Below are 57671 nucleotides of genomic sequence, written 5' to 3' on the forward strand. Positions count from 1 at the left end.
CCGCTTCATGGCCAAACCGGTCATTAATGCTCTTGAAGTGATCGATATCGATCATCATGCAACTCAGGGGTTCGCCGTTACGAATGGCCTGTGTCATTTGGGTATGAAGCGTATCTTCCAGATGATGGCGATTACGCAAGCCGGTCAGCGGGTCGAACAATGCTTTTTCAAGCAACGCATCGCGTAGCCGCTGGTTTGCCAGCGCCAGACCGAGCGCTTCGGCCATCAGTTCGAGATAAGCACGGGCAGGGGCATTTTCCGCGGTGATATTCTGGAATGAGAGCAGACCAATGGCCTCGCCCTGGGCAATAAGCGGCACGCACAGCGAACGATACGCCAGTGATTCCGGCAGATGATAGCAGGCGATATCCGGCTTACCGCTGAACGGGGGATGGCTCTGACCACGCCTTACTGCCCAGCATTCGTCAGGATGAAACGTCATCTCCTCTCCCGTGGGGGAGAGCCACTGGGCAACGCAGCGCATCTGCCAGGGATCGCGGTCAAGGACATAGAGCCGGCCAGGGACCCCCGGGGCGATATTGGGGGCAAACAGCTCCGCCACGTTGATAACATCGGTAAAGTTCTCACCCCCTTGCAGCCGCTGCGTCATGCGGGCCAGCAGTTCGCGGACAGCCCAGTCGGCGTCGCGCTCTTTTTCCAGCCGTTGCCGGGCAAGGCCGTTTTCACGAAAAATACGGATCGCCTGCGCCATATCGCCAATCTCATCAATCTGATTAAAATTCGGCGTTTCGACGGCGTAATCCTGCGACGCCAGACGGTGTACCACGTCGCTCAGACGCACCACGGGGCGCAGCACGCGACGTTTCAGGATAAAGCCCAGGACAAACAGAAACAACAGGGCGGTCAGGCCAACCATCAGTTCAGAGGCCGTACGCAGCGCTTTCGATTTTTTGGTGGCATCCTGCACGGACGCAATCACCCGCTTGTCGAGGATCTGGCGAAAGTGATCAATCTGGTTTTGTGCGCGTTCCAGCGCCTGCTCATAGGGGGCACCATAAAGCAGGGCAATGGCCTGAGCATCTTCTCCCCGCTCTGTACTGGTCAGGGCCGTCTGCTGTTCATCCTGTAGCTCATCGATAATCTTGAGACCTTCCCGCAGCAGGGCCAGCTCCTCATCGGACGCGCCGTTATCGCGCAGTTTATCCAGCCTCAGCTCGACATTTTTCAGGTTGTTCTCTGACTGGCTGTATTGTCTGAGGGTTTGCGGATCTTTTTTTATTACGTACAGGCGGGCTAAATCGGACTGCGCCCAGGCGTCGGTTTCAATATCCTCCGTCAGCTCATCAAAGCGCTGCCGCTGTTCAACGGCGTGACGTTCCACGGTGTCGGCATTGGATGCCATCAGCATGATGATGCCTGAGACAAGGGTCAGGCAGACCGTGGCACCATAGGCCCAGTTAGTTATCGTTGCGATTCGCACCTGTGGATCCTTTTACGACATGAGAAGGATGGCGTTCTTTCAAATTATAGAAAACGTTTGATTTAAGGCGAAAAAAAAGGCGGCGCAGTGCCGCCTGGTGTGGTCTTTATCGTCATATCATCACAAATCTGGAGGGTTTTTTCCTTCCTCGATGAAATCTGCATCCAGCTCTTCGGCGTTACCCGCGTGATCGCGACCGGAGAACAGGTTCCAGCAGGCGATGAACAGCGCGGCGATCAGCGGCCCAATCACAAAGCCGTTAATGCCGTACAGCTCCATCCCGCCAAGGGTTGAGATGAGGATCAGGTAGTCCGGCATTTTGGTGTCTTTCCCCACCAGCAATGGACGCAGGATGTTGTCCACCAGCCCGACAATGATGACGAAGAAGCCAACGATAAAGAGACCCTGCCAGAGCTGATGCGTGGCGAACAGGAAGATGGCGGCCGGCACCCAGACAATGGCCGAGCCGACGGCCGGAACCAGCGAAAGGAACGCCATCAGCGCGCCCCAGAGTACGCTACCGTCAATGCCAGCGATGGCAAATGCAATCCCGCCGAGCGTGCCCTGAACCACCGCCACTACCGCTGTACCTTTTACCGTTGCCCGCGAGACGCCGACGAATTTGGCGAACAGATGCTGTTTGGCAAAATCAGACAGAGGAAGCGAATCAAGGATCTGGCGTACCAGATACGGACCATCTTTCAGCAGGAAGAACAGCAGATAAAGCATGATGCCGAAGCTGATCGCAAAGCCAAACGTCCCTTTACCAATCAGAAACGCGCTGCCGGCCAGATACTGTCCGCCCTGCAGGGCCACATCGGAGAGTTTTTTCTGGATCTGCGCCGCGTTCGTCAGGTTGTGGTCCGCAAGGAAGCCGCTGGCCCAGCCTGGCAGGTGGTTAAAGATGCTCGCCACCACTTCCGGGAATTGGGTATTGTTCGCTTGCAGCTTGGTGTACACCACGTTCAGTTCAATGGCGAGCGATGAAAAGATCACCATCAACGGGATAAAGACGATGAGGCAGATAATGCCGATGGTTAACAGCGAAGCCAGTCCGTTGCGATCGCCCATCGCCGCGCGCAGCTTGTTTTTTACCGGGTTAAAGATAACGGTAAGAATGGCGGCCCATAAAATCGCGGAGAAGTAGGGGGAGAGCACGTCGAAGAAAGCCCAGGTGACAAGGGCGAGTATGAAGATAAAGAAACCTTTGGTCAGTCCGTTAAAGCGCATCAGTTGATCCTGTAACGATGAAACTGTGTCGACTATAGAACTGATTGAGGGATTTACCAAGAATTGCGCCACTGTAAAATCCCGCGTATGAACCCGCTCCTTACGGATACCACTTTCGACTGACCGAAGAACGCCAGGGTCCGCGCCATGCTGTAAGTATCTGCTTGCGGAGGTGCTTATGGCCTGGCGTCCGTTCCTGTATGTGATCCTCACAACCCACCCCAGACTCAGCGCGCGGCGCGCCCGATTACGTCTGGTCATCTAGCTTTTTCTTAACAATCGCGGTATAACACACCTTCTTTGGATGTTTAGATGTCCATACGTATAGAAGGTAATATGCAAACACAACAAGAAAATGGGCAGCTTAAGCGCACCATGAAAACACGCCACCTGATTATGCTCTCGCTGGGTGGGGTCATTGGGACAGGGCTATTTTTCAATACTGGTTATATCATTTCAACGACCGGGGCTGCGGGAACGCTGCTGGCGTACCTGATTGGCGCGCTGGTGGTCTGGCTGGTGATGCAGTGTCTGGGCGAACTTTCCGTTGCGATGCCGGAAACCGGCGCGTTTCACGTCTATGCCGCCCGCTATCTTGGCCCGGCAACAGGCTATACCGTGGCGTGGCTTTACTGGCTTACCTGGACGGTGGCGCTCGGGTCGAGCTTTACCGCCGCCGGGTTCTGTATGCAGTACTGGTTCCCGCAGGTGCCCGTCTGGACGTGGTGCGTGGTGTTCTGCGTGGTGATCTTCGGCCTTAACGTCATCTCCACGCGCTTCTTTGCCGAAGGCGAGTTCTGGTTCTCGCTGGTGAAAGTCATCACCATAATTGCCTTTATTATTCTTGGCGGCGCTGCGGTGTTTGGCTTTATCCCGATGCAGGACGGTTCTCCCGCGCCGGGCTTAACCAACCTTACCGCCGAAGGCTGGTTCCCGCACGGCGGCCTGCCCATCCTGATGACCATGGTCGCGGTGAACTTCGCCTTCTCCGGGACAGAGCTTATCGGTATCGCGGCGGGTGAGACGGAAAACCCGCACAAGGTGATTCCGGTTGCCATTCGTACCACCATTGCCCGGCTGATCATCTTCTTTATTGGTACCGTGTTTGTGCTGGCCGCGCTGATCCCGATGCATCAGGCGGGCGTGGAAAAAAGTCCGTTTGTACTGGTGTTCGAAAAGGTCGGTATTCCGTACGCGGCTGATATTTTTAACTTCGTGATCCTGACGGCCATCCTGTCGGCGGCGAACTCGGGCCTGTACGCTTCTGGCCGCATGCTCTGGTCACTCTCGAATGAAAAAACGCTGCCGCGTTGCTTTGCGCGCGTTAATAAAAACGGCGTACCCATGACGGCGATTTCTGTTTCAATGCTTGGCGGCGTACTGGCGCTGTTCTCAAGCGTGGTGGCACCGGACACGGTGTTTGTCGCACTGTCCGCCATCTCAGGCTTTGCTGTGGTGGCGGTCTGGATCAGCATCTGCGCGTCGCATTTTGTCTTCCGTCGTCGCCATCTTCAGTCTGGTCAGCCGCTTTCCGCTCTGCAGTATCGCGCGCCGTGGTATCCGCTGGTGCCGGTGCTTGGCTTTATCCTCTGTGTGGTGGCCTGTGTTGGTCTGGCGTTTGACCCGAGTCAGCGTATTGCCCTTTATTGCGGGCTTCCGTTTGTTGCCCTGTGTTATGGTGCCTACTACCTGACCCGAAACATGACATCGCAGGAGCCTGAACATGTCGCAGAATAATCCGCTTACCGTCATCCTTGAAAAACAGCCATTTGTGGTGCTGGATGGCGCGATGGCGACGGAACTGGAAGCGCGCGGTTGTAATCTTGCAGACAGCCTGTGGTCTGCCAAAGTGCTGGTTGAAAACCCGGATCTTATCCGCGACGTTCATCTGGACTACTACCGGGCGGGCGCGCAGGTGGCGATCACCGCCAGCTATCAGGCCACGCCTGCGGGGTTTGCCGCACGAGGCCTGGATGAGGCGCAATCCCGCGCGCTGATTGGCAAAAGCGTGGAGCTGGCGCGTAAGGCGCGCGAAGCGTATCTCGCGGAAAACCCTCATGCAGGCACGCTGCTGGTCGCGGGATCGGTTGGGCCGTATGGTGCATACCTGGCGGATGGTTCTGAGTATCGCGGTGACTACGTGCGAAGCGCAGAAGCGTTTACCGATTTCCATCGCCCGCGCGTGGAAGCGCTGCTGGATGCCGGGGCAGATCTGCTGGCCTGCGAAACGCTGCCATCCTTTGCTGAAATCAAGGCGCTGGCGGCGCTTCTTGCCGAGTATCCCCGGGCCCGGGGATGGTTCTCGTTTACCCTGCGTGACAGCGAGCACCTCAGCGACGGCACGCCGCTGCGCGAGGTGATTTCTGCGCTGGAACGCTATCCGCAAATTGTGGCGCTGGGGATCAACTGTATCGCGCTGGAAAATACCACCGCGGCACTGAAACATCTTCACAGCCTTACCGCACTGCCGCTGGTGGTCTACCCGAATTCGGGGGAGCATTATGACGCCGTGACCAAAACCTGGCATCACCATGGCGAAGCCTGCGAAACGCTGGCGGGCTATTTACCCCAGTGGCTGGCGGCCGGGGCGAAGTTGATTGGGGGATGTTGCCGGACCACGCCGAAAGATATTGCGGAGCTAAAGGCGCAGCGCTGATGCCGTGTGTCGTCTGATGCATTCACCTCATCCCTCTCCCGTCGGGAGAGGGAGCCAGAATAAACCTCACAAAATTCACTATCCTTTGCCACTTTTTTTCTAAAAACGAATCGGAATTAACGATTCTTTTTTATTCCTTTATCAAAATTCCTGCGCCGGAAATACTGCCCTCATAACAACAAGGGGAGCAGTCACAATGGCAATTTCATCGCGAATTACACTTCTCGGCGCGCTGGCGCTGTGGGCATTTCAGGCACAGGCGGTAGACGTTACCGTCGCGTATCAAACCTCTGCGGAACCGGCAAAAGTTGCGCAGGCGGATAACACTTTCGCCAAAGAAAGCGGCGCGAAGGTGGACTGGCGTAAATTCGACAGCGGGGCGGCCGTCGTGCGCGCATTAGCGTCCGGCGATGTGCAGATTGGCAATATCGGTTCCAGTCCGCTGGCGGTGGCTGCCAGCCAGCAGGTGCCTGTTGAGGTTTTCCTGCTGGCGTCACAGCTCGGGAACTCTGAAGCCCTGGTCGTGAAGAAAAACATCACCCGGCCGGAAGATCTGATTGGCAAGCGCATCGCCGTGCCGTTTATCTCCACCACCCATTACAGCCTGCTGGCGGCACTCAAACACTGGGGCATCAAGCCGGGCCAGGTGCAGATCATCAACCTGCAGCCACCCGCAATTATTGCCGCCTGGCAGCGTGGGGATATCGACGGCGCTTACGTCTGGGCACCTGCCGTGAATGAGCTGGAAAAAGACGGCACCGTGCTGACCGATTCCGAACAGGTGGGGCAGTGGGGGGCGCCGACGCTTGACGTGTGGGTCGTGCGTAAAGACTTCGCGGAGAAACACCCTGACGTGGTGAAGGCGTTTGCTAAAAGCGCCATTGACGCCCAACAGCCTTATCTCAGCAACCCCGATGCGTGGCTGAAAGAGACGGGCAATCTGGAAAAACTGTCGCGCCTGAGCGGCGTTCCGGAAGCGGACGTGCCGGGGCTGGTGAAAGGCAATACCTATCTCACGCCTGCACAACAGGTCCAGCAGCTCAATGGGCCGGTCAATAAAGCGATTGTCGATACCGCAACGTTTCTGAAAGAGCAGGGCAAAGTGCCTGCGGTGGCGACAGATTACAGCCAGTACGTGACCGATCGCTTTGTGAAATAAGGGGGAAGCGATGCTGAATATTACAAATCTGTCTGCTGATTACGGCGGTAAACCCGTGCTGGAGGAGATCAACCTGACGCTGGACAGCGGTGAATTGCTGGTCGTGCTGGGTCCGTCCGGGTGCGGCAAAACCACGCTGCTGAATCTGATCGCCGGGTTTGTACCGTATCAGCATGGCACCATCCAGCTGGAAGGGAAACGGGTAGAGGGTCCGGGGGCAGAGCGCGGCGTGGTCTTTCAGAGTGAAGGGCTGCTTCCGTGGCGCAACGTGCAGGAAAACGTCGCCTTCGGCCTGCAGCTTGCGGGGATTCACCGTGAACAACGGCTGGCGACCGCGCGTGAGATGCTAAAAAAGGTGGGGCTGGAGGGCGCTGAAAAACGTTTTATCTGGCAGCTTTCCGGTGGCCAGCGTCAACGGGTCGGGATTGCCCGCGCGCTGGCGGCAAACCCACAGCTGTTGCTGCTGGATGAGCCGTTTGGTGCGCTGGACGCCTTTACCCGTGAGCAGATGCAAACGCTGCTTTTGCGCCTGTGGCACGAAACGGGCAAGCAGGTACTGCTGATTACCCACGATATCGAAGAGGCGGTGTTTATGGCGACCGAACTGGTGTTGCTTTCGCCGGGGCCGGGTCGTGTGCTGGAGCGGTTGCCGCTCAGCTTTGCCCGTCGCTATGTGGCCGGTGAACCGGTCCGCAGTATCAAATCCGATCCGCTGTTTATTGAACAGCGCGAATATGTTTTAAGCCGCGTATTTGAACAACGGGAGGCATTCTCATGAGCATTGTCTTCAGTGAAAAAACGCGCCGCCCTCGTCTCGCGTTACGCTGGCCGTTCTCTCGCCAGATCACGCTGAGTGCGGGCACGTTGCTGGTATTGCTCGCGGTCTGGTGGGCGGTGGCAGCGCAACAGTGGGTTAGCCCGTTGTTCCTTCCGCCACCGGGACAGGTGCTGGCGAAACTCATCACTATCGCCGGGCCGCAGGGTTTTATGGATGCCACGCTCTGGCAGCATTTAGGTGCCAGTCTGGCGCGTATTCTGGTGGCGCTGCTGGCGGCGGTAGTGATTGGCATCCCGGTGGGTATCGCGATGGGGCTGAGCCCTACGGTGCGCGGTATTCTCGACCCGCTGATTGAGCTTTACCGTCCGGTTCCACCGCTGGCCTATCTGCCGCTGATGGTTATCTGGTTTGGCATCGGGGAAACCTCGAAAATTTTGCTGATTTATCTGGCGATTTTTGCCCCGGTTGCTATGTCGGCACTGGCTGGGGTGAAGAGTGCACAGCAGGTGCGGATCCGCGCGGCGCAGTCGCTTGGTGCCAGCCGTCTTCAGGTGCTGCTGTTTGTGATTTTACCGGGCGCGCTGCCGGAGATTTTAACCGGGTTGCGCATTGGCCTTGGGGTGGGCTGGTCAACGCTGGTGGCGGCTGAGCTGATCGCCGCCACGCGCGGATTAGGGTTTATGGTGCAGTCGGCGGGAGAGTTTCTGGCGACTGACGTCGTGCTGGCAGGGATCGCGGTGATCGCCGTGATCGCCTTTGGATTAGAACTGGGGCTGCGCGCGCTACAGCGACGTCTGACGCCCTGGCATGGAGAAATACAATGAGTGAACGTCTGACCATCACCCCGCTGGGGCCATACATTGGTGCGCAGGTCTCCGGCCTGGACGTGACCCGTCCACTGAGCGATAACCAGTTCGAGCAGTTGTACCACGCGGTGCTGCGCCATCAGGTGGTGTTCCTGCGCGAACAGGCGATCACCCCGCAGCAGCAGCGCGCGCTGGCCCTGCGCTTCGGCGATCTGCATATTCACCCGGTCTATCCCCATGCGGAAGGCGTGGAGGAGATCATCGTGCTGGATACCCATAACGATAATCCGCCGGACAACGACAACTGGCACACCGACGTGACGTTTATCGAAACGCCACCTGCCGGGGCGATACTGGCGGCGAAGCTGTTGCCGGACACCGGTGGAGATACGCTGTGGGCCAGCGGTATCGCCGCCTTCGAGGCGCTGTCCGTGCCCTTCCGGACGCTGCTGAGCGGGTTGCGGGCCGAACATGACTTCAAAAAATCCTTCCAGGAGTACAAGTACCGGAAAAGCGAAGAGGAACATCTGCGCTGGCAGGACGCGGTCGCGAAACATCCGCCGCTGCTGCATCCGGTGGTGCGTACGCACCCGGTGACCGGTAAGCAGGCGTTATATGTGAACGAAGGCTTTACGACGCGGATCGTAGACGTGACGGAAAAAGAGAGCGATGCGCTGTTAAGCTTCCTGTTTGCCCATATCACCAGGCCGGAATTTCAGGTGCGCTGGCGCTGGCAGGAGAACGATCTGGCGATCTGGGACAATCGCGTGACGCAACACTATGCGAACGCGGATTATCTGCCGCAGCGTCGGATTATGCAGCGGGCGACGATTTTAGGGGATAAACCGTTTTACCGTGCGGGCTGATGCCTTCACCTGACCCTCTCCCGACGGGAGAGGGGAAAGCAGGGTTACAAATGCGCCTCAATATAGCGCTGATAGCGGTTCGCCTTCAGATAACACAAATCCACCAGCACCAGGCCGTCAATGCAGTTGTTGAATGCCGGGTCGCTCCCGAAATCAATAAACTGTACGCCACCCGGTTCGCACAGCTCGGAATACTGTTTGTAGAGCGGCGGAATGCCGCAGCCCAGATTGCCGAGCAGGGATTTCAGCTTCGTCAGATCGTCGACATAATCCACGCCGCCAAACTGCGCCAGCACGTCCGGAAGCGATGCCGGGTAGGGCTGGCGTGACGCCGCGAGCGGATGGCTTGCCGGGAACCAGAGGCGGTAGAACGCCACCAGCAGATCCCGCGCGGCAGGCGGTAAGCCGCCGGATATCGAGACCGGACCAAACAGATAGCGGTAGTGGGGATAACGCGCCAGATAGGCACCAATGCCTGACCACAGATAGTCCAGACCGCGGCGTCCCCAGTAGCGCGGCTGAATAAAGCTGCGCCCGAGCTCAATGCCGTGCTCCAGCACATCCTGCATTTTGTCGTCGTAGTGGAACAGGCTGTAGCTGTACAGCCCTTCCGGCCCCCGACGTTCCACTTGTCTGGCGGTGGGCATAAAGCGATACGCACCGACAATCTCCAGATCCTCATCGTCCCATAAGATCAGATGCAGATAATCATCATCGTAGCTGTCAGTGTCCCGGCGCTTACCGCTCCCTTCTTCCACCGCGCGAAACGCAATCTCACGCAGACGGCCCAGTTCGCGTAGCAATGGCGCCTCTTCCTGGCCGTTACGCTGCCAGAGATAGATGGATTTGCCATCGCCGGTTTTGCCCAGACATTCAGCCTGCGCCAGCTCGCGTTTTAGCGTAGCCCGGTCTTCCGGACGGGCAATGGCGCACTGGGTTTTAAAGACGCCAGGCACTCCCTTGCCAAGACGTATCACGTGCTGACGGCACTTTTCGGCCATCTCACGCGACGAAAGGGTGGCGCTGTACCAGTCACTCCAGGCAATCTGCTGACCGATTGTAATCGGCAGCTGGCTATGGCGACGGCGGAACATCTGCTGCATCAGCAGCAGCATGGATAACGTCGGCGATACCAGCGTGCTGGCATAAAAGAGGAGGCTGTTGTGCGCCTGAATATGTACCGGCAGCAGTGGGGCGCGCAGTTTGGTGGCGAGTTTGATAAATCCCGAGTGCCATTTTTTATCGCGAATGCCTTTTCGCGTCGGCCGGGAAACTTCACCCGCCGGGAAGAAGATCAGCACGCCCGCGTTTTGCAGATGTTGTTCCATCTGTACCAGCGACGTTTTTGCCGTCCTGCCGCCCATATTATCGACCGGGATAAACAGCGAGCTTAGCGGCTCCAGGTGGGTCAGCATCCGGTTGGTCACGACTTTGACATCGCGTCGCACTCGCGAGACGGCGTACATCAGCGCCAGCCCGTCCAGAGTACCTGTCGGGTGGTTGGCAATGATAACCAGAGGGCCATGTTCGGGGATTTGTTCGAGATCGCGGGCGGAAACGGTGCAGAGAATATCAAGGTGCTCCAGAACTTGCTCCACCATATCCAGTCCTTTCAGGTGGCGGTGTGCTGCGGCAAATTGCTGGAATTCTTCTTCGTAAAACAGCCTTTTTAACAGACTTTTTTGCCAGGGTGCCGGCCTCGCCTGAGGCCAAAGGTCATCGAGAACGCTATCGAGACTAAACATGATCACTCCTCCTGCCGTCTTGCGATGACAGTAGAAGGGGGAGATGTCGGTTGTATTGCAGTTTGGTGAAGTTTCGTGAGGCAGGGAGAGCAGGCCGGGTCAGGCGAAACCGCCCCCCGGCACCGTTGCGCCTTAGCGCAGAATTTTCTTCTCAGCCAGATCCAGCGCAAAGTAGCTGAAGATCAGATCCGCACCCGCGCGTTTGATCGCACCCAGGCTTTCCAGGATCACTTTCTCTTCATCGATCGCACCCGCCATGGCGGCGAATTTGATCATCGCGTACTCGCCGCTGACCTGGTACGCGCCCAGCGGCAGCGAGGTGCGTTCGCGAATATCACGCAGGATGTCGAGATAGGCTCCCGCCGGTTTAACCATCAGGGCGTCTGCGCCCTGGGCTTCATCGAGCAGGGATTCACGGATAGCTTCCCGACGGTTGAGTGGGTTCATCTGATACGTTTTACGATCGCCTTTCAGCGCCGTACCGGCTGCTTCACGGAACGGGCCGTAGAAAGAGGAGGCAAATTTGGTGGAGTAGGACATGATGGCCGTGTCGGTAAAACCGGCAGCATCCAGCGCCTGGCGGATAGCCTGCACCTGCCCGTCCATCGCAGCCGATGGCGCGATGAAATCAGCACCCGCAGCAGCAGCAACCACCGCCTGCTTACCAAGATTCAGCAGGGTAGCATCGTTATCCACACCGTGATCGCACAGCACGCCGCAGTGGCCGTGAGAGGTGTATTCGCAGAAACAGGTGTCGGACATCACGACCATTTCCGGCACGGTCTCTTTGCAAATGCGCGACATACGGGCGACCAGACCGTCCTCTTTCCAGGCATCGCTGCCGGTGGCGTCGGTATGATGGGAGATGCCGAAGGTCATCACCGAGCGGATCCCTGCATTGGCGATACGTTCAATTTCACGCGCCAGATGTTTTTCAGGAATGCGCATCACGCCAGGCATGGCTTCGATGGCCTTGTAGTCGTCAATCTCTTCTTCGACAAAAATCGGCAACACCAGATCGTTTAAGGTCAGTGTTGTCTCTTCAAACATAGCGCGTAGTGCGGGTGACTTGCGCAGGCGACGGGGACGAGCAATTAAATCGGTCATGGTATGCCTGAGGTTTGTGGAACAAAGAGGGTTAGTGTACCTCAAAGTGAAAGAAGGTGTTTTACCAAAGTGGGCATTTTGTCGAGGGGAAAATCCCGATGCCAACGCGTTATGCGATCAATAATATACGCCTTTCCACTGGCGTTAATTGTTCTCGAAATATTGGTTTTATTTCTATGATGAAGTAAATATATCATTGAAAATGATCTATTTATTTTTATTATATTTGTTGTCTTTATAAGAGGTTTTTTTAACTGCTTGTTTTATAATGATTATTGATGGCATTGTATCGCTACTGCATTATTTTCATGTTGTTTGTCTGAATGCGGACTTAATGGAATGATTCATTGAACCTTTTCAGATTGAAAATGCATAATTCCCTCCGCAATTAAGTATTGCAAAATCGTTAGATGGACAAACTTGCTTACGTCCCTGAGGAGGGATGACCCAATGCAAACATGGAAAAAGAAACTGGTTGTATCACAACTTGCATTAGCCTGCACCCTGGCTATCGCTTCTCAGGCCAATGCGAAGGATATTTCTGGTACGACATATAATACCTTCGGATATGATAATACGGCAGCAGCACCCTGGTATTATGGTTACGCTGACTGGGATTACTCTGATGCGACGCACGATGGTGATATTTATCCGGTGATTAATAAATCCACCGTGAATGGTGTTATATCAACATATTATTTAGATGATGGTATCAATGGTCGGGCGAATGCGCTGAGCATTTCCAACAGCACCATTAATGGCATGATCACCTCAGAATGCATGACCGCGTCATGTGCTGATGGCGTGGATACGGACGGCACAACCCATTCTCAATACGACCGTTTTAGCCTGACCGTCGATAACTCCACGATCAATGATACTTACGAGCATTATGCGTATGACGTTGTGAACGGGGAAAATACGGAAACGCATTATCTGGACACCTATGCGCTGGGCAATGCAATTACCCTGGATGTGGAATCGGATATTGTTATTCAGAATAACTCTCACATCGCCGGCATTACCCTGACTCAGGGGTATCAGGAACGGGATAATACCCCGTATGACGGTGTGGAAGGTGTGGCGAACAGCAGCAATGTCTTTACCGACACGCTGCTGGTGAAAGACTCGGTGCTGACCTCTGGCGCATACAGTGACCTGGGCACCAGCGGGTTCTATGGTCAAACCGCGAAGCCGAGCGATTACGGTGAAACCAATGCCACTGCGGCTGACGACGCGGCACTGATTGTTGCTGCCAGTGCGTCTGACAACGCGATGCAGACCACCGCCACGTTCGATCACTCCACGATCACCGGCGATATCCTGTTCTCCAGTACCTTCGATAACAACTTCTACCCGAACGGCGATCCGGCAACCGATACGACGGCTGACGGTATATACAACCCAACCACCAACGGCTGGGATGACACCGATAAGCTGGACGTCACGCTGACCAATGGCAGCAAATGGGTCGGCGCAGCGCAGTCCAGCGTTGAGGCCATCGGCACCGCGCAGATGTATGGCCTGGGCTACAGTGACGTTGACTGGCGCACCCTCTCTCCAGATAGCATCTGGCCGGATTCCACGTTCGACAATAATGGACATGTCGCGGGTGAAGCGGTCTATCAGAGCGGTCTGTTCAACGTCACGCTGGATAACGGCTCTGAGTGGGATACCCGTAAGCTCTCTAACATCGACACGCTGACGGTGAATAATCATTCGCAGGTCAATGTTGAAAACTCGGGCCTGCTGGCTGATTCCATCACCCTGTCCAATGCTTCATCTCTGAACATCGGTGACAAGGGTGCCGTGGCAACCGACAGCCTCTATCTGGACAGCGACAGCCGTGCGGCCCTGACAGAGGAAACCGCGGAGCTGTATGCCAATACCATTACCGTGGACAACGGTGCGGAGCTGTCTCTCGGCCTCGGCCAGGTGGATACGCACAATATGGTGTTAACGGATGGCGGCGTGCTGAACGTGGCCAGCCGTGATTACGTGTTGAACAGCGATCTGAACAACGCCCGCTATATCACCAACGATATGAGCAAAGCCGATTACGACTACGGCGTTGTGGCACTTAACGCTGACGGCCATCTGGCCGTGAATGGTGACGTGACAGGGAATTACGCCGTGCGTATCGACAACGCCACCGGCGCCGGCTCTGTTGCTGACTATAAAGGCCAGGAGATTATCCGTGTTTATGACAACAACACGGAGACCCGCGCCAGCTTCACTGCGGCAAATAAAGCCGATTTAGGGGCATATACTTATCAGGCGCAGCAGAAAGGCGACACTGTTGTTCTGCAACAGCAAGCGCTGACCGATTATGCCAACATGGCGCTGAGCATCCCGTCTGCCAACACCAACATCTGGAATCTGCAGCAGGATGCAGTTAGTGCGCGTCTGACCAACAGCCGTCATGGCCTGGCGGATAACGGCGGGGCATGGGTAAGCTACGTTGGCGGCAACTTCGACGGCGATAATGGCGTTATCAGCTACGATCAGGACGTGAGCGGTATCATGGTTGGTCTGGATACCCTGATTGACGGTAATAATGCGAAGTGGATCGTCGGTGGTGCGGCAGGTTTCGCCAAAGGCGATATCAGCGATCGCACCGGTCAGGTGGATCAGGACAGCCAGACGGCAATGATGTACGCGTCCGCGAAGTTTGCGAACGATCTGTTCATCGACAGTTCCCTGAGCTACACCCGATTCAACAACGATCTCTCCGCGACCATGAGCAATGGTCAGTATGTTGACGGTAACACCACCACCGACGCCGTTGGTTTTGGGTTGAAACTGGGATATGACTGGAAACCAAACCTCTCTGGTTATGTGACGCCATACGCGGCCGTGTCGGGTCTGTTCCAGTCCGGTGATGACTATCGCCTCAGCAACGACATGCGCATGGATAGTCAATCCTATGACAGCCTGCGTTACGAAGCGGGTGTGGATGCCGGTTACACCTTTAACTACGGCGGTGACCAGGCACTTACGCCTTACTTCAAACTCGCTTATGTCTATGACGACGCTGGTAACGATGCCGATGTTAACGGTGACAGCATTGATAATGGCGTGAAAGGCTCCGCAGTGCGGGTTGGTCTGGGTACCCAGTTTAGCTTTACGAAGAACTTCAGTGCTTACACTGATGCCACTTATCTGGGCGGCGGTGACGTTGACCAGAACTGGGGCGCAAATCTGGGTGTGAAATATACCTGGTAATGAATAAAAGCGGGGGATAAGCCCCCGCTTTTTTATAGATGACAATAAAAAATAATAGTGAACCGACAAATACGGATGTCTTGAGGTCTGCATGAACGTTAATGCGAAACCACTTTCTGAATTAAGCCGGCTCGAAGCATGTTTGATAGCAGCCAGTACCCCGTTTAAATCTGCTCCACAGCAATTAATTACCTCGGGTAAGGGGAGTGAGCCTTGTACCTACGTATTCCAGACCGGCGTTATTGAAGTTTATCGTCATTCAGACGATCTGCTGGTTGGCATTGCGTCAGCCCCTTTTATTTTTGGCCTGTCTGCCGTAGTGATTAATCACAGTCAGGAATACAGAGTCACTGCCAAAACGGCCTGTACCGGTTTTTATTTGCCCGCGGCGACCACCCGTCAACTCATTCAACAGCATTCGCTCTGGAAAGACGCGTTTTGCTGGTTATCCTGGATAAATTACATTCTGGGCAAACGCGACAGGCAGCTGGTGGGAAATAACTCCTATCACCAGATCCGCGCAATGCTGCTGAATATGGCCGAGTGGGATGAAACGCTGCGTTCAAAAATTGGTGTGATGAATCATATACAACAAAGCACGCGTATTTCACGCTCTGTCGTTGCCGAAGTGCTCGCCGCTTTACGACAAGGCAACTATATCAATATGAGCCGGGGCAAACTGGTCAGTATCAACCGTTTGCCCACGGAATATTAAGGCTGGATGGAGGCGGTGAGCACCTGGGCTTTATTGGCGCTCAGTTCAGCCACCAGGTTATTGATGCCATCGCTCATATTGACGAAACGCGTATTTGGAGAGCGGGTGACGACCACAAACGCGCCCACGTTGGACTGCGGGATCATCGCCATATAGGTGATGAATCCACCGCCGCCACCGGTTTTCTGAATAATGCCCGGTCGGCCATTTTTGGGTGCCATATAGACCCAGCCCATGCCCAGCGCGTCGGCTTTACCCGGTACGTCCATGCCGATCACGCGGTGCAACTGGCTACGCTGGTAAATCAGGGTCTGCATGCGATCGGCCTGGTGACTGCGCGCATAGAAATCTGATGAGAGGAACTGCTGCATCCAGCGCATCATGTCGCCTGGCGTTGAATAGACCCCGCCACTGCCGATGGCTGCCAGGGTGTTATTACACGGACTAGCGCCTTTCTCTGCCACCATCAGGCGTCGGCACTGATCCGGAGAAGGGGTAAAGGTGGTGTCCTTCATGCCGAGCGGGCGCATTATCTGCTCTTCAAAGAGCTGCGGGTAAGGTTTGCCTGCTGCCGTCGAGAGCGCATCTGCCAGCAGGTCAAACGCCAGGTTTGAGTAAGATGCCTGTGAACCCGGGGCCGATTTCAGCGTGGCGGTGCTCAGGTAGTTCCAGCGCTGTTCGCGCGTTGGCCAGACAAAAACGTCACGGTGCGCCGCGCCGCCGGGTTGTTCGCGAGGCAGCGCGCTGGTATGGGTGGCAAGGTTTACCAGCGTGATGGGCGTGCCCTGATAGGTTGGAACGCGTGCGCCTGGCGGCGCATATTTGCTGAGCGGATCGTCGAGCTTGACCACGCCCTGATCGAGTAATTTCACCAGCATTTCGCTGGTCATCAGCTTGGTTAAGGACGCAATGCGGATCACGGAATCCAGCTGCGGGTGAACGTTATTTCCCGGTCGCGTTTCGCCAAAGCTGCGAAATACGCGCTGGTTGCCGTCGATGACCACCATCGCCATCCCGGTCGCGCCACTGCCGTAATAGATAAGGTTCGCGTAGCGATCGGCAATATCTGAAGCCAAAACGGGGGCCGTCAGCGGCTGAGCTGCCTGGGCGGTGGAGAAGCTCACCGCACACAGCGCGGCAAAAGAGAGCAGACAACGTTTCAACGAAAAGCATCCATGAATTGAATGAGAAAAGTAATGGGTATTTATACTACTAAAGCGCACGGTGCAATGCCCCGAATTGCATAACGATAGCGAGAAAAACGTAACCATGGGTAAATAAGCATAATTTCCTGGCGACCAGTCTCCCATTTTGTGACATCGGCCGTATGATAGAGGCCAGTGTCACTCAATCTTGCGGAGAACGATATGTCAGTGAAGCGTGTGGTTATGGTTGTCGATATGCAGCAAGGGGTGTTTGCAACGCCGCGTTACCAACGCGAAAAATGTGTTTCGCTTATCAATCAGCTCACGCAGGCCGCCGAACGGGTGATTTTTATTCAGCATACCGGTGAAGGCGGTCTGGAAGAGGGGAGCGAAGGGTTTGCGCTGCTGCCTGAACTCCATCAGCCCGCTGACGCGCTTTACGTCACCAAGACTGCCTGCGATGCATTTTATAACACCGCACTTGAAGCGGTGCTGCGCGAGCAAGGTATTCGCGAGTTTGTCATCTGCGGCTGTGCCACCGATTACTGTGTCGATGCGACCATCAAGAACGGGGTCAGCCGTGGCTATCACATTACCGTGGCGGAAGATGCCCATACCACGGCTAATCGTCCGGCAGCCGACGCGCCCATTCTGATTAACCATTACAACGACGTCTGGCGTGACTTTATTGCGCCGGCCAATCCTCTCGCGGTGAAACGCACCGAAACAATTCTCGAAAACTGGAAAGCGAACTAATAATTAACCCTCGGGTCTGACCTTTTTGCCTGCGCCGTCTGGCTCAGGCGAGATTTTCGTGTGGTGATGTGTTGAGCACAGCAACAGCCATAACAACAAGAAGGATGCATTATGTTTAAGTCTTTTTTCCCAAAGCCGGGGCCTTTTTTCCTGTCGGCATTTATTTGGGCACTGATCGCTGTCATTTTCTGGCAGGCTGGCGGCGGGGCGTGGCTGGCCCGCATTACGGGCGCAACGGGTGACGTCCCGATCAGCGCCGCTCGCTTCTGGTCGCTTAGCTATTTGCTGTTTTACGCCTACTACATGGTATGCGTTGGCCTGTTTGCCCTGTTCTGGTTTGTCTATGCGCCGCACCGCTGGCAATACTGGTCGATTCTGGGAACCTCGCTGATTATCTTTGTGACCTGGTTCCTGGTGGAAGTGGGGGTGGCAGTAAACGCCTGGTATGCCCCGTTCTACGACCTTATCCAGACCGCGCTGAGTTCGCCGCATAAGGTAACCATTAACCAGTTTTACCATGAGGTGGGCATTTTCCTCGGTATCGCATTGATTGCAGTGGTGATCGGGGTGATGAACAACTTCTTCGTCAGCCACTACGTTTTCCGCTGGCGTACCGCGATGAACGAACACTATATGGCGCACTGGCAACACCTGCGTCATATCGAAGGTGCAGCACAGCGTGTGCAGGAAGACACCATGCGTTTTGCCTCCACCCTTGAAGACATGGGCGTCAGCTTTATCAACGCCATCATGACGCTGATTGCCTTCCTGCCGGTGCTGGTGACGCTCTCGGCTCACGTGCCGGATCTGCCTCTTGTCGGTCATCTGCCGTATGGGCTGGTGATTGCGGCGATTGTCTGGTCTCTGATGGGGACGGGGCTGCTGGCGGTGGTCGGGATTAAGCTGCCGGGGCTGGAGTTTAAAAATCAACGCGTGGAAGCGGCTTATCGTAAAGAGCTGGTCTATGGTGAAGATGATGCTAATCGTGCCTCACCACCAACCGTACGTGAGCTGTTTGGTGCCGTGCGTCGCAACTATTTCCGTCTCTACTTCCACTATATGTATTTCAATATTGCGCGCATTTTGTATCTGCAGGTCGATAACGTTTTCGGTTTGTTCCTGCTGTTCCCGTCCATCGTTGCGGGTACGATTACGCTCGGTCTGATGACCCAGATAACTAACGTTTTTGGTCAGGTGCGTGGCTCATTCCAGTACCTGATCAGCTCCTGGACCACGCTGGTGGAACTGATGTCCATCTATAAACGTTTACGCAGCTTTGAGCGTGAGCTGGACGGCCAGGAACTGCAGGAAGTTACCAATACATTTAGCTAATACAGGGAGTTGCTATGACCTTTGCCGTACCGCGTGCGTTACCGTTGTCCTTACTGGCCGCTCTGGTGCTGGTAGGGTGTGCCGAAAAAGGGGCCGCTCCGCTTAAAGAAGGGGAGAAGCCTGTTGATGTGGCAAGCGTTGTGCGGCAAAAAATGCCCGCCAGCGTGAAAGATCGCAATGCATGGGCGGATGCGCTGGCAAAAACCTTTGAAAGCCAGAAGATTGCTCCTACCGAGGAGAATATCTGCTCGGTACTGGCGGTGGCGCAGCAGGAATCAATGTACCAGTCAGACCCGGTCGTGCCGGGTCTGAACAAAATAGCCTGGAAAGAGATCGACCGCCGTGCGGAATCGATGCATATCCCGGTATTTCTCGTGCATACCGCGTTTAAAATCACCTCGCCAAATGGAAAAAGCTACAGCGAACGGCTGGACACGGTAAAAACCGAGAAACAGCTCAGCGCCATCTTTGATGATTTCATCAGCATGGTGCCGATGGGGCAGACACTGTTTGGTTCACTTAACCCGGTACACACCGGCGGGCCGATGCAGGTCAGCATTGCCTTTGCGGAAAAGCATACCGACGGCTACCCGTGGAAAATCGACGGTACGGTGCGTCAGGAGGTCTTCTCCCTGCGTGGCGGCCTGTGGTTCGGCACTTATCATCTGCTGAACTATCCGGCGAATTACAGTGAGCCGCTGTACCGCTTTGCGGACTTTAACGCGGGCTGGTATGCCAGTCGTAACGCGGCGTTTCAGAATGCGGTCAGCCGCGCAAGCGGCGTGAAGCTGGCACTGGATGGTGATCTTATTGCCTACGGCAGCAGCGAGGCTGGCACCACGGAGCGGGCTGTGCGGAAATTATCGAACAGGCTTGGCATGAGTGAGAGCGACATTCGCCATCAGCTTGAGAAAGGCGATAGTCTGGCGTTTGAGAAAACCGATCTGTACAAGAAAGTCTTTACGCTTGCAGAACAGAAAAGTGGGAAAACGTTACCGAGGGCAATCCTGCCGGGTATTCAGCTGGAAAGCCCGAAGATCACGCGTAACCTGACAACCGCCTGGTTCGCAAAACGCGTGGATGACCGCCGGGCTCGCTGTATGGGGCTTTAAAAGCGACGGCGAAAACGCAGTACTAATGCCACAACGCCTAAAATCATACACCCTGCGAGGAAAGGAATGAGGCCAAACAGGGTGCTTACACCAAAACCAATTTCCACTCGCGGGCGTCCGTTATCCTGCACCTGCATCAGGTGTTCATAGACTCCTGGTGCATGAACCAGCATATTGAGTAGCTGCGAACCCGCCCAGAAACAGAACAAGACAAACAGGGCATAAGCGATATTACCCGCCGTGGAGGTTTTTGGTTGTTTACCGCCAAAAATCGGTTTCGACAATGTAAAGTCAGCCATCACGACCTCCCGATAAATCACTCTGTTTTATATGCGTCTTACAAGGTGAGTTTGACAGGTCATAGCATTTGTCAATATCAGAATCGTGTTAATTTACCCTAAGGAATTCTCCTGGATTGTCGAATTCTGCAGCGCATCACAATTTCTTAACTTAATTGAAACAACAGCATGTTTCAGAATTTCCGCATCAGCCACAGACCTCGTCATAAATCTGTGAGAGGATATCTTTTTTTCCTGCCGGAGTTTGTCATGAAGCTCACTTCCAAACTACGCCGTGACTGGCATTACTACGCCTTTGCTATCGGGCTGATCTTTATTCTTAACGGTGTCGTGGGGCTGTTGGGATTTGAAGCAAAAGGGTGGCAAACGTATGCCGTGGGTCTGGTGACCTGGGTTATCAGCTTCTGGCTGGCGGGGATGATTATCCGCCGTCGTCCTGAAGAGACGACAGCGGATGAGACGGAAACGGCGAAGAGTCCCGATTAACCGTTTACGGAGCTTTTCAGGGCGCTGTCCGCAGCATGACGCTCCAGCGCCAGTTCAATCAGGCGGGTGATGAGTGCTGAGTAGCTTAGCCCGCTGGCCTGCCACAGCTTGGGATACATGCTGATGTTGGTGAAGCCCGGCAGGGTGTTGATTTCATTAATCACCACCTCGTTTTCAGGCGTCAGGAACACATCCACGCGCGCCATGCCGCTGCAGCCGAGCGTCTGATAAGCGTTAATCGCGATCGCGCGGATCTTATCGTTGATTGCCGGATCGATATTCGCAGGCACAACAACCTGGGCGCCTTTATCATCAATGTATTTGGTGTCGTAAGAGTAGAAATCACTGTTTAACACCACTTCACCGCAGGTGCTTGCCTGTGGGAAATCGTTGCCCAGCACGGCGCACTCAATTTCGCGGCCTTTGATGCCCTGCTCAACCACCACTTTATGGTCAAACTCAAACGCCAGGCTGACCGCTTGCGTGAACTGCGCTTCGCTTGTCACCTTGCTGACCCCGACGGAAGAACCCTGGTTTGCAGGTTTCACAAACAGCGGCAGGCCCAGCTGACCGGAAATCTGAGCGAAGCTGTGTTGGTCACGGTTGGCGCGGGTGAGGGTGACAAACGGCGCAATATTCAGCCCTGCATCACGCAGCAGGCGCTTGGTGACATCTTTATCCATGCAGGCAGCGGAACCCAGCACATCAGAACCGACAAACGGCAGGTTGGCCATGCGCAGCATCCCCTGCAGCGAACCATCTTCGCCAAGGGTGCCATGAACGATAGGGAAGACCACGTCAATCTGGGCGAGAGACTGCGCATTACCGGCGTCGATGAGCTGCCCTTGCACCACGCCGGGTACGGTCGCGACGCTGATTGCAGAAGGATTCAGAGCGATATGCGCCGGATCGTCAGCATTTAACAGATACTGGCTGGCATCGTTGACATGCCACTGCCCCTGTTTATCTATGCCCAGCAGCACCACGTCGAAACGGCTTTTATCGATTGCATCGACGATATTTTTGGCCGATTGCAATGAAACCTCGTGCTCCGCTGATTTTCCCCCAAAGACAATACCTACGCGCTGCTTTGCCATCTCACTCTCTTCCAGTCTGACGAAAAACCAATAACATACCACGATGCCCAGCGGGTTTCGCGGCCTTCTGCCATAATGTTTTGGGGAATGTTAAGGGGGGAGCGTGAAAGGAAAAACTCTGCTGACCGTTTTCATTATTGCGGCTGTCGCAACGGTGGGGTATCGCTGGTTGCCGTCTTACTACAACCCTTTCACGCCGCTACATCTCGACGACCCGCCAGGCCGCATTACCCAGTATAAGCTTCGGAACTTAACGCCCCAGGCGTGCACGAGCCTGTTATCACAGGCCAATCAACGCGCGCTTATCCGCACACAACCGGTCGCAGACAGCGGTGGGGAGTGTCCACTCCGTAACGTCGTCCGGGTACGTAACTTCGGTCCGGTCAGCCTGAACAGCAGTTTCCTTGCGAGCTGCCCGCTGGCGCTCAGTTCTGCCTTGTTTATCAGCCAGCAGGCCCGGCCACTCACCAGAAGCTATACGGGAAGTGAGCTGACGCGTATTGAGCATCTCGGCAGCTTTGCCTGCCGCAACATTTACCATCGCCCCGACGCGCGACGCAGTGAACATGCCACGGCAGAGGCACTGGATATCACGGCGTTTGTGCTGGCGAACGGTGAGAAGGTCACGGTACAAAACGGCTGGAAGGCGACCAAAACGCAGCCATGGCTGAAAGGCATGCTGGCGGCGAGCTGCAGCTATTACGGCAACAGCCTGGGGCCAGAGTATAACGCTGCCCATGCCAGCCACTTTCACCTGGGGATGCGCGGTTTTGGTCTCTGCCGCTGAAGCATAATATTCCGTCAGAAAATGGATGATTTGTGACTTATTTCACAAATATGATGACTGGGAAGATAAAACACCAAAGTCGGCAAGGGCGCATCTCTGGTGCGACGTCATAACGCGTAACTTGCTAATCTGTCGGCGAATTCGCCTAAAAATGAAGACTATTTCTTTTATGGAATCCTGGAAAGTTAATCTCATCTCGGTCTGGTTCGGGTGCTTCTTTACCGGGCTGGCCATCAGCCAGATATTGCCCTTCCTGCCGCTGTACGTGTCGCAGCTGGGCGTTACCTCCCATGAAGCGCTCTCCATGTGGTCAGGTCTGACGTTCAGCGTCACGTTTCTGGTCTCTGCCATTGTCTCGCCGATGTGGGGCAGTCTGGCCGACCGCAAAGGGCGCAAGCTGATGCTGCTGCGCGCATCGCTGGGGATGGCGATAGCCATTCTGCTGCAGGCCTTTGCCACTAACGTATGGCAGCTCTTTTTCCTGCGAGCGGTGATGGGGCTGACGTCCGGGTATATTCCGAATGCCATGGCGCTGGTGGCCTCGCAGGTGCCCCGTGAACGCAGCGGCTGGGCGCTGAGTACGCTCTCTACTGCTCAGATAAGCGGGGTCATTGGCGGCCCGCTGCTAGGGGGCTTCCTCGCCGATCATGTGGGGCTGCGCGCGGTGTTTATCATTACGGCCATCCTGCTGGTGGTCAGTTTTCTGGTCACGCTCTTCCTCATTAAAGAGGGAGGACGCCCCGTCATCAGCAAAGCTGAACGCCTGAGCGGCAAGGCCGTCTTCGCCTCGCTGCCCTATCCGGGCCTGATGATCAGCCTGTTTGTGACCACCATGGTGATCCAGCTTTGCAACGGTTCGGTCGGCCCGATTCTGGCGCTGTTTATTAAGTCGATGGAGCCAGACAGCAATAATATTGCTTTCCTCAGCGGGATGATTGCCGCCGTCCCGGGTGTATCAGCCCTCATTTCGGCACCACGTCTTGGAAAACTGGGCGACAGGATCGGCACGGCGCGTATCCTGATGGCCACGCTGATTTTTGCGGTGGTGCTCTTTTTCGCAATGTCGTTTGTCACTTCTCCGCTTCAGCTTGGCGTGCTGCGGTTTCTGCTGGGCTTTGCCGATGGTGCGATGTTACCCGCGGTGCAAACATTGCTGGTGAAATATTCCAGTGACCAGGTAACGGGCCGTATTTTTGGCTATAACCAGTCGTTTATGTATTTAGGTAACGTTGCCGGTCCGCTTATGGGAGCCGCTGTTTCGGCAATGGCCGGTTTCCGTTGGGTATTTGCTGCTACCGCTATTGTGGTGCTGATAAATATAATTCAACTGGCTATTGCACTGCGTCGCCGCAGACAAATGGCAGAGGCGAAGTCGGCGCGATAGCCGTTTCGTAGATGTATTATATATTCTTATGGTCGCCGCATTTTTATATAACTAAATGCGGCGTTTTTTATAGAAAAACGTTTCGCTGAAAGCCGCGAGGAATCTATTTTTCCTGCCGCATCACTTTTGCATAACATAATAAATTTCTTCTCTTTGCATAATGGATTCAGAATGCTAAGTTCAGACAAAACGGATAAGGAAATAGCACCATGAAAAATCTCATTGCTGAGTTGTTGGTCAAGCTTGCACAAAAGGAAGAAGAGTCAAAAGAGTTGGTCGCCCAGGTTGAAGCGCTGGAAATTGTGGTCACCGCGCTGCTGCGACAAATGGCGAAAAACGAACAACAGACGTTGATTGAGAACGTTGAAGGCGCGCTGGAAAGCGTCAGACCCGATTCCCAGGTGCCGGTTGAGGATGCTGAAATGCTCCGCCAGTACGTAAAAAAGCTGTTAAGGCATCCTCGCAACTAAACCATCACGGAACCTGACGGCGTGTCATAGAATTGTCATGCAGGATGCCTATAGTCGCTCTGTTTTATTTTTTATGTATTTGTACATGGAGAAAATAAATTGAAACAGAGCGCACTTTTCATCGCATTACTTCCCCTGTTAATGTCACCCGCTATTTATGCCGACACTCACAATACCAGCGTGCTGGATAATCGTGCGGCCAAAGGGGATATCACCCAGCCAGGCGGCGCGCGTCGGTTGACTGAAGATCAAACCGCCGCCATTCGCGCTTCGCTGAATGAGAAACCCGCTAAAAACATTATTCTGCTGATTGGCGACGGGATGGGCGATTCCGAAATAACGGCAGCACGAAATTATGCCGAAGGCGCGGGCGGCTTTTTTAAAGGTATCGACGCACTGCCTCTCACCGGACAATATACCCATTACGCGCTGGATAAAAAAACCGGTAAACCCGATTACGTGACGGATTCTGCTGCCTCTGCCACTGCGTGGTCCACCGGTGTGAAAACCTATAATGGTGCGCTGGGTGTAGATATTCACGAAAAAGATCACCAGACCATTCTGGAGATGGCTAAAGCGGCGGGACTGGCTACCGGCAACGTCTCTACGGCTGAACTTCAGGATGCAACGCCAGCGGCGCTGGTAGCGCATGTCACCTCGCGTAAATGCTACGGCCCGTCTGTGACCAGCGAAAAATGCCCCACTAACGCGCTGGAAAAGGGCGGTAAAGGCTCGATTACGGAACAACTGTTGAACACACGTCCTGACGTGACGCTGGGCGGCGGGGCGAAAACCTTCGCGGAAACCGCAACGGCGGGCGAATGGCAGGGCAAAACGCTGCGTGAGCAGGCGCAGGCTCGCGGCTATCAGCTGGTGAGTGATGCATCTTCTCTGGCGGCGATCACCGAAGCAAGCCAGGATAAACCGCTGCTGGGTCTTTTCTCTGATGGCAACATGCCGGTGCGCTGGGAAGGGCCAAAAGCGTCCTACCACGGCAACATTGATAAACCTGCCGTAACCTGTACGCCAAACCCAAAACGTACCGACAGCATCCCGACGCTGGCGGCGATGACCGATAAAGCGATCTCACTGCTGAGCAAGAGTGAAAAGGGCTTCTTCCTGCAGGTGGAAGGCGCGTCGATCGATAAACAGGATCATGCGGCTAACCCGTGCGGTCAGATTGGCGAGACGGTCGATCTGGACGAAGCAGTGCAGAAGGCACTTGAGTTCGCGAAGAAAGACGGCAACACGCTGGTGGTCGTTACCGCAGACCATGCGCACGCCAGCCAGATCATCCCAGCGGATACCAAAGCACCGGGCCTAACGCAGGCGCTGAACACCAAAGACGGCGCGGTGATGGTGTTGAGCTATGGCAACTCTGAAGAAGAGTCCATGGAGCATACCGGAACCCAGCTGCGCATCGCAGCATACGGTCCGCATGCGGCAAACGTGGTAGGGCTGACCGATCAAACGGATCTGTTCTACACCATGAAAGCGGCTTTGGGGCTGAAATAATAAAAGCCCGGCGGAAATCACATCTGCCGGGTGGTTTTTTTCCTGTCACGAACCAGACTTACAGTGAATGTTCACAAAAGGATGGTGCAATGAAAACAACATTACTGGTTACTCTGCTCTCGGGTCTGTTTCTGATCTCATCGGCGAACGCGGAAGAGAAAACATTAACGCCGCAGCAGCAACGCATGACCACCTGTAATCAACAGGCGACCGCGCAGAGCCTGAAGGGTGATGCCCGTAAGACCTACATGAGCGGTTGCCTCAAAAACGGTGCCGCGAAACCGGGTGAGAAAAGCCTGACGCCGCAGCAGCAAAAAATGCGCGAGTGTAATGCGAAAGCGACCGAACAGTCCCTGAAAGGCGACGATCGCAGCAAGTTCATGAGTGCCTGTCTGAAGAAAAACGTGTAGTCCTATCGGGTGAGTGGCCCCGGCGGCTCACCCGAAATTTCATACTTTCCCCGTAAGCCCCCTCTCTATAATTTGGGAAATATTTCAGAATATTCCCAAAAATGATGAATGATGAATCTTATTACAATATAAAGCGCATTCGGGAAGAGTGGAATATGACCCTTTCTCAGGATGACCCACACCGTGCCGGGATCCCGTTTGCCCGGCGAGCCCGGCTGGCGCGTGTTGTCGGACTGGCAGCGATGTTCTTCCCCCTCTCTGGCGTGCTGGTCACCTTTTCTGTATCCGGCGTCTGGTGGTTGTTCCTGGTGGGGTGGGCATTTATCTGGCCCCATTTCGCCTGGCAGTGGTCCTGCCGCGCTGCTTCTCCTCATCAGCAGGAACATTTTAATCTGAAGATTGATGCCATTATTGCCGGGCTTTGGATCGGCATGATGGGGATCAATGCGCTACCTGCGGCAGCGCTGCTGATGATGGTGGGAATGAACATGATGGGGTCCGGCGGTTGTCGGCTGTTTTTTACCGGCATCATGTTAACCCTTCTGTCTTCCCTGGTGACGCTCCCCGTCGTGGGCCGGGTGGCTGTCTTTAACCCGGAGCCTCTGGCATGGGGCTTAACGCTTCCCGTGCTGGTGTTGTATCCGATGCTTTTTGCCTGGCTCAGCCATCGTACTGCCATCAGGCTTGCAGAGCATAAACGGCGGCTGGAGCTGATGAGTACTCGCGACGGCATGACCGGCGTCTTTAATCGCCGGCACTGGGAAGTGCTGCTGAGAAATGAATTTGAACACTGTCGCCGCAACCACTGCACCGCCACGATTTTGCTTATCGATATCGATCATTTTAAGAATATCAATGACACCTGGGGCCACGATGTGGGTGATGAAGCGATCATTGCCCTGACGCGGCAACTGCAGCTAACGGTGCGTTCCGGGGATGCGATAGGCCGTTTTGGCGGGGATGAGTTTGCGGTGATCATGTCCCGGACGGCGGCTGACAGTGCCATCGCCGTGATGTCACGCGTACATGAGCGGCTGGAAACGCTGTCGTTACCGTGTGCGCCCAAGGAATCTCTGCGTATTAGCGTCGGTGTCGCGCCCTGGGGACCGCAGTTCGGGCACTATCGGGAGTGGTTAAAAGCGGCCGATGTGGCGCTGTATAAGGCCAAAAATGCCGGACGCGGCCGCACCGAGGTGGCCGCCTGACGTCCGGAGCAGATAATCAGGATTTACTCAGTTTCTCTGATTTTTCCATGCATTTTGTCATCGCTTCAATAACGGCCGAACGGAAGCCGCGTTCTTCCAGCACCCGCACCGCCTCGATAGTGGTTCCGCCAGGCGAGCAGACCATATCTTTCAGTTCACCCGGATGCTTACCGGTCTCCAGCACCATTTTGGCAGAGCCCATCACGGCCTGTGCAGCGAATTTATACGCCTGCGCTCGTGGCATGCCGCCAAGCACCGCGGCGTCGGCCATCGCTTCTAAAAACATAAAGACATACGCAGGCGCTGAACCGCTCACTCCCACTACCGGATGGATCATGTATTCGGCAATGACTTCCGCTTCACCGAAGCAGCGGAAGATGTTCAGGACATCCGCCACGTCTTCCGACGTCACCAGCGCGTTAGGCGTGACGGAGGTCATGCCGGCGTTGACCAGTGATGGGGTATTCGGCATAGCGCGTACGATTTTACGGTCATGACCCAGCGCGCGCGCCAGCTGATCGAGCGTGACGCCCGCGGCAATCGATACGACCAGCGTCTCTTTGTTCAGGCTGGTGGTGATGTCGCTCAGCACTTTGATCATGATGTTCGGCTTGACGGCGCCAAAGACAATATCGGCTACCTGAGCCACTTCCTGGGCGCTTTCGGCTGCGTTGATCCCGTACCGATCGCGTAACGCGGCGACGTTGTCCGGTGATGGGGTGTAGACCCAAATCTGACCCGGCAGCACCTGTCCGCTGGCGATCAGGCCACCCAGGATGGCTTTGCCCATGTTACCGCAGCCGATAAACCCGATTTTCTTATCCATCACGATTCTCCGTCATTATGCGTTGTTTTCTCTGATTGATAGCTTAACAACGAAATGCAGGCGACAATAGTCGGCAGAATCATTATGGGGAGACAATATGGCGATTTGGGTTGATGCGGACGCGTGTCCGAATGTGATTAAAGAGATTTTATTCCGCGCGGCCGAGCGCGTGCAGATGCCGCTTACGCTGGTGGCGAACCAGAATATTCGCGTACCACCTTCCCGATTTATTCGCGCGTTGCGGGTTCCGGCCGGCTTTGACGTGGCGGATAACGAGATTGTGCGTCTGTGTAGCCCTGAGGATCTGGTGATCACGGCGGATATCCCGCTGGCCGCGGAAGTGATTGAAAAGGGAGCGGCGGCGCTGAACCCGAGAGGGGAGCGTTATTCGCCGGCGACCATTCGTGAAAGACTCACCATGCGTGATTTTATGGATACGCTTCGCGCCAGCGGCGTGCAGACCGGCGGGCCAGACAGCCTGTCCCAGCGCGATCGCCAGCAGTTCGCCGCAGAGCTTGATAAGTGGCTACTCGAAGTCAAGCGTCGCACTGCGTAATGATAACCATTGTCACTTTGTGGTACAGTATGGCCTCCGCAGGGTTGTCATCCCGTACCGCTTTGCAGTAAAGTAAACGCAACATCTTCTGCAATTATTTCTTTACGCTCTTCGGCCATCCGGCATCAAGGGGAACACCTGGTTATGACCCAACCCATCTTTTTAGTTGGCCCCCGCGGCTGTGGGAAAACCACCGTTGGCCTGGAACTGGCACGCGCGTGCGATCGTCAGTTTGTTGATACCGACCACTGGCTGCAAACCGAAGCCGGGAAAAGCATCGCGGAAATCGTTGAGCAAGAGGGGTGGGAGAGCTTTCGCGCCCGTGAAACGGCCGCGCTGAAGGCGGTCACCACGCCGTCTGCTGTTATCGCAACCGGTGGCGGCATTGTTCTCGCCGAGTGTAACCGTCGCTTTATGCGTGAAAAAGGGATTGTCATCTACCTCAGCGCACCCGTTTCGGCCCTGGTAGGGCGGCTGGAAGCATTTCCGGAAGAGGGGCAACGTCCTGCGCTGACCTCCCGGCCGCTCAGCGAAGAGGTGAGCGAAGTGCTGGCCGAACGCGATGCGTTATACCGCGAAGCGGCACACCACGTTGTGGATGCTTCCGCTTCACCCGAGGACGTGGTAATTCAGATTATTACCGCCCTGCGTTTGGCTTGTGCCAGCTAAGCGGCGTCTATACTTATAGCTCAGACATAAAAAAAGGATGAGCTATGCCAACCAGACCTCCCTATCCACGTGAAGCACGCATCGTTACCGTTGAAAAAGGCAATGGCGATCAAACCGTCACCTGGTATCAGCTGCGTGCCGATCACCCTAAACCAGACTCTCTGATCAGTGAACATGAAACTGAACAGGAAGCGCTGGATGCCAAACGGCGCTACGAAGATCCTGATAAGTCGTGAATGAATTCCTAAAGGGCTAAATACCGTGCCTGAATCACACTTTTTACTCATCGCAAATGTTAAGCAGGAGTTAATATTTAGTTATTACAGGTAACTCCGTAACGGGCAGGCGATCTTTACATTTCGCGATGGGGATCACCTGCTACGCTTGGTGCTGTTTTGTTGAAAAAACGAACTGTGCAGCGTAGTGAGCCTGTACCTGTGTGAAAGATTTAGCGGTAATGGAAGGCGATGAAGATGAAGGCGACGTTGGCGATCCTCACTATTGGTGTGGTCCCTGTAAGCGAAGTGTTACCGCTCTTAACCGAGCATGTATCTGAACAACAGATAACGCATCTAAGCCTGCTGGGGAAGATGAGTCGGGAAGAGGTCATGGAAGACTACGCTGTAGAGGCGGGGGAGGATCCCCTGGCGACGTTATTAAGTGACGGTAAACTGGCGCATGTTTCGCGTCAGAAAATCGAGCGCTCGCTGCAGAGCGTAATAGAAGTGCTCGATAATCAAGGCTATGACGTTATTTTACTGATGAGTACTGCACCTGTTAAGGGACTCATCGCGCGTAATGCGATTTTGCTGGAGCCGATGCGGATCATTCCGCCGCTGGTGGCCTCCATTGTTGACGGGCATCAGGTGGGGGTCATTGTTCCCATTGAAGAGCTCATGGACAACCAGACGGCAAAATGGCACGTACTCGAAAAAATGCCTTTGTATGCGCTGGCCAATCCCTTCTGGGACAGCGAGGCTGCGCTGATTGAGGCAGGACGGGAACTGCTGGAGAGAGGGGCCGATGTGTTGATTCTGGACTGCCTTGGATTCCACCAGCACCACCGTGACTTACTGCAAAAGGCGCTGGATGTCCCGGTGCTGTTGTCCAATGTTCTGATGGCCCGGCTGGCCGCAGAGCTGTTGATCTAATGATTTTGCGTGACAGGTGATGATCATGGCCCCTATAGTGAATTTTTATCTAAAAATATAAGGGCCAGTTCATGCTTCAAAGTAACGAATACTTTTCCGGTAAAGTGAAATCCATTGGTTTTACCAGCAGCAGCACTGGCCGCGCCAGTGTCGGCGTTATGGCTGAAGGGGAATACACCTTTGGTACAGCCGAAGCTGAAGAGATGACGGTGATCAGCGGTGCGCTCAACGTCTTACTGCCGGGGGAAACAGAATGGAAAGTTTACTCTGCCGGACAAGCGTTCAACGTCCCTGGCCACAGCGAATTCCATCTGCAGGTTGCTGAACCGACCTCTTATCTGTGCCGCTACCTGAAATAAAACGTTTTATACCCTCTCCCTGCCGGGAGAGGGTCACTGCAGGCATTACCGCTGCGCTTCGCCACCGAGGCCTTCTACCAGATTCTGAATTAACGCTGCCAGCTCTCCGGTCATCAGGATAAAGTCCGCGTCAAAGCGCTGGGCGTAATCTTCACGATCGATATCTTCGTTCTGATCGCGCAGCTCATCGCAGAATTTCAGACGCTTCACCGAGCCGTCATCGCACATCACAAACTGAATACGCTGCTGCCAGTCGAGTGCCAGTTTGGTCACCACTTTGCCCGCTTCAATGTGTACGGCGATCTCGTCGCTCACCAGATCCTGCTTTTTCGCGCGGATCACGCCGCCATCTTCGAGCAGGGCTTTGAGCTCAGCTTCATCAAGGATCTGGAAGCCCTGGGCCGCTGTACCGCTGCGCACCCATTCGGTCAGGGTCAGTTCAATCGGCGTTTCCAGCGCCAGCGGAACGACCGGTAACGATCCGATGCTTTTGCGCAGCAGGGCCAGCGTATCTTCCGCTTTTTTGGCGCTGGCGCAGTCCACCATGATCAGCCCGTTAACGGTATCGATCCACATCATTGTCTGGCTGAAACGGCTAAAGGCGCGCGGCAGCAGAGAGTGCAGAACTTCGTCTTTCAGCGAATCTTTTTCGGTTTTTTTCAGCTTGCGGCCCTGTTCGGCTTCAAGCTTGAAAATTTTCGCTTCGAGCGCCTGCTTGACCACCGGCGTGGGCAGAATTTTTTCTTCTTTGCGGGCGCAGACGATGATTTGACCCGTGCTGCTGGCGTGGGTCAATGCATCGCTTTGTGAACCCATTGGAGGAACCCAACCGGTTTTTGCCATATCCTGGCTACCGCAAGGGGAAAAGCTATAAGCGGCTAACTGTTTTTCCATCTCTTCTGCACGCAGCGAAACGTCGCGGCTGAGACGGTAAACCATCAAATTTTTGAACCACAGCATGATAATTTCCACGGCCTTGTCGTTAAATCAGCGGGCATGATAACGAATTGTCGCATCGCTTGCATTGCTAATCGGGAAGCGGGCTTCTACTCTGTTGATAATCAAAATAATGAGGAGTGTCTTGTGCGTATTGGGATTGATTTGGGCGGCACCAAAACAGAAGTCATCGCACTGAGCGAGCTGGGGGAGCAACTGTTCCGCCACCGTCTGCCTACGCCGCGCGATGATTATCACCAGACTATCGAGACGATTGCCCGGCTGGTCGACATGGCTGAGCAGGCGACAGGGCAGACCGGCACCGTTGGGATGGGGATCCCGGGCTCAATCTCGCCCTATACCGGGGTGGTTAAAAACGCCAACTCCACCTGGCTCAACGGTCAGCCTTTTGATAAAGATTTAAGTCAGCGCCTGAACCGGGAAGTGCGTCTGGCAAATGACGCCAACTGTCTGGCCGTCTCCGAAGCCATTGACGGTGCCGCCGCAGGGGCCCAGACCGTTTTTGCGGTCATTATCGGGACCGGCTGTGGCGCAGGCGTGGCCCTGGGCGGGCGTGCCCATATTGGCGGCAACGGTACGGCGGGCGAGTGGGGACATAACCCCCTGCCGTGGATGGATGACGATGAACTTAAATACCGCGCCGAGGTGCCGTGCTATTGCGGCAAGCAGGGCTGTATTGAGACGTTTATCTCCGGCACCGGTTTTGCCACCGATTATCACCGCCTGAGTGGCCAGCCACTCAAGGGGAACGAGATTATGCGCCGGGTCGGGGAACACGATCCGGTGGCTGAGCTGGCTCTCAGCCGCTATGAAATGCGGCTGGCGAAATCCCTGGCGCACGTGGTGAATATCCTTGACCCTGACGTGATTGTGCTCGGCGGCGGGATGAGCAACGTCGACCGTTTATATGCCACGGTGCCGAATCTGGTGAAGCAGTGGGTCTTCGGGGGTGAGTGTGAAACCCCGATCCGCAAAGCGGTGCACGGGGACTCCAGCGGCGTGCGCGGCGCCGCGTGGCTCTGGCCGCTATAGCCATTCTCCCTCTCCCTACGTGAGAGGGGCAGGATGAGGGGCCCTCATGCAGGGCACCCTCACTCCACCGCAAACACCTTATCCAGCTTGCTATACCCCAGCCCGTTAATCTTCTTCACTTTGATCTGCACCGGGATCCGCTCTTTCATCGCCTCGACGTGGCTAATCACGCCAATGGTTTTCCCGGTGGCGTTCAGCGCGTCGAGCGCATCGAGGGCGGTATCCAGCGTTTCGCTGTCGAGCGTGCCGAAGCCTTCATCCAGGAACAGCGAATCGATGCGTGTCTTGTGGCTCACCAGATCGGAAAGCGCCAGCGCCAGTGCCAGGCTAACAAGGAAGCTTTCGCCGCCGGAGAGGGTACGGGTATCGCGCACCGCGTCCGCCTGCCAGGTATCCACCACTTCGAGTTCCAGCGCATCGCTGACCTTGCGCTGCAGCAAATAGCGCCCGTGCAGGCGATTTAGCTGCTGGTTGGCAAGCCAGACCAGATTATCCAGCGTGAGCCCCTGGGCAAACTTACGGAACTTGTCGCCGGTGCTGGAACCTATCAGCGAATTCAGATAGCTCCAGTCATCGGCCAGCCGCGCGGCCTCTTCAATATGCTGCATGAGCGCCAGCTGGTGCTGACGGTTATCGCTGTCCTGTTTAAGCTGCTGGCGGATTTCACCCTGATGAGTGGTGTTCTCCCGAAGCTGTTGCCCGAGTTGCTGTAGCTGCAACTGCAGGGTTGGCGCGTCGAGTTCCAGCCCTTCCGGTCGCTGCGTCTGATGAGCCTGCAGCTGCTGGTTTGCCTGTGCGAACAGCGCGGTTGCCTGCTGAAGCTGGTTTTCCAGGGTCTGCTTACGGTGTTCAAGACGGCGGATGGTCTCTTCATCAAGCAGTGCAGCCAGAAAGGCCTCCCGATCGGCGAAGCAGCTTGCGGTCAATGCGGCGGTAAAATGCGTCGTGGCGTGCTGCAGTCGCTCGCTTTCGAGGCTTTCCTGCTGTTGCAATGTGGCAAGCTGGCTCTGAAGAGAAACGCATTCGTCGTGCGTTTCGCGCCAGTTATCAGGAATGGCCGGTTCGGTTTCTGTGTCGTTTGTGGCGGGCAGGGTGTCGAGCAGCGGCATCAGAGCCGTCATGCGCTCCTGCATGACGCCATGCTGAGTCTGTTTTTCCTGCCACTGTGCGAACTCGGTTTCTCGTTCGTTCAGCCAGGCAGCCTCTGTGCCTTCTTCCGGGACGTTGAGTGACAGCGTCAGCAGGGTCGTTTCCAGCGCCTGGCGCGTGGCCGTCAGCTGCTGTTGATACTGACGCGCCTGCGCGTCCTGTTCATTCAGCTGTTGCTGCAGCGTCAGACGCTGGCTCAGCTGGTAAAGCTGACGCTCATACTGCTCTTGTTCGTTCATCCACGGGGCAATATCTTCCTGAATATTCAGAGTGATATTCAGGGACGCGCAAACCGATTGCCACTCTTTAGTGAGCGCTTGCTCCTCCTGAGAGAGCGTCTGAGCGTCGTCTGTCTCACGCTGGATCTGCCGGGTCAGGGCATTCACCTGACCGAGAACTAACAATCCTTCCTCTTTAAGCGCAGCGACCTCTTTGGCTAACTGGTCGCGACGCTGCTGGTTGGCACTCAGCTCCAGCGCCTGATAGGCAGTGACCGCCGGGTGCGAGGTTGAGCCGCACAGCGGGCAGGGCTGTCCCGCCTGCAGCTGCGCACGCTCTGCCTCCAGACTTTTAATCTTCTCTTCCTGTCTGCAGAGCGTTTCAAGATCCAGATAATGTTGGTTTTTCTCTTTGTACTGCTGGCGGCGCAGCGTCAGCGTTTCATTGAGTTTTACCTGCTCTGCCTGGGCTTTCTGCAGGCTTTCACCGTTCTGGCGCAGACGTTGTTGCAGCGGCAGATAACGGGCCTGAAGTGACATCAGCCGCTGGCGGAAAGTCCGTGACTGAGCCTGTTGCTCCATCGCCACGCTGACCTCGTCAGCCGTGAGCGTCAGGGCGTTTTCCGGCATCTCTGCCAGCTTCTGGCGTAATTCAGCAATGCGCGTGGAAAGCGTGGCGATCTGATTTTTATCGCGATTCAGCTGTGCAAAATGGGCGCGCCAGCCTGCTATCTCCTGGCCCCACTGACGATACCGCTCGTGCTCTGCCAGCCACTGTGCCAGCGCCGTAAGGTCGGTCTGCAGTTGTGCATGGCTACGCTGGGCCGTATTACGGATACGCGAGCGCAGCGCGGTTTTTGCTTGTAAGCGAGCATTTACTTCAACAATGCGTTGCTTCGTTTGCCCCAGCCGGGTGGTTTGCTCTTGCTGGCTGTCCCACAGTGGACGCAGCTGGGCGGCGGGGTGAGCAAGCTGGAGCGTTGCCAGCTCGGGCGCAGCCTCGGTCAGTGCCTGTTGCGCCTGTTGCTGCAAGGTGGCAACGCGCTGCTGCTCACGTATAAGCTCGTCATTGCGCGTAAGCCACTGAAAATCTTTCTGTTGATTCTGCTGTTGCGCCAGCAGCGTTTTTTCTTCGTCAGTAAGTGCCTGCAAACTTTGCTGTAACTGCTGCTGTTGCTCTTCACTCAACAACACGACGCCTGCAGCCTGTGCTTCATGCACCTCAAGGGCGTTACGCGCGGCTTTGTGTTTCTCAAACACCATGGCGGAAATCTGCCCGTAGATCTCGGTTCCGGTCAGTTCTTCCAGCAGTTCGGCGCGGTCGGAAGGTCTGGCATTGAGGAAGGCGGCAAATTGCCCCTGAGAGAGCAGCATTGAGCGGGTAAAACGGCCATAATCCAGCCCGGTGAGGGCGGCCGTTTGTTCCAGCTTATCCGACACTTTGTCGGCCAGAATTTTACCGTCCTCACAGCGTGCCAGCTCGACGCGTGGGGCCTGAAGATTACCGTCGGGCTGATTTCGCGCGCGGTTCTGACTCCAGAAAGCGCGATAGGCAATACCTTTGACTTCAAACTCAACTTCGGCAAGGCATTCGGCCGTGTCGCGCGTCATCAAATCGTTTTGTGCCTGGGAGACTTTCTGCAGGCGTGGCGTTTCGTGATACAGCGCCAGACAAATGGCGTCGAGCAGGGTCGTTTTCCCTGCGCCGGTAGCCCCGGTAATCGCAAACAGTCCGTTGCTGGCAAACGGCTCCGCGGTAAAATCGATTTTCCACTCACCCTTCAGTGAGTTGAGGTTTTTCAGACGCAGGCTGAGGATTTTCATGCGTTTTCATCCTCATCGTTCAGGGCATGCAGGGTGTGCGTAAACAGCTCGTTCAGCCGTGCGCGTTTCGCGTCGTCAATCTCCTCGTGGGAGAGCCGGCGTTCAAAAACCTCTTCCACCCTGAGTTCGCTGAGCGTTTCGCGCTGAGCGCCGAGCAGAATTTTCTCGCGCTGCTCGCGGCTGCGGCGCACCAGTAGCACCTCTACCGGCAGGTCTTCCGTGAGTACCTGAATTTTACGCTGTACATCATGCAGGTAGTCGCCGCTGGCGATCTCAATATCCAGCCAGACCGGCGGGTTTTGTTCCACGCCGCGCCACTGTTCAAGCTGGGCGGTGATGGCGTCCAGATCGCCTTTCAGCACCGCCAGCGGCTGGGTGACGGGCACTTCCAGCGTGTCAACGGCGCTGAGCTTGCCGTCGCTAAAGCTCACCAGATGGACACTTTTGGCTTTGCCGGTCTCATCAAAACTCAGTGAGATGGGCGAACCGCAGTAGCGAATGTGCTCGCAGCCGCCGATAACCTGCGCCCGGTGGATATGCCCGAGGGCAATATAATCCGCGGGCGGGAAGTTTTGTGCCGGGAAAGCATCCAGCGTGCCAATATAAATGTCACGCACCGCGTCGCTTTTGCTGGCCCCAACGGTGGTGAGGTGCCCGGTGGCAATCACCGGAATCGCCTGGTCGCCGCGAAGGGCACAGGCCTGGGCATGCTGCTGGTGGTAATAGTCGGTGATGGCCTGCAGCAAATGCTGCTGTTTTTCTGCGCCGGAAAGCCCCGCCTGGCTTTGGACAATATCGCGCGGGCGTAAAAATGGGATCGGACACAGTACCGCACCCGGCGTCCCGTCGCGCTTTTTCAGGATCTGCGGCGCATGTCCTGCGCTGGCCACCACGGTAGTATTGAGAAACGCCAGAATATCGCGGGATTCATTTAACGTTGCGACGGAATCATGGTTGCCGGCAACAATCACCAGATGACAGCCCGTTTGCTGCAGATTGACGACAAAACGGTTATATAACTCGCGCGCATAGCTGGGGGGCGAGCCGGTATCGAAGATGTCACCCGCCACAATAATGGCGTCCACCTCATGAGAGCGGGCCGTATCCAGCAGCCAGTTCAGGAACGCTTCGTGTTCAGCCGCCCGGCTTTTGCTGTAAAAATTTTGACCCAGATGCCAGTCAGAGGTGTGTAGTATGCGCATTGCTGATCCGTGGCGAAAAAGAGAAAGCAGGATTATAAACTGTCAGGGAACAGAAAATAACCGCTGTAATAAAACAACAGTTTGCCCTTTATAGTGGTACTGTTTTTCATAAATCTGTCATAAATCTGACGCATAATGACGCCGCATTACAAACTTGTAACTTAAATAAGATAAAACAGGGCAAAGTATGGCGAGACGTATTCTGGTCGTAGAAGATGAAGCTCCGATTCGTGAAATGGTGTGCTTCGTGCTCGAGCAAAATGGCTTCCAGCCGGTTGAGGCGGAAGATTATGACAGCGCGGTGAACCAGCTGAATGAACCCTGGCCCGATCTGATTCTGCTCGACTGGATGTTGCCTGGCGGCTCCGGGCTGCAGTTTATCAAACACCTGAAACGTGAAGCGCTAACCCGCGACATACCGGTTGTGATGCTCACGGCGCGCGGTGAAGAAGAGGATCGCGTACGCGGTCTGGAAACGGGGGCGGACGATTACATTACCAAACCGTTCTCACCGAAAGAGCTGGTTGCCCGCATTAAAGCCGTGATGCGCCGCATTTCACCGATGGCGGTGGAAGAGGTGATTGAGATGCAGGGACTGAGCCTTGACCCTACCTCACACCGCGTCATGACCGGTGAAAATCCCCTCGATATGGGGCCTACCGAATTTAAACTTCTGCATTTCTTTATGACTCACCCGGAGCGCGTATACAGCCGCGAACAGTTGCTGAATAACGTCTGGGGAACTAACGTGTATGTCGAAGACCGGACGGTTGACGTACATATCCGCCGCCTGCGAAAAGCGCTGGAACTGAGCGGCCACGATCGCATGGTGCAGACGGTCCGCGGCACGGGTTATCGTTTTTCAACCCGTTTCTGAACAATGACAGGAGTGTGACGCGTGCTGGAACGTCTGTCATGGAAAAGGCTCGTCTTTGAACTGATCTTATGCTGTATTCCGGCCTTCATTCTGGGGGCCTTTCTTGGATATTTGCCGTGGTTTCTGCTGGCGTCGGTTACCGGGCTTCTGATCTGGCATTTCTGGAACCTGCTGCGCCTCTCGTGGTGGCTGTGGGTTGACCGAAGTATGACGCCTCCGCCGGGAAGCGGAAGCTGGGAGCCGCTGCTGTACGGTCTGCACCAGATGCAGATGCGTAACAAAAAGCGGCGTCGGGAGCTGGGAAGCCTGATCAAACGCTTCCGTAGCGGCGCTGAGTCGCTGCCGGATGCTGTCATTCTGACGACCGAAGAAGGGACGATCTTCTGGTGTAACGGCCTCGCGCAACAGCTGCTGGGCCTGCGCTGGCCGGACGATAATGGCCAGAACATCCTCAACCTTCTGCGTTATCCCGAGTTCACGCTGTACCTGAAAAAGCGTGATTTTACCCGCCCCCACAACCTGAAGCTCAATAATGGGCGCCATCTGGAAATCCGTGTGATGCCTTACAGCGACCAGCAGTGGCTGATGGTTGCCCGTGATGTCACCCAGATGCACCAGCTGGAAGGGGCGCGACGCAACTTCTTTGCCAACGTCAGCCACGAATTACGCACTCCGCTGACGGTGCTTCAGGGGTACCTGGAGATGATGCAGGAGCAAACGCTGGAAGGCGCGCCGCGCGAGAAAGCGTTGCATACGATGCGTGAACAAACGCACCGTATGGAAGGGCTGGTGAAACAGCTGCTGACGCTCTCGAAAATTGAGGCCGCCCCCTCGCTGGCATTGAATGACACCATTGATGTGCCGATGATGCTGCGGGTGGTGGAGCGCGAAGCGCAGACGTTAAGCCATAAAATGCATCAGCTGACCTTCGAGGTCGACAACACGCTCAAGGTGCTTGGCAGCGAAGATGAGCTGCGCAGCGCCATTTCTAATCTGGTGTATAACGCGGTGAATCATACGCCAGCGGGGACGGATATCGTGGTGCGCTGGCAGCACACGCCAACGGGCGCTGAGTTCAGCGTAGAGGATAACGGGCCGGGGATCGCACCTGAACACATCCCGCGTCTGACCGAGCGCTTCTACCGGGTGGATAAAGCGCGCTCACGGCAGACCGGCGGCAGCGGTCTGGGGCTGGCTATTGTGAAACACGCGGTGAATCATCATGAAAGCCGTCTCGATATTCAAAGCACGCTGGGTAAGGGAACCCGCTTCAGTTTCGTTATCCCGGAACGATTAATTGCCAAAAAGATCGCCTGACGACAGGCGTGTCAGTTTACCTTTCCACGGGCCAGCGTTTGCTGGCCCGTTTGCTTTGCAGTCAAGCGAAACGCGGCTGAATATTATACAGCTGGCTGTTTTTTGTTCGCATGATTAGCCATGGGTTTTTCTTATAATTAGCGTATTGTGCTGGTCTGATTTTTGATGCTGGCATATTGTTCTGGTTTCACGATCCCATCTTGCCTTTAAACGTTATAAGCGTTTAAATTGCGCCCCAGATACTGTCATACCGACTGTATTTGCGTGGTAAATCGAAAAACTATTCTTCTCCACGCCAGGACGGGAGCATATCCCGCTGAAATTGAGCAAATTTTCCGCTGTATCGTCCCGTCAGGGATAGCGAAAATCTCAATGTTTTCAACACCACATCCACAGGCAGTAAGGTTTTATGACCCATCACTTAAAATCGCGTGACATCATCGCGCTGGGCTTTATGACATTTGCGCTGTTCGTTGGCGCAGGCAACATCATTTTCCCCCCAATGGTTGGCTTACAGGCGGGTGAACACGTCTGGACCGCTGCGTTTGGTTTCCTGATTACTGCTGTGGGTCTGCCGGTACTGACCGTCGTCGCGCTGGCGAAAGTCGGTGGTGGCGTTGATAGCCTCAGCACTCCGATTGGCAAAGTGGCCGGCATTCTGCTGGCGACCGTCTGTTATCTGGCCGTTGGCCCGCTGTTTGCGACCCCGCGTACCGCGACCGTATCCTTCGAAGTGGGGATTGCCCCGCTCACTGGCGATGGCGCGATGCCGCTGTTTATCTACAGCCTGATCTACTTCGCGATTGTGATTCTGGTTTCCCTTTATCCGGGCAAGCTGCTGGATACCGTGGGTAACTTCCTGGCTCCGCTGAAAATCGTGGCGCTGATTGTGCTGGCGGTTGCGGCCATCGTCTGGCCCGCAGGCCCGATTAGCGATGCGATGGACGCCTATAAAAACGCCGCGTTCTCCAATGGCTTTGTGAACGGCTACCTGACGATGGATACGCTGGGCGCAATGGTATTTGGTATTGTTATCGTGAATGCCGCACGTTCCCGCGGCGTGACGGAAGCGCGTCTGCTGACTCGCTACACCATCTGGGCTGGCCTGATGGCCGGTGTGGGGCTGACGCTGCTGTACCTGGCGCTGTTCCGCCTGGGCTCAGATAGCGCCATACTGGTCGATCAAAATGCCAACGGCGCGGCGATCCTCCATGCCTACGTGCAGCACACCTTTGGTGGTGCGGGTAGCCTGCTGCTGGCGGTACTGATTTTCCTGGCGTGCCTTGTCACCGCCGTGGGGCTGACCTGCGCCTGCGCTGAGTTCTTTGCTCAGTATCTGCCGCTCTCTTACCGTACGCTGGTCTTTATCCTGGGCATCTTCTCCATGGCGGTGTCAAACCTCGGTCTGAGCCACCTGATTCAGGTCTCTATCCCGGTGCTGACGGCCATCTATCCGCCGTGTATCGTGCTGGTGGTGCTGAGCTTCACCCGCCCGTGGTGGAACAACTCGTCGCGAATTATTGCGCCAGCCATGTTTATCAGCCTGATTTTTGGTATCCTTGACGGGATTAAAGCATCCGCCTTTGCGCAAATACTGCCAGCCTGGACACAGCGTCTGCCGCTGTCCGAGCAGGGCCTGGCCTGGTTGATGCCTACCGTTGTTGCACTGGTTCTGGCTATTATCTGGGATCGTGCTGCAGGGCGTCAGGTCGCATCGAACGCCCATTAATCAACGGCAACAAACTGTTTAACCACGGGGCTTAAGGCCCCGTGGTTTTTTGTTTTTTTCGAGTTGAATGGCAAGATTTAAATGGAAAGCACTAACAAACTCAAACGTGGACTCAGCACCCGCCACATTCGCTTTATGGCGCTGGGATCCGCTATCGGTACCGGTCTTTTTTATGGCTCGGCAGATGCCATTAAAATGGCCGGTCCCAGCGTTCTGCTGGCCTACATCATCGGTGGCGTGGCTGCGTATATCATCATGCGCGCCCTCGGGGAGATGTCGGTTCACAATCCGTCTGCCAGTTCGTTCTCGCGCTATGCGCAGGAAAACTTAGGCCCGCTGGCGGGCTTTATCACCGGATGGACCTACTGCTTCGAAATTCTGATTGTGGCTATTGCCGACGTTACCGCCTTTGGTATCTACATGGGCGTCTGGTTCCCCGCGGTTCCGCACTGGATCTGGGTGCTGAGCGTGGTCCTGATCATCTGTGCCGTCAACCTGATGAGCGTGAAGGTGTTTGGCGAACTGGAGTTCTGGTTCTCCTTCTTCAAAGTTGCCACCATTATCATCATGATTATCGCGGGCTTCGGGATCATCATCTGGGGTATCGGCAACGGCGGTCAGCCAACGGGGATCCATAACCTCTGGAGCAACGGCGGCTTCTTCAGCAACGGCTGGCTCGGCATGGTGATGTCGCTGCAGATGGTCATGTTTGCCTACGGCGGGATCGAGATTATCGGCATTACCGCCGGGGAAGCGAAAGACCCGGAGAAATCCATTCCGCGCGCCATCAACTCAGTGCCAATGCGTATTCTGGTGTTCTATGTGGGGACGCTGTTCGTCATTATGTCCATCTACCCGTGGAACCAGGTGGGCACTAACGGCAGCCCGTTTGTGCTGACCTTCCAGCATATGGGCATCGCGTTTGCCGCCAGCATCCTGAACTTTGTGGTGCTGACCGCCTCGCTTTCGGCAATCAATAGTGACGTCTTTGGCGTGGGCCGCATGCTGCACGGAATGGCGGAGCAGGGCAGTGCGCCTAAGGTGTTTGCCAAAACCTCTCGTCGCGGCACGCCGTGGGTGACGGTAATGGTAATGACCGTAGCCCTGCTGCTGTCGGTCTACCTGAACTACATCATGCCGGAGAATGTGTTCCTGGTGATTGCGTCGCTGGCGACCTTCGCGACCGTGTGGGTGTGGATCATGATCCTGTTGTCGCAGATTGCGTTCCGTCGCCGTCTGTCACCGGAAGAGGCGAAAGCGCTGAAGTTCAAAGTGCCGGGTGGGGTGGTGACAACCGCTGTCGGTCTGGTCTTCCTGGTCTTTATCATCGCCCTGATTGGCTATCATCCGGATACCCGTATCTCCCTTTATGTGGGCTGCGCGTGGATCGTCCTGCTGCTGCTGGGCTGGATGTTTAAATGCCGCCGAGACCGTCAGCTGGCGCAGGCACAGTAATCTTCCCTCTCCCCGCAGAGGGACTGGAAGGAGGCATCCGCTCACACTGATGCCTCCTCCCCCGTCCTCCTCCCTCAATAAACCTCGTCATGATGAGCTAACCTTAACCACCCTGTGGCAAGGTGACGTCAATTTCATCAAAGGGGATTCGTGATGTTAAACGCCTGGCACCTTCCGGTTGCCCCATTTGTTAAGCAAAACAAAGACAACCTTGTGATTACGCTCTGGCTGGCGGGGGAAAATCAGCCTGAACGCGTGACGCTACGCGCCGAAATTGATAACGAAGAGACCGCGCTGAAAATGCATAAGCAGCGCAGCCAGCCGCAGCCCGGGATCACGGCGTGGCGGGCAAACATCGATTTAACCCGTGGACAGCCGCGTCGTCGCTACAGTTTTAAACTGCTGTGGAATAACCGCCAGCTGTGGTTTACCCCGCAGGGGTTTAGCCGTTTTCCGCCGGCCCGGCTGGAGCAGTTTGCCGTCGATTACCCGGACAATGGCCCGCAATGGGTTAACGATCAGGTGTTTTACCAGATTTTCCCGGACCGCTTTGCCCGCAGCGAAAAGCGCACTGCAGACCAGGACAAGGTTTATTACCACCACGCAGCAGGTCACGACATTATCCTCAAAGCATGGGATGAACCGCTGACCGCGCAGGCAGGTGGCTCGACGTTTTACGGCGGCGATCTCGACGGGATCAGCGAAAAACTCCCGTACCTGAAAAAACTGGGCGTGACGGCGCTGTACCTTAACCCGGTGTTTAAAGCCCCGAGCGTGCATAAATACGACACCGAAGATTATCGTCATGTTGATGAGCAGTTTGGCGGCGATGCCGCGCTGCTGCGCCTGCGACAGAACACTAAAAACGAAGGGATGCGCCTGATTCTGGACGGCGTGTTCAACCACAGCGGGGATTCGCACGCGTGGTTTGACCGTCATAACCAGTCGATGAGCGGGGCATGCCATAACCCGGATTCGCCGCAGCGTGACTGGTACAGCTTTAATGAAGAGGGCTACGCGCTGGATTGGCTGGGCTACCCAAGCCTGCCGAAGCTGGATTTCCAGTCGCCTTCTCTGGTCAGCGAAATCTACGGCGGTGAAGACAGCATTGTCCGCCACTGGCTTAAGGCACCATGGAACATGGACGGCTGGCGTCTTGACGTGGTGCATATGCTGGGTGAAGCGGGCGGAGCGCGTAATAACCTTCAGCACGTTGCAGGTATCACCCGCTCAGCGAAAGCCGCGCAGCCGGAGGCCTTTGTCTTTGGCGAGCATTTTGGCGATGCACGCCAGTGGCTGCAAGCCGATGCAGAAGATTCGGCCATGAACTACCGCGGTTTTACCTTCCCGCTATGGGGATTTCTGGCGAACACCGATATCTCTTACGATCCGCAGCATATCGACGCCGAAACCTGTATGGCATGGATGGATAACTACCGCGCCAGCCTGTCGCATCAGCAGCAGTTGCGGATGTTTAACCAGCTGGACAGCCACGATACCGCACGTTTTAAATCCCTGCTTGGCAAGGATGTGGCGCGCCTGCCGCTGGCCGTTACCTGGCTCTTCACCTGGCCTGGCGTGCCGTGCATTTACTACGGTGATGAGGTGGGGCTGGAGGGGAACAACGATCCCTTCTGCCGCAAAACCTTCCCCTGGGATCCGGCGAAGCAGGACAAGGCGCTGCTCAGCCTGTACCAGCGTCTGGCTAAGCTTCGTAAACAGAACCAGGTGCTGCGTTACGGTGGCTGTCAGGTGGTGTATGCCCATGATAACGTGGTGGTGTTTGCCCGCGTCTACAACCAGCAACGCGTGCTGGTCGCCATCAACCGCGGAGAAGCCTGTGAAGTGGTGCTGGATGACTCTCCGTTGCTGCACGTGAAGGCGTGGCAACGCAAAGAGGGTAAAGGCACGATTCAGGAAGGCATTCTCTCCTTACCGGCCATTTCCGCCTCCATCTGGTTCGGAAATTAATCGTCATCAGCAACCGGTTTATTTCCCGGTTGCTGAAAATTCCCCTAAGTTGTTCGGTTAATTTCAACAGAGGGGACAAATATCTTTACTATCCGCTCAATCAATTCTCGCTATACTCAAATTGCTTTATCAGTCAGGGCCCTTTCTCATATAGCACACCAAAACGTTGGCTTTTAACACATTGATTAAAAGGTACTTTTATGTCTATTCGTGAACTGATTGACCCGTCCAATTCCGTACTGATTTTTATCGATCACCAACCGCAAATGTCTTTTGGCGTGGCAAATATTGACCGTCAGTTATTAAAGAATAATACGGTGGCTCTGGCAAAAGCAGGCAAAATTTTTGATGTTCCGGTTATCTACACCTCTGTCGAAACAAAAAGCTTTAGCGGATACATCTGGCCAGAATTGCTGGCGGTTCACCCGGCGGTTAAACCGATTGAACGTACCTCTATGAACTCCTGGGAAGACGATGCGTTTGTTGCGGCAGTGAAAGCAACGGGCCGCAAGAAACTTATCATCTCAGCCCTGTGGACCGAAGTTTGCCTGACCTTCCCGGCGCTGATGGCTCTGGATGAAGGGTTTGAAGTTTATGTAGTAACCGATACTTCCGGCGGTACCTCCGTAGATGCCCATGAACGTGCGATTGACCGTATGGTTCAAGCGGGCGCGGTTCCTGTGACCTGGCAGCAGGTGCTGCTTGAGTATCAGCGCGACTGGTCTCGCAAAGGCACTTACGACGCGGTCATGGACCTGGTCCGTGAGCACAGCGGTGCTTATGGCATGGGCGTTGACTATGCCTACACCCTCGTTCACGGCGCGCCAGAACGCAAAGCGTAAACCTTTCAGGGCGGGGTTCTCCCGCCCATTAATGACCAGGAAACTATTATGGCGCACACATCGCATGTCACGCTGGTGATCACCCACACCTTGCTGCCGGGTCAGGCTGAGCGATACGAACAGTGGCTGGGTAAGATCATGCCCATCGCGGCGGAATTTCCGGGGCATCTTGGCGCGAACGTCATCCGCCCGACCGACGGACAACATCTGTGGACGGTGATAATCCGTTTCGACACCCTCGAACACCTTTCTGCATGGACCCAGTCCGATACCCGTAATGCGCTGGTAAAAGAGATTGAACCGCTGCTGGCGGAAGGCGATAAAACCGAAGTGCGTACCGAGGCGGCGTTCTGGTTTACTCCACCGGAGCCTCATGTGCGTAAGCCTAAACAGTGGAAACAGTTTCTCATTACCCTGCTGGTTATCTTCCCCAGTACCAACCTGGTGCCGCTGGTGACCGGTGTATTGCTTCCTGGCCTGAAAGGTACGTTGTTGCTGCATCTGATTAACGATGCCTGTGTGGTCGCGCTGGTGGTCTGGCTGTGGATGCCCATCGTGACCCGTCTGTTTGCCGGATGGCTCAAAAAAGCCTGATTCGGCTGAAAGGAGTACGTTATGTCTCAAACTGCCACACTGATCTTAACCAAAGGTAAGATCCATACCCTCGATCGCGAAAACCCGCTCACGGAAGCGGTGGCTATTGCTAACGGCAAGATCCTGGCGACGGGCAACCACGATCGCATTATGAGCTATGCGACGCAGGGAACGCAGATTGTCGATCTGAAGGGAAGTACGGTGATCCCCGGGCTTAACGATTCGCACCTGCACCTGATCCGCGGCGGGCTGAACTACAACCTCGAGCTGCGCTGGGAAGGCGTACCGTCGCTGGCGGATGCGCTAAGGATGTTGAAAGATCAGGCCGATCGTACACCTTCACCTCAGTGGGTTCGGGTGGTGGGCGGCTGGAGCGAGTTTCAGTTCGCCGAACGCCGGATGCCGACCATCGAAGAGCTTAACGAGGCGGCACCGGATACGCCGGTGTTTGTCCTGCACCTCTACGATCGTGCCCTGCTTAACCGCGCTGCGTTGAAAGCTGTCGGCTACACCAAAGAGACGCCAAACCCGCCGGGCGGGGAGATTGTGCGTGATAACCACGGCAACCCGACCGGGCTGCTGATCGCTAAACCTAACGCGATGATCCTCTACGCCACGCTGGCAAAAGGACCGAAACTCCCCATCGAGCAGCAGGTTAACTCCACGCGCCAGTTTATGCGCGAGCTTAACCGTCTGGGGCTGACCAGCGCCATTGATGCCGGCGGCGGCTTCCAGAACTACCCGGAAGATTACGAGGTGATTGCCGAACTGCACGCCAAAGAGCAGATGACGGTGCGTATTGCCTACAACCTCTTCACCCAGCGCCCTAAACAGGAGCTGGAGGATTTTGAGCGCTGGACCGATATGCTCAAACCGGGGCAGGGCACAGACTTTTATCGTGCGAACGGGGCAGGAGAGATGCTGGTCTTCTCGGCGGCGGATTTTGAAGATTTCCTCCAGCCGCGCCCGGATCTGCTGCAAGGGATGGAAGACGAGCTGGAACGCGTGGTGCGCCACCTGGTGGAAAACCGCTGGCCGTTCCGGCTGCATGCCACTTATGACGAATCCATCAGCCGGATGCTGGATGTCTTTGAGAAGGTGAACCGTGAGATTCCGTTTAACGGCCTGCACTGGTTCTTTGACCATGCGGAGACCATTACCGAACGTAATATCGAGCGCGTCAAAGCGTTGGGGGGCGGTATTGCGGTGCAGCACCGTATGGCGTTCCAGGGCGAATATTTCGTCGACCGCTACGGCAAAGAGGCGGTGAAACACACGCCACCGGTGGCGAAAATGCTGGAGCTGGACGTGCCGGTTGGGTTAGGTACTGACGCAACCCGTGTGGCGAGCTATAACCCGTGGACGGCGCTCTACTGGCTGGTCTCCGGGCGAACCGTCGGCGGCCTGGCGATGTATGACGACAATAACCGCCTGCCGCGTGAGGTAGCGCTGGAGCTGTGGACCGCAGGCAGCGCGTGGTTTTCCAGCGAGCAGGGTAAAAAAGGCCGTCTGGTTGAAGGGCAGCTTGCGGACCTGGTGGTGCTGTCGAAAGATTACTTCAGCGTGACGGAAGAGGAGATCAAGGGCATTGAATCGGTGCTGACCGTTGTGGATGGCAAGGTCGTGTATGCCGCCGGTCATTTCAGTCCGCTGTCACCGCCGCCGATCCCGGTTGTGCCGTCGTGGTCACCGGTCGTGAAAGTCCCGGGGCATTACCGCTCTGCGCCGCCTGCAGCCAGTAAAGTGGGGGCGGTGGTACAGATGCACCAGTGCATTGGTAGCTGCGGGGTGCATGGCCATGCGCACGGCATTGCGCGGCAATCGGATATCCCGGTATCTGATGACCAGGCATTCTGGGGCGTGCTGGGGTGCTCGTGCTTCGCGTTTTAACGTGTGAAAGTGAGATCGTACAAAACAAAAAGGCCCGCTAATGCGGGCCTTTTCCGTAAACCGTGCCGATTACAGGCTGGATACGTTCTCAGACAGGTATTTAGCAACGCCGTCCGGAGACGCGTTCATACCTTCTTTACCTTTTTCCCACTGAGCCGGGCACACTTCACCGTGCTCTTCGTGGAACTGCAGCGCGTCAACCATGCGCAGCATTTCGTCGATGTTACGACCCAGTGGCAGATCGTTAACAACCTGGTGACGAACGATGCCGTTTGCGTCGATCAGGAAAGAACCGCGCAGTGCAACGCCAGCGTCCGGATGTTCGATACCGTAAGCCTGCTGGATTTCGCGTTTGATGTCCGCAACCATTGCGTATTTCACCGCACCGATGCCGCCTTTGTCGACAGGGGTGTTACGCCATGCGTTGTGTACAAATTCAGAGTCGAAGGAGACGCCTACAACTTCTACGCCACGCTTCTGGAATTCTTCGTAACGTTTGTCGAATGCGATCAGCTCAGACGGGCAAACGAAAGTGAAGTCCATTGGCCAGAAGAACAGAACGGTCGCTTTACCGTTGGTGTGCTGTTTGAAGTTGAAGTTTTCAACGATTTCACCGTTGCCCAGAACTGCTGCAGCTGTAAAATCCGGAGCCGGACGAGTTACCAGAACCATGTGATTCTCCTGTAGATACTAAGGTTATTTGGAACGCAACGCCGCCCAGTATAGAGAGTGTTCATTGATAAGACAAAGAGGCGCTAACAATCGTTCAGCAAGCTTTCACCTATCAATGGCATTTCTGTTATAGCTGTTTGTTTTTCGCCTGGGTCATCATACGCGGATAGAACTGCCAGAACCGCGTCTCCAGCGCCTCGTAGTGGGCGTCCAGGTCATGCCAGGAGTCGCGCAGCGCGTCGAGTCGCGGTCGGCGACTCGCCATCCCGTTTAACACATTCTGTATAAAGTCCATCTCGCGATAGCGCTCAAGCCAGCGTTCTGACCAGAGATAGTTATTCAGATTCACAAAGCGCGGCGGTGAATCCGGCAAAATAATGGACACCTGCTGGTGGGCATAGCGCACGAACGCGTTTAGGGGCATCTCAGGAGAGAGTGTTTCCCAGTGCCGCGAGAGGAAATGGTCCCACATTACATCGAGCGTGATCGGTGCGACGCGCCGCGTTTCAGGGCGGAACCACGCTTTGGCTTCCTGGACTTCCGGCAGGTTATCGGTCAGTACGTCGATACGGCGATGCATAAAAATCCCGTCGACAACCTCTGCGGAGTACGCGTCGGCGGGATTACCGCGCACGAAATCGGCCAGCAGATTGCCGGAAAGAGAGCTGTCAGCGAGATGAGCAAGATGCAGGTGAGCGAGAAAATTCATGCGTTTTATTTGTCCAGGGGCGGCTAGTTGTTGCAGCAAAAGGGTGTGAGCACTAGACTATGCCGCCTGTTTTTAAGTCACGAGTATACGTCATGCGCGTCGCCGATTTCTCCTTTGAACTACCTGAATCCCTGATTGCTCACTACCCAATGCCTGAGCGCAGTAGCTGTCGTTTGCTGTCACTGGATGGGCCGACGGGCGAGCTGACGCACGGTACTTTCACCGATTTGCTCGACAAGCTCAACCCTGGCGATCTGCTGGTCTTTAACAATACCCGCGTGATCCCGGCGCGTCTGTTTGGCCGTAAAGCCAGCGGCGGCAAGATTGAAGTGCTGGTCGAACGTATGCTTGATGATAAACGTATTCTGGCACATATTCGCGCCTCTAAAGCGCCGAAGCCGGGTGCAGAGCTGCTGCTTGGCGATGATGAGAGCATCCGTGCAACCATGACCGCGCGTCACGATGCGCTGTTTGAGGTGGCGTTCAATGACGAGCGCACGGTGCTCGACATTCTGAATGCGATCGGCCATATGCCGCTGCCCCCTTACATCGAGCGCCCGGACGAAGAGGCTGACCGCGAGCTGTACCAGACCGTCTACAGCCAGAAGCCTGGCGCGGTCGCCGCGCCGACGGCGGGCCTGCATTTTGATGAACCGCTGCTGGAAAAATTGCGCGCGAAAGGCATCGAGATGGCCTTCGTGACCCTGCATGTCGGTGCGGGTACGTTCCAGCCGGTGCGCGTGGACAGCATCGAAGACCACATCATGCACTCCGAATATGCCGAAGTGCCGCAAGAGGTGGTGGATGCCGTTCTGGCCGCCAAAGCACGCGGTAACCGCGTTGTGGCAGTGGGCACCACGTCGGTACGCTCCCTTGAGAGCGCCGCGCAGGCCGCCAAAAATGACCTGATTGAGCCTTTCTTTGGCGATACGCAGATCTTTATCTACCCGGGCTATCAGTACAACGTGATTGATGCCCTGGTAACCAACTTCCATCTGCCTGAATCAACGCTGATTATGCTGGTGTCCGCTTTTGCGGGTTATCAGCACACCATGGCGGCGTACAAGTCTGCGGTAGAACAAAAATATCGCTTTTTTAGCTACGGGGACGCGATGTTTATCACGTACAATCCGCAGGCTTTGAATGAGCGTGTCGGGGAATAAGTCCGCGGCACCGTTTTACAACGTTGGACTGTTTTTCTGACGTCGGAGAAAAAATGAAATTTGAACTCGATACCACCGATGGTCGCGCACGTCGCGGCCGCCTGGTGTTTGATCGCGGTGTGGTGGAAACCCCCGCGTTTATGCCTGTGGGCACCTACGGCACCGTAAAAGGGATGACGCCGGAAGAAGTGGAAGCCACTGGCGCACAGATTATCCTCGGCAATACCTTCCACCTGTGGCTGCGTCCTGGCCAGGAGATCATGAAGCTGCACGGCGATTTGCATGACTTCATGCAGTGGAAAGGCCCGATCCTGACCGACTCCGGTGGTTTCCAGGTCTTCAGCCTGGGCGACATCCGTAAGATCACCGAGCAGGGCGTACACTTCCGTAACCCGATCAACGGCGATCCGATTTTCCTCGATCCTGAAAAGTCTATGGAGATTCAGTACGATCTCGGCTCTGATATCGTGATGATCTTCGACGAATGTACGCCATACCCGGCCGACTGGGATTACGCGAAACGCTCCATGGAGATGTCGTTGCGCTGGGCGAAGCGTAGCCGTGACCGCTTTGATTCCCTGCAGAACAAAAATGCGCTGTTCGGTATTATCCAGGGCAGCGTTTACGAAGATTTACGCGATATCTCTGTTAAAGGTCTGGTAGAGATAGGTTTTGATGGCTACGCTGTCGGCGGTTTGGCTGTGGGTGAACCGAAGGAAGACATGCATCGCATTCTGGAGCATGTCTGCCCGCAAATCCCGGCAGATAAACCCCGTTACCTGATGGGTGTGGGTAAACCTGAGGACCTGGTTGAAGGTGTGCGCCGCGGCATTGATATGTTCGACTGCGTTATGCCAACCCGCAACGCGCGTAACGGTCATCTGTTTGTGACCGATGGCGTGGTGAAAATCCGTAACGCGAAGCATAAGAGTGACACCAGCCCGCTCGATTCCGAGTGCGATTGCTACACCTGTCGCAATTATTCTCGCGCGTACCTGCATCATCTTGATCGTTGCAATGAGATTTTGGGCGCGCGTCTCAACACCATTCATAATCTTCGTTATTATCAGCGCTTAATGGCTGGTTTACGCAAGGCTATTGAAGAGGGTAAATTAGAGAGCTTCGTGACCGATTTTTACCAACGTCAGGGTCGAACCGTTCCACCTTTGAACGTTGATTAATTTTAATAATGAGGGAATTTGAATGAGCTTTTTTATTTCTGATGCGGTAGCGGCAACAGGTGCTCCGGCGCAGGGCAGCCCGATGTCTCTGATTCTGATGCTGGTTGTGTTCGGTCTGATCTTCTACTTCATGATCCTGCGCCCACAGCAGAAGCGTACCAAAGAGCACAAAAAGCTGATGGACTCCATTGCCAAAGGTGATGAAGTGCTGACCAACGGTGGTCTGGTCGGTCGCGTAACCAAAGTGGCTGAAAGTGGCTACATTGCTATTGCCCTGAACGACACCACTGAAGTGGTTATCAAACGTGACTTCGTAGCTGCCGTTCTGCCGAAAGGCACCATGAAGGCGCTGTAATCCCAACTTTTCCCAAAGGGAACTGCCGTGTTAAACCGTTATCCTTTGTGGAAGTACATCATGCTGGTCGCCGTGATTCTCGTCGGCCTGCTGTACGCGCTTCCCAACCTGTATGGTGAGGATCCGGCTGTTCAAATCACTGGCGCGCGCGGTGCCGCCGCCAGTGAGCAAACGCTGATCCAGGTCCAGAAATCGTTACAAGAAGAAAAAATTACCGCTAAGTCTGTGGCTCTGGAAGAGGGCGCAATTCTTGCTCGCTTCGACACCACCGACACGCAGCTCCGCGCTCGCGAAGTGCTGATGGGCGTGCTGGGTGATAAATACGTCGTGGCGCTTAACCTTGCTCCTGCAACCCCGCGTTGGCTGGCTGCGTTGAATGCAGAGCCAATGAAACTCGGTCTTGACCTGCGTGGCGGTGTTCACTTCCTGATGGAAGTGGATATGGATACCGCGCTCGGCAAACTGCAGGAACAAAACATCGACAGCCTGCGCAGCGATCTGCGCGAAAAAGGCATCGCTTACACTACCGTTCGTAAAGAAGATAACTACGGTATGAGCATCACGTTCCGCGACAGCGCGGCGCGCGATCAGGCTGTAGATTACCTGACTCAACGTCACCGTGACCTCGTGATCACCTCTCAGGGCAGCAACCAGCTGCGCGCGGTGATGACCGATGCTCGCCTGAAAGAAGCCCGTGAATACGCCGTTCAGCAGAACATCAATATTCTGCGTAACCGTGTAAACCAGCTGGGTGTTGCTGAGCCACTGGTACAGCGTCAGGGTGCTGACCGTATCGTGGTGGAGCTCCCGGGGATTCAGGACACGGCACGTGCGAAAGAGATTCTGGGGGCAACTGCCACGCTGGAATTCCGTCTGGTTAACTCCAACGTCGATCAGTCCGCTGCTGCCGCAGGCCGTATTCCGGGCGATTCGGAAGTGAAACAGACCCGCGAAGGTCAGCCAGTTGTGCTGTACAAACGCGTGATCCTGACCGGTGACCACATCACCGACTCCACATCCAGCCAGGACGAATACAACCAGCCGCAGGTTAACATCTCGCTGGATAGTGCGGGTGGTAACATCATGTCTAACTTCACCAAGGACAACATCGGTAAACCGATGGCGACCCTGTTCGTGGAGTACAAAGACAGCGGTAAGAAAGATGCAAACGGCCGCGCGGTGCTGGTGAAAGAGGAAGAGGTGATTAACATCGCCAACATCCAGTCTCGTCTGGGTAACAGCTTCCGCATCACTGGTATCAACAACCCGAACGAAGCGCGTCAGCTTTCACTGCTGCTGCGTGCCGGTGCGCTGATTGCACCGATTCAGATTGTTGAAGAACGTACCATTGGTCCAACGCTGGGGATGCAAAACATCAAGCAGGGTCTGGAAGCGTGTCTGGCCGGTCTGGTGGTCTCCATCCTCTTCATGATCTTCTTCTATAAGAAGTTTGGTCTGATTGCGACAAGCGCACTGGTTGCGAACCTGGTGCTGATTATCGGCATCATGTCTCTGCTGCCGGGGGCGACGCTGACCATGCCGGGGATTGCCGGTATCGTCTTAACCCTTGCGGTGGCGGTCGACGCCAACGTACTGATAAACGAACGTATCAAAGAAGAGTTAAGCAACGGTCGCTCTGTTCAGCAGGCGATTGACGAAGGCTACAAAGGGGCATTCAGCTCCATCTTCGATGCGAACGTAACAACACTGATTAAGGTTCTTATCCTGTATGCAGTGGGGACTGGCGCTATCAAAGGCTTTGCGATCACCACCGGTATCGGTGTTGCAACGTCAATGTTTACCGCTATTGTCGGCACCCGTGCCATCGTGAACCTGCTGTATGGCGGCAAGCGCGTCAAAAAGCTGTCTATCTGAGGAGTGCGTTGTGGCACAGGAATATACTGTTGAACAATTGAACCACGGCCGTAAAGTCTGGGACTTTATGCGCTGGGACTACTGGGCTTTCGGCATTTCAGGTTTACTGCTGATCCTCTCCCTTATCGTGATGGGCGTGAAAGGCTTTAACTGGGGTCTTGATTTCACCGGCGGTACGGTAATTGAGATCTCCCTGGAAAAACCGGTCGATATGGACCAGATGCGCCAGTCTTTGCAGAAAGCGGGCTTTGAAGAGCCGTTGCTGCAGAACTTCGGCAGCAGCCGTGACATCATGGTGCGTATGCCGCCGGTGCACGATGCGAACGGCAGCCAGGAACTGGGCAGCAAGGTTGTTAACGTGGTTAACGAAACAACCAACCAGCATGCGACGGTTAAGCGTATCGAGTTCGTCGGGCCAAGCGTAGGTGCTGACCTGGCGCAAACCGGTGCGATGGCGCTGCTGGTGGCTCTGATCTCCATTCTGGTGTACGTCGGTTTCCGCTTTGAGTGGCGACTGGCGGCGGGTGTGGTTATCGCCCTGGCGCACGACGTGGTGATCACCATGGGCATACTGTCTCTGTTCCACATTGAGATTGACCTGACAATCGTGGCATCCCTGATGTCCGTTATCGGTTACTCACTGAACGACAGTATCGTGGTATCTGACCGTATTCGTGAAAACTTCCGTAAGATCCGTCGCGGTACGCCGTACGAAATCTTTAACGTGTCGTTGACCCAGACGCTGCACCGTACGTTGATCACATCCGGAACCACCTTGATGGTGATCCTGATGCTGTTCCTCTTCGGTGGCCCGGTACTGGAAGGCTTCTCGCTGACCATGCTGATCGGTGTCTCTATCGGTACGGCTTCATCTATCTACGTCGCCTCCGCACTGGCACTGAAACTTGGCATGAAGCGCGAGCACCTGCTCCAGCAGAAAGTCGAGAAAGAAGGGGCGGATCAGCCGTCTATTCTGCCGTAAGACGACGTGTCGTTCGTTCCCGAAATCCCGGTCTGTTGACCGGGATTTTTTTTATCTGCTCCTGCCAAACACTCCTGACAGTATGCTGTCAGGAGCCCTGTCGTAGACTCTTTTCGAACCCAAACAACAGGCAGGAGGATGTATGAAGAGTGTAATTAACTGGTTTGAAATTCCGGTCGCCGATATGGATCGCGCTATCAAATTTTATGAGCCCGTGATGCAGGTACAGCTGAGACGAGAGAAAATGGATGTGGCTGAGTTAGCCGTTTTCCCGCATGACGATCCGGCCACCGGCGGCGCGCTGGCAAAATTTGAGGGCATTACACCGTCCGTACAGGGCGCTATTATTTACCTGCATACTGACAACCTGGCGGCAACGCTCGATCGCATCGCGTCTGCGGGTGGCGAGTGCGTGTTTGGCCCGCTGGAATTGCCGCGTGGCATTGGCACCATAGCCTTGTTTACCGACAGCGAAGGTAATCGCGTCGGCCTCCATCAACCTGCCTGAGAGCTGAATACGATATGACCCGACGCGCTGACCGTTTGTTTCAGATTGTGCAGATCCTGAGAGGCAGGCGTCTGACAACGGCAGCGCATCTGGCGGACAGGTTGAGCGTATCGGAACGGACCGTATACCGTGATATCCGCGACCTGTCGCTTTCCGGCGTGCCGGTGGAAGGGGAGGCGGGAAGCGGCTATCGGCTGATGTCCGGTTTTGACTTACCTCCGCTGATGCTGACGAACAAAGAATCTGAAGCGCTGATGGTCGCCATCCGTCTGCTGAAAACCTGGGGGGGCGACTCGCTCTCGCGTGAGCTTGAGTCGGCGCAGGAGAAGGTACTGGCGATCCTGCCCGAGGAGAGCCGACGTAAGGCGGAGCAGACGCGAATATATGCGCCGGATATTGCGCTTCAGCCGCATTCGCGCAGCGACTTTGATATTATTCATCAGGCTATTTCTGCCCAGTGCGTACTGGCGCTGCATTATCGTGATGAAGCCGGGCATCTGACATGGCGTGACATTCAGCCGCTGGGGCTGTTCTTCTGGGGAGAACACTGGCTGCTGGCCGCGTGGTGTGAACGGCGTGATGACTACCGCTGCTTCCGGCTCGACAGGTGTCTGAATATTACGCTCACGCAGAGGCGTTTTAGCGAAAGCGCGGAGCGATCGCTGGCGGATTTTCTGCGTAAGGTGAAGCAATAAAAAAGCCAGCATATCAGCTGGCTTTGTCCGTTTTTGCCTTCTTTCACATCAGAAGTTGTAACCGACAACCAGGTAACCACCCCAGCCGGTAGAACGTACGCTGAAGTCGCCATTGCCGAAGTTCAGGCTTGCGTCATCGTTCCACTGACCGCCGTTATGCCAGTAACGCGCAACAACGGAGTAGTGCCAGTGATCGTAGTTCAGCGCCAGGATGTGGCTGGAGGCGATGGAGTCGTTGGTACGCGCTTTCTTACCGTTCAGATCACGGAAGTCGTTGTCGCCCAGGTCTGAACCCCAGTCAAAGTTGGTGAAACCGATATAGCTCAGGTTACCGCCCCACAGCTGGGTAATTGGCACAAAGTATTTCACTTTGAAACGGTAGCCATCCCACTCGTTTTCGTTCGCGGCACCGTAGTTCTGCCACTGGTATTTCGCATAGACGTTCAGGGACAGGCTCATTGGCAGACCGGTGTCGATGTCGGTACCCAGGCCCATATACCAGGTGCTCTGACGACCGGACGCGTTACGGCCCATGTCGTAGATGTAGTTGTTCGCGAAGTACCACTCTTTGAATGGACCAAACGCCAGGCTGGTGCCCGTCAGCTTATCAATGGAGAAGCGGGGTTCGATCTCCATGAACAGGGGGGAACCGTGGTTCCAGATACCTTTCGCATCGGTGTTACCACCGAAGAAGACCGGTGCATCCATATAGCCGTAGAAATCGAACCAGTCTTTCTTGGCGAAGGCTTCGTACTCCAGGTAGGTATCGTTGCGGATCTGTGGTCCGAAACGGGTGTGATAGCTGCCGACCACGTTAACGCTCTGGTGCCACCAGTCGGAGAGGTATTGTGGTTTATCGTTTTCCGCTGCGTTAACAGTGAAAGTGGAGGAGAGTGCCAGCACGGCGCCAGCCGCGAGTAATGTTTTTTTCATAATCATGCCACTGATTGAAATTCCCTTCCGGGAGTGAAAAATGCGCGAATTGCGTTTCTAAATATTTCGTGTTTCTGCGGAGCCTATTATAGGAATCCTTGCTCACAAAAATATGTGTTGTTTCACATATCTCTCACACGCGTAATCGATTGCGTTCACGTTTGCGTACTTTAAACGGCGGGGATTGTAGCGGCAATGATTTCTGTTGCCAATCTTTGCGGATTGTAAATGTTAGCGGAGTGACATTGCACTCC

The 57671-nt window shown here is 55.3% G+C and carries 53 protein-coding genes (1 of these 53 only partly in view); 39 read left to right on the top strand and 14 right to left on the bottom strand.

Annotated elements, in window-relative coordinates; all coding sequences use genetic code 11:
- Both L462_RS22980 and L462_RS22975 read right to left on the bottom strand, forming a co-directional pair.
- Positions 1-1441, bottom strand: the 5' portion of a protein-coding gene (locus L462_RS22980) for a diguanylate cyclase (protein WP_032677489.1). Its footprint begins 344 nt before the window's first position; the window shows 1441 of its 1785 coding nt (coding positions 1-1441); the start codon lies at positions 1439-1441; its stop codon lies off the left edge, out of view.
- A gap of 120 nt (positions 1442-1561) precedes the next feature.
- Positions 1562-2671, bottom strand: coding sequence for an AI-2E family transporter (locus L462_RS22975; RefSeq protein WP_020885256.1), 1110 nt, complete (start codon positions 2669-2671; stop codon positions 1562-1564).
- A 336-nt stretch (positions 2672-3007) separates the two neighbouring features.
- On the opposite strand from L462_RS22975, the gene mmuP reads away from it, so the two are divergent.
- The 6 genes from mmuP (at position 3008) to tauD (ending at position 8936) form a co-directional block, all read left to right on the top strand.
- Positions 3008-4408, top strand: coding sequence for an S-methylmethionine permease (gene mmuP, locus L462_RS22970; protein WP_025205021.1), 1401 nt, complete (start codon positions 3008-3010; stop codon positions 4406-4408).
- Positions 4395-5327 (top strand): homocysteine S-methyltransferase, encoded by a 933-nt coding sequence (mmuM, locus tag L462_RS22965; RefSeq protein WP_032677490.1) that lies wholly within the window; start codon positions 4395-4397, stop codon positions 5325-5327. Before mmuP ends, mmuM begins: the two co-directional genes overlap by 14 nt.
- Before the next feature lie 196 nt (positions 5328-5523).
- The gene (gene tauA / locus L462_RS22960) at positions 5524-6486 is read left to right on the top strand and encodes a taurine ABC transporter substrate-binding protein (protein ID WP_014168800.1); all 963 of its coding nucleotides are present in this window, start codon (positions 5524-5526) and stop codon (positions 6484-6486) included.
- A gap of 10 nt (positions 6487-6496) precedes the next feature.
- Complete coding sequence (tauB, locus tag L462_RS22955; protein WP_032677492.1) at positions 6497-7264, top strand: taurine ABC transporter ATP-binding subunit; 768 nt, start codon at positions 6497-6499, stop codon at positions 7262-7264.
- A complete protein-coding gene (gene tauC, locus L462_RS22950; RefSeq protein ID WP_014168802.1) occupies positions 7261-8088 on the top strand; it encodes a taurine ABC transporter permease TauC in 828 nt (275 codons plus the stop codon). Before tauB ends, tauC begins: the two co-directional genes overlap by 4 nt.
- Complete coding sequence (gene tauD / locus L462_RS22945; protein WP_032677493.1) at positions 8085-8936, top strand: taurine dioxygenase; 852 nt, start codon at positions 8085-8087, stop codon at positions 8934-8936. Before tauC ends, tauD begins: the two co-directional genes overlap by 4 nt.
- A 44-nt stretch (positions 8937-8980) precedes the next feature.
- Here tauD and L462_RS22940 read toward each other — a convergent pair whose 3' ends face one another.
- Complete coding sequence (locus L462_RS22940; protein WP_032677494.1) at positions 8981-10681, bottom strand: bifunctional ornithine lipid synthase OlsF; 1701 nt, start codon at positions 10679-10681, stop codon at positions 8981-8983.
- A 132-nt stretch (positions 10682-10813) separates the two neighbouring features.
- Positions 10814-11788: a porphobilinogen synthase gene (hemB, locus tag L462_RS22935; protein WP_020885251.1), complete on the bottom strand. Its 975-nt coding sequence runs from the start codon at positions 11786-11788 to the stop codon at positions 10814-10816.
- A gap of 450 nt (positions 11789-12238) precedes the next feature.
- Between hemB and L462_RS22930 the strand changes: the two genes are divergently transcribed.
- Positions 12239-15013, top strand: coding sequence for an autotransporter outer membrane beta-barrel domain-containing protein (locus L462_RS22930; protein WP_032677495.1), 2775 nt, complete (start codon positions 12239-12241; stop codon positions 15011-15013).
- 91 nt (positions 15014-15104) lie between these two features.
- Positions 15105-15728, top strand: a complete 624-nt coding sequence (locus L462_RS22925) for a helix-turn-helix domain-containing protein (protein ID WP_014168808.1) — start codon at positions 15105-15107, stop codon at positions 15726-15728.
- Here the strand turns inward: L462_RS22925 and ampH are convergent.
- Positions 15725-16891, bottom strand: coding sequence for a D-alanyl-D-alanine-carboxypeptidase/endopeptidase AmpH (gene ampH / locus L462_RS22920; RefSeq protein WP_032677497.1), 1167 nt, complete (start codon positions 16889-16891; stop codon positions 15725-15727). The genes L462_RS22925 and ampH overlap by 4 nt on opposite strands.
- 204 nt (positions 16892-17095) lie before the next feature.
- Between ampH and L462_RS22915 the strand changes: the two genes are divergently transcribed.
- From L462_RS22915 to L462_RS22905, 3 genes are all read left to right on the top strand, one after another.
- Positions 17096-17629: an isochorismatase family protein gene (locus L462_RS22915; protein ID WP_025205011.1), complete on the top strand. Its 534-nt coding sequence runs from the start codon at positions 17096-17098 to the stop codon at positions 17627-17629.
- A 111-nt stretch (positions 17630-17740) separates the two neighbouring features.
- Positions 17741-18961: a peptide antibiotic transporter SbmA gene (gene sbmA / locus L462_RS22910; RefSeq protein WP_014168811.1), complete on the top strand. Its 1221-nt coding sequence runs from the start codon at positions 17741-17743 to the stop codon at positions 18959-18961.
- Positions 18962-18975: 14 nt separating this feature from the next.
- Positions 18976-20073, top strand: coding sequence for a DUF1615 domain-containing protein (locus L462_RS22905; RefSeq protein ID WP_014168812.1), 1098 nt, complete (start codon positions 18976-18978; stop codon positions 20071-20073).
- On the opposite strand, the gene L462_RS22900 is transcribed toward L462_RS22905, so the two are convergent.
- Entirely contained in the window at positions 20070-20372 is a 303-nt protein-coding gene (locus L462_RS22900) for a DUF2755 family protein (RefSeq protein WP_020885246.1), read from the bottom strand. The genes L462_RS22905 and L462_RS22900 overlap by 4 nt on opposite strands.
- 249 nt (positions 20373-20621) lie before the next feature.
- On the opposite strand from L462_RS22900, the gene L462_RS22895 reads away from it, so the two are divergent.
- Complete coding sequence (locus L462_RS22895; protein WP_020885245.1) at positions 20622-20858, top strand: DUF2754 family protein; 237 nt, start codon at positions 20622-20624, stop codon at positions 20856-20858.
- On the opposite strand, the gene ddlA is transcribed toward L462_RS22895, so the two are convergent.
- On the bottom strand, positions 20855-21955 hold the full coding sequence (gene ddlA, locus L462_RS22890) for a D-alanine--D-alanine ligase (RefSeq protein ID WP_020885244.1): 1101 nt from the start codon (positions 21953-21955) through the stop codon (positions 20855-20857). The genes L462_RS22895 and ddlA overlap by 4 nt on opposite strands.
- A gap of 103 nt (positions 21956-22058) precedes the next feature.
- Here ddlA and L462_RS22885 point away from each other — a divergent pair, with 103 nt between their 5' ends.
- The 6 genes from L462_RS22885 (at position 22059) to adrA (ending at position 27726) form a co-directional block, all read left to right on the top strand.
- The gene (locus tag L462_RS22885) at positions 22059-22742 is read left to right on the top strand and encodes an extensin-like domain-containing protein (RefSeq protein WP_020885243.1); all 684 of its coding nucleotides are present in this window, start codon (positions 22059-22061) and stop codon (positions 22740-22742) included.
- Between the two features lie 169 nt (positions 22743-22911).
- Positions 22912-24126 carry a multidrug efflux MFS transporter gene (locus tag L462_RS22880; protein ID WP_025204998.1) on the top strand — a complete coding sequence of 405 codons (1215 nt, stop codon included), beginning with the start codon at positions 22912-22914 and terminating at the stop codon, positions 24124-24126.
- A gap of 209 nt (positions 24127-24335) precedes the next feature.
- The gene (iraP, locus tag L462_RS22875; protein WP_014168818.1) at positions 24336-24596 is read left to right on the top strand and encodes an anti-adapter protein IraP; all 261 of its coding nucleotides are present in this window, start codon (positions 24336-24338) and stop codon (positions 24594-24596) included.
- A 99-nt stretch (positions 24597-24695) separates the two neighbouring features.
- Complete coding sequence (gene phoA, locus L462_RS22870; RefSeq protein ID WP_032677498.1) at positions 24696-26111, top strand: alkaline phosphatase; 1416 nt, start codon at positions 24696-24698, stop codon at positions 26109-26111.
- A gap of 89 nt (positions 26112-26200) precedes the next feature.
- Entirely contained in the window at positions 26201-26521 is a 321-nt protein-coding gene (gene psiF, locus L462_RS22865; protein ID WP_014168820.1) for a phosphate starvation-inducible protein PsiF, read from the top strand.
- 101 nt (positions 26522-26622) lie between these two features.
- Complete coding sequence (gene adrA / locus L462_RS22860) at positions 26623-27726, top strand: diguanylate cyclase AdrA (protein WP_032677499.1); 1104 nt, start codon at positions 26623-26625, stop codon at positions 27724-27726.
- 16 nt (positions 27727-27742) lie between these two features.
- Here adrA and proC read toward each other — a convergent pair whose 3' ends face one another.
- Positions 27743-28552, bottom strand: coding sequence for a pyrroline-5-carboxylate reductase (proC, locus tag L462_RS22855; protein ID WP_032677500.1), 810 nt, complete (start codon positions 28550-28552; stop codon positions 27743-27745).
- A gap of 97 nt (positions 28553-28649) precedes the next feature.
- Here proC and L462_RS22850 point away from each other — a divergent pair, with 97 nt between their 5' ends.
- From L462_RS22850 to ppnP, 5 genes are all read left to right on the top strand, one after another.
- Positions 28650-29108: a YaiI/YqxD family protein gene (locus L462_RS22850; RefSeq protein ID WP_014168823.1), complete on the top strand. Its 459-nt coding sequence runs from the start codon at positions 28650-28652 to the stop codon at positions 29106-29108.
- Between the two features lie 144 nt (positions 29109-29252).
- Positions 29253-29777 (top strand): shikimate kinase AroL, encoded by a 525-nt coding sequence (aroL, locus tag L462_RS22845; RefSeq protein WP_020885238.1) that lies wholly within the window; start codon positions 29253-29255, stop codon positions 29775-29777.
- A gap of 44 nt (positions 29778-29821) precedes the next feature.
- Positions 29822-30013 carry a protein YaiA gene (yaiA, locus tag L462_RS22840; protein ID WP_013095817.1) on the top strand — a complete coding sequence of 64 codons (192 nt, stop codon included), beginning with the start codon at positions 29822-29824 and terminating at the stop codon, positions 30011-30013.
- A 237-nt stretch (positions 30014-30250) separates the two neighbouring features.
- Positions 30251-30928: an AroM family protein gene (locus L462_RS22835; RefSeq protein ID WP_025204994.1), complete on the top strand. Its 678-nt coding sequence runs from the start codon at positions 30251-30253 to the stop codon at positions 30926-30928.
- Positions 30929-30999: 71 nt separating this feature from the next.
- Positions 31000-31287 (top strand): pyrimidine/purine nucleoside phosphorylase, encoded by a 288-nt coding sequence (ppnP, locus tag L462_RS22830; RefSeq protein ID WP_014168827.1) that lies wholly within the window; start codon positions 31000-31002, stop codon positions 31285-31287.
- A gap of 45 nt (positions 31288-31332) precedes the next feature.
- On the opposite strand, the gene rdgC is transcribed toward ppnP, so the two are convergent.
- Positions 31333-32247: a recombination-associated protein RdgC gene (rdgC, locus tag L462_RS22825; protein WP_014882739.1), complete on the bottom strand. Its 915-nt coding sequence runs from the start codon at positions 32245-32247 to the stop codon at positions 31333-31335.
- A gap of 123 nt (positions 32248-32370) precedes the next feature.
- Between rdgC and mak the strand changes: the two genes are divergently transcribed.
- Positions 32371-33276, top strand: coding sequence for a fructokinase (gene mak / locus L462_RS22820; RefSeq protein WP_032677501.1), 906 nt, complete (start codon positions 32371-32373; stop codon positions 33274-33276).
- Positions 33277-33335: 59 nt separating this feature from the next.
- Here mak and sbcC read toward each other — a convergent pair whose 3' ends face one another.
- Positions 33336-36467, bottom strand: a complete 3132-nt coding sequence (gene sbcC / locus L462_RS22815; protein WP_032677502.1) for an exonuclease subunit SbcC — start codon at positions 36465-36467, stop codon at positions 33336-33338.
- A complete protein-coding gene (sbcD, locus tag L462_RS22810; protein ID WP_032677503.1) occupies positions 36464-37669 on the bottom strand; it encodes an exonuclease subunit SbcD in 1206 nt (401 codons plus the stop codon). Before sbcD ends, sbcC begins: the two co-directional genes overlap by 4 nt.
- A gap of 187 nt (positions 37670-37856) precedes the next feature.
- Here sbcD and phoB point away from each other — a divergent pair, with 187 nt between their 5' ends.
- The 8 genes from phoB (at position 37857) to L462_RS22770 (ending at position 48344) form a co-directional block, all read left to right on the top strand.
- Positions 37857-38546 carry a phosphate response regulator transcription factor PhoB gene (gene phoB / locus L462_RS22805; RefSeq protein ID WP_008503265.1) on the top strand — a complete coding sequence of 230 codons (690 nt, stop codon included), beginning with the start codon at positions 37857-37859 and terminating at the stop codon, positions 38544-38546.
- 21 nt (positions 38547-38567) lie between these two features.
- Positions 38568-39863, top strand: coding sequence for a phosphate regulon sensor histidine kinase PhoR (gene phoR, locus L462_RS22800; RefSeq protein WP_014168833.1), 1296 nt, complete (start codon positions 38568-38570; stop codon positions 39861-39863).
- Positions 39864-40272: 409 nt separating this feature from the next.
- A complete protein-coding gene (gene brnQ / locus L462_RS22795) occupies positions 40273-41592 on the top strand; it encodes a branched-chain amino acid transporter carrier protein BrnQ (RefSeq protein WP_014168834.1) in 1320 nt (439 codons plus the stop codon).
- A gap of 81 nt (positions 41593-41673) precedes the next feature.
- Positions 41674-43047: a proline-specific permease ProY gene (gene proY / locus L462_RS22790; protein ID WP_014168835.1), complete on the top strand. Its 1374-nt coding sequence runs from the start codon at positions 41674-41676 to the stop codon at positions 43045-43047.
- A gap of 153 nt (positions 43048-43200) precedes the next feature.
- Positions 43201-45018 carry a maltodextrin glucosidase gene (malZ, locus tag L462_RS22785; protein ID WP_032677504.1) on the top strand — a complete coding sequence of 606 codons (1818 nt, stop codon included), beginning with the start codon at positions 43201-43203 and terminating at the stop codon, positions 45016-45018.
- Positions 45019-45218: 200 nt separating this feature from the next.
- A complete protein-coding gene (locus L462_RS22780; RefSeq protein ID WP_014168837.1) occupies positions 45219-45860 on the top strand; it encodes a hydrolase in 642 nt (213 codons plus the stop codon).
- A gap of 48 nt (positions 45861-45908) precedes the next feature.
- Positions 45909-46454, top strand: coding sequence for an antibiotic biosynthesis monooxygenase (locus tag L462_RS22775; RefSeq protein WP_032677505.1), 546 nt, complete (start codon positions 45909-45911; stop codon positions 46452-46454).
- A 21-nt stretch (positions 46455-46475) separates the two neighbouring features.
- Positions 46476-48344, top strand: a complete 1869-nt coding sequence (locus L462_RS22770; RefSeq protein ID WP_032677506.1) for an amidohydrolase — start codon at positions 46476-46478, stop codon at positions 48342-48344.
- Positions 48345-48413: 69 nt separating this feature from the next.
- On the opposite strand, the gene L462_RS22765 is transcribed toward L462_RS22770, so the two are convergent.
- Both L462_RS22765 and acpH read right to left on the bottom strand, forming a co-directional pair.
- Positions 48414-49016: a peroxiredoxin gene (locus tag L462_RS22765; RefSeq protein WP_014168840.1), complete on the bottom strand. Its 603-nt coding sequence runs from the start codon at positions 49014-49016 to the stop codon at positions 48414-48416.
- A 127-nt stretch (positions 49017-49143) separates the two neighbouring features.
- Positions 49144-49725 carry an ACP phosphodiesterase gene (gene acpH, locus L462_RS22760; RefSeq protein ID WP_025204983.1) on the bottom strand — a complete coding sequence of 194 codons (582 nt, stop codon included), beginning with the start codon at positions 49723-49725 and terminating at the stop codon, positions 49144-49146.
- A 92-nt stretch (positions 49726-49817) separates the two neighbouring features.
- Here acpH and queA point away from each other — a divergent pair, with 92 nt between their 5' ends.
- From queA to L462_RS22725, 7 genes are all read left to right on the top strand, one after another.
- Positions 49818-50888, top strand: a complete 1071-nt coding sequence (gene queA, locus L462_RS22755) for a tRNA preQ1(34) S-adenosylmethionine ribosyltransferase-isomerase QueA (RefSeq protein WP_032677507.1) — start codon at positions 49818-49820, stop codon at positions 50886-50888.
- Positions 50889-50941: 53 nt separating this feature from the next.
- Positions 50942-52069: a tRNA guanosine(34) transglycosylase Tgt gene (gene tgt, locus L462_RS22750; protein WP_020885227.1), complete on the top strand. Its 1128-nt coding sequence runs from the start codon at positions 50942-50944 to the stop codon at positions 52067-52069.
- Positions 52070-52091: 22 nt separating this feature from the next.
- Positions 52092-52424, top strand: a complete 333-nt coding sequence (gene yajC / locus L462_RS22745) for a preprotein translocase subunit YajC (RefSeq protein ID WP_000007630.1) — start codon at positions 52092-52094, stop codon at positions 52422-52424.
- A 27-nt stretch (positions 52425-52451) separates the two neighbouring features.
- Positions 52452-54299 carry a protein translocase subunit SecD gene (secD, locus tag L462_RS22740; protein ID WP_072031432.1) on the top strand — a complete coding sequence of 616 codons (1848 nt, stop codon included), beginning with the start codon at positions 52452-52454 and terminating at the stop codon, positions 54297-54299.
- 10 nt (positions 54300-54309) lie between these two features.
- Positions 54310-55281, top strand: coding sequence for a protein translocase subunit SecF (gene secF, locus L462_RS22735; RefSeq protein ID WP_020885225.1), 972 nt, complete (start codon positions 54310-54312; stop codon positions 55279-55281).
- Positions 55282-55423: 142 nt separating this feature from the next.
- Entirely contained in the window at positions 55424-55789 is a 366-nt protein-coding gene (locus L462_RS22730) for a VOC family protein (protein WP_020885224.1), read from the top strand.
- A 14-nt stretch (positions 55790-55803) separates the two neighbouring features.
- Complete coding sequence (locus L462_RS22725) at positions 55804-56484, top strand: helix-turn-helix transcriptional regulator (protein ID WP_032677509.1); 681 nt, start codon at positions 55804-55806, stop codon at positions 56482-56484.
- 48 nt (positions 56485-56532) lie between these two features.
- On the opposite strand, the gene L462_RS22720 is transcribed toward L462_RS22725, so the two are convergent.
- Complete coding sequence (locus L462_RS22720) at positions 56533-57417, bottom strand: nucleoside-specific channel-forming protein Tsx (protein ID WP_025204975.1); 885 nt, start codon at positions 57415-57417, stop codon at positions 56533-56535.
- Positions 57418-57671: the final 254 nt, after the last annotated feature.

The organism is Enterobacter sp. BIDMC 26, from assembly GCF_000534435.1.
In the GTDB taxonomy this organism is placed as follows: Bacteria; Pseudomonadota; Gammaproteobacteria; order Enterobacterales; family Enterobacteriaceae; genus Enterobacter; species Enterobacter ludwigii.

Coding starts and splice junctions, on each gene's coding strand:
- L462_RS22975 (WP_020885256.1), bottom strand. CDS start 2,671: ATGCGCTTTAACGGACTGACCAAAGGTTTCTTTATCTTCATACTCGCC.
- mmuP (WP_025205021.1), top strand. CDS start 3,008: ATGCAAACACAACAAGAAAATGGGCAGCTTAAGCGCACCATGAAAACA.
- mmuM (WP_032677490.1), top strand. CDS start 4,395: ATGTCGCAGAATAATCCGCTTACCGTCATCCTTGAAAAACAGCCATTT.
- tauA (WP_014168800.1), top strand. CDS start 5,524: ATGGCAATTTCATCGCGAATTACACTTCTCGGCGCGCTGGCGCTGTGG.
- tauB (WP_032677492.1), top strand. CDS start 6,497: ATGCTGAATATTACAAATCTGTCTGCTGATTACGGCGGTAAACCCGTG.
- tauC (WP_014168802.1), top strand. CDS start 7,261: ATGAGCATTGTCTTCAGTGAAAAAACGCGCCGCCCTCGTCTCGCGTTA.
- tauD (WP_032677493.1), top strand. CDS start 8,085: ATGAGTGAACGTCTGACCATCACCCCGCTGGGGCCATACATTGGTGCG.
- L462_RS22940 (WP_032677494.1), bottom strand. CDS start 10,681: ATGTTTAGTCTCGATAGCGTTCTCGATGACCTTTGGCCTCAGGCGAGG.
- hemB (WP_020885251.1), bottom strand. CDS start 11,788: ATGACCGATTTAATTGCTCGTCCCCGTCGCCTGCGCAAGTCACCCGCA.
- L462_RS22930 (WP_032677495.1), top strand. CDS start 12,239: ATGCAAACATGGAAAAAGAAACTGGTTGTATCACAACTTGCATTAGCC.
- L462_RS22925 (WP_014168808.1), top strand. CDS start 15,105: ATGAACGTTAATGCGAAACCACTTTCTGAATTAAGCCGGCTCGAAGCA.
- L462_RS22915 (WP_025205011.1), top strand. CDS start 17,096: ATGTCAGTGAAGCGTGTGGTTATGGTTGTCGATATGCAGCAAGGGGTG.
- sbmA (WP_014168811.1), top strand. CDS start 17,741: ATGTTTAAGTCTTTTTTCCCAAAGCCGGGGCCTTTTTTCCTGTCGGCA.
- L462_RS22905 (WP_014168812.1), top strand. CDS start 18,976: ATGACCTTTGCCGTACCGCGTGCGTTACCGTTGTCCTTACTGGCCGCT.
- L462_RS22900 (WP_020885246.1), bottom strand. CDS start 20,372: ATGGCTGACTTTACATTGTCGAAACCGATTTTTGGCGGTAAACAACCA.
- L462_RS22895 (WP_020885245.1), top strand. CDS start 20,622: ATGAAGCTCACTTCCAAACTACGCCGTGACTGGCATTACTACGCCTTT.
- ddlA (WP_020885244.1), bottom strand. CDS start 21,955: ATGGCAAAGCAGCGCGTAGGTATTGTCTTTGGGGGAAAATCAGCGGAG.
- L462_RS22880 (WP_025204998.1), top strand. CDS start 22,912: ATGGAATCCTGGAAAGTTAATCTCATCTCGGTCTGGTTCGGGTGCTTC.
- iraP (WP_014168818.1), top strand. CDS start 24,336: ATGAAAAATCTCATTGCTGAGTTGTTGGTCAAGCTTGCACAAAAGGAA.
- psiF (WP_014168820.1), top strand. CDS start 26,201: ATGAAAACAACATTACTGGTTACTCTGCTCTCGGGTCTGTTTCTGATC.
- adrA (WP_032677499.1), top strand. CDS start 26,623: ATGATGAATGATGAATCTTATTACAATATAAAGCGCATTCGGGAAGAG.
- proC (WP_032677500.1), bottom strand. CDS start 28,552: ATGGATAAGAAAATCGGGTTTATCGGCTGCGGTAACATGGGCAAAGCC.
- L462_RS22850 (WP_014168823.1), top strand. CDS start 28,650: ATGGCGATTTGGGTTGATGCGGACGCGTGTCCGAATGTGATTAAAGAG.
- aroL (WP_020885238.1), top strand. CDS start 29,253: ATGACCCAACCCATCTTTTTAGTTGGCCCCCGCGGCTGTGGGAAAACC.
- yaiA (WP_013095817.1), top strand. CDS start 29,822: ATGCCAACCAGACCTCCCTATCCACGTGAAGCACGCATCGTTACCGTT.
- L462_RS22835 (WP_025204994.1), top strand. CDS start 30,251: ATGAAGGCGACGTTGGCGATCCTCACTATTGGTGTGGTCCCTGTAAGC.
- ppnP (WP_014168827.1), top strand. CDS start 31,000: ATGCTTCAAAGTAACGAATACTTTTCCGGTAAAGTGAAATCCATTGGT.
- rdgC (WP_014882739.1), bottom strand. CDS start 32,247: ATGCTGTGGTTCAAAAATTTGATGGTTTACCGTCTCAGCCGCGACGTT.
- sbcC (WP_032677502.1), bottom strand. CDS start 36,467: ATGAAAATCCTCAGCCTGCGTCTGAAAAACCTCAACTCACTGAAGGGT.
- sbcD (WP_032677503.1), bottom strand. CDS start 37,669: ATGCGCATACTACACACCTCTGACTGGCATCTGGGTCAAAATTTTTAC.
- phoB (WP_008503265.1), top strand. CDS start 37,857: ATGGCGAGACGTATTCTGGTCGTAGAAGATGAAGCTCCGATTCGTGAA.
- brnQ (WP_014168834.1), top strand. CDS start 40,273: ATGACCCATCACTTAAAATCGCGTGACATCATCGCGCTGGGCTTTATG.
- proY (WP_014168835.1), top strand. CDS start 41,674: ATGGAAAGCACTAACAAACTCAAACGTGGACTCAGCACCCGCCACATT.
- malZ (WP_032677504.1), top strand. CDS start 43,201: ATGTTAAACGCCTGGCACCTTCCGGTTGCCCCATTTGTTAAGCAAAAC.
- L462_RS22780 (WP_014168837.1), top strand. CDS start 45,219: ATGTCTATTCGTGAACTGATTGACCCGTCCAATTCCGTACTGATTTTT.
- L462_RS22775 (WP_032677505.1), top strand. CDS start 45,909: ATGGCGCACACATCGCATGTCACGCTGGTGATCACCCACACCTTGCTG.
- L462_RS22770 (WP_032677506.1), top strand. CDS start 46,476: ATGTCTCAAACTGCCACACTGATCTTAACCAAAGGTAAGATCCATACC.
- L462_RS22765 (WP_014168840.1), bottom strand. CDS start 49,016: ATGGTTCTGGTAACTCGTCCGGCTCCGGATTTTACAGCTGCAGCAGTT.
- acpH (WP_025204983.1), bottom strand. CDS start 49,725: ATGAATTTTCTCGCTCACCTGCATCTTGCTCATCTCGCTGACAGCTCT.
- queA (WP_032677507.1), top strand. CDS start 49,818: ATGCGCGTCGCCGATTTCTCCTTTGAACTACCTGAATCCCTGATTGCT.
- tgt (WP_020885227.1), top strand. CDS start 50,942: ATGAAATTTGAACTCGATACCACCGATGGTCGCGCACGTCGCGGCCGC.
- yajC (WP_000007630.1), top strand. CDS start 52,092: ATGAGCTTTTTTATTTCTGATGCGGTAGCGGCAACAGGTGCTCCGGCG.
- L462_RS22730 (WP_020885224.1), top strand. CDS start 55,424: ATGAAGAGTGTAATTAACTGGTTTGAAATTCCGGTCGCCGATATGGAT.
- L462_RS22725 (WP_032677509.1), top strand. CDS start 55,804: ATGACCCGACGCGCTGACCGTTTGTTTCAGATTGTGCAGATCCTGAGA.
- L462_RS22720 (WP_025204975.1), bottom strand. CDS start 57,417: ATGAAAAAAACATTACTCGCGGCTGGCGCCGTGCTGGCACTCTCCTCC.